This window comes from Vibrio mediterranei (assembly GCF_900088415.1).
Classification (GTDB): Bacteria; Pseudomonadota; Gammaproteobacteria; order Enterobacterales; family Vibrionaceae; genus Vibrio; species Vibrio mediterranei.
Genome location: NZ_FLLQ01000002.1, coordinates 748470 through 799329 on the forward strand (window position 1 = coordinate 748470; position 50860 = coordinate 799329).

The 50860-nt window shown below is 42.0% G+C and carries 43 protein-coding genes and 5 pseudogenes (1 of these 48 running past the window's edge); 33 read left to right on the forward strand and 15 right to left on the reverse strand.

Going from position 1 to position 50860, the window contains the following annotated elements; all coding sequences use genetic code 11:
- On the forward strand, positions 1-30 hold the 3' end of the coding sequence (locus VME0621_RS09575; RefSeq protein ID WP_038227839.1) for a DUF2897 family protein. The gene continues 180 nt to the left of window position 1, outside the view; the window shows 30 of its 210 coding nt (coding positions 181-210); its start codon lies beyond the left edge, outside the window; it ends in the stop codon at positions 28-30.
- A gap of 15 nt (positions 31-45) precedes the next feature.
- On the opposite strand, the gene bamC is transcribed toward VME0621_RS09575, so the two are convergent.
- Positions 46-1065 (reverse strand): outer membrane protein assembly factor BamC, encoded by a 1020-nt coding sequence (gene bamC, locus VME0621_RS09580; RefSeq protein WP_038227840.1) that lies wholly within the window; start codon positions 1063-1065, stop codon positions 46-48.
- Between the two features lie 50 nt (positions 1066-1115).
- Positions 1116-1994, reverse strand: a complete 879-nt coding sequence (gene dapA, locus VME0621_RS09585; protein ID WP_038227841.1) for a 4-hydroxy-tetrahydrodipicolinate synthase — start codon at positions 1992-1994, stop codon at positions 1116-1118.
- A gap of 286 nt (positions 1995-2280) precedes the next feature.
- On the opposite strand from dapA, the gene VME0621_RS09590 reads away from it, so the two are divergent.
- The 8 genes and pseudogenes from VME0621_RS09590 to VME0621_RS27025 all read left to right on the forward strand — a co-directional run bounded on the left by VME0621_RS09590 (position 2281) and on the right by VME0621_RS27025 (position 10764).
- Positions 2281-2823 carry a glycine cleavage system transcriptional repressor gene (locus VME0621_RS09590; protein ID WP_038227842.1) on the forward strand — a complete coding sequence of 181 codons (543 nt, stop codon included), beginning with the start codon at positions 2281-2283 and terminating at the stop codon, positions 2821-2823.
- 34 nt (positions 2824-2857) lie between these two features.
- A pseudogene (gene bcp / locus VME0621_RS09595) lies at positions 2858-3190 on the forward strand (thioredoxin-dependent thiol peroxidase); the annotation flags it as partial.
- A gap of 91 nt (positions 3191-3281) precedes the next feature.
- Positions 3282-4685 carry a tyrosine-type recombinase/integrase gene (locus VME0621_RS09600; RefSeq protein ID WP_062458164.1) on the forward strand — a complete coding sequence of 468 codons (1404 nt, stop codon included), beginning with the start codon at positions 3282-3284 and terminating at the stop codon, positions 4683-4685.
- Complete coding sequence (locus VME0621_RS09605) at positions 4685-7003, forward strand: hypothetical protein (RefSeq protein ID WP_062458167.1); 2319 nt, start codon at positions 4685-4687, stop codon at positions 7001-7003. Before VME0621_RS09600 ends, VME0621_RS09605 begins: the two co-directional genes overlap by 1 nt.
- 14 nt (positions 7004-7017) lie before the next feature.
- Positions 7018-9210, forward strand: coding sequence for a site-specific integrase (locus tag VME0621_RS09610; protein WP_062458170.1), 2193 nt, complete (start codon positions 7018-7020; stop codon positions 9208-9210).
- The gene (locus VME0621_RS09615; RefSeq protein WP_062458174.1) at positions 9210-9713 is read left to right on the forward strand and encodes a hypothetical protein; all 504 of its coding nucleotides are present in this window, start codon (positions 9210-9212) and stop codon (positions 9711-9713) included. The genes VME0621_RS09610 and VME0621_RS09615 overlap by 1 nt, the downstream gene beginning before the upstream one ends.
- Positions 9714-9880: 167 nt before the next feature.
- On the forward strand, positions 9881-10345 hold the full coding sequence (gene bcp, locus VME0621_RS09620; protein WP_062458177.1) for a thioredoxin-dependent thiol peroxidase: 465 nt from the start codon (positions 9881-9883) through the stop codon (positions 10343-10345).
- A gap of 38 nt (positions 10346-10383) precedes the next feature.
- Positions 10384-10764, forward strand: a pseudogene (locus VME0621_RS27025) (recombinase family protein).
- Positions 10765-11200: 436 nt separating this feature from the next.
- Here VME0621_RS27025 and VME0621_RS09625 read toward each other — a convergent pair.
- Positions 11201-11407 (reverse strand): helix-turn-helix domain-containing protein, encoded by a 207-nt coding sequence (locus VME0621_RS09625; RefSeq protein WP_062458179.1) that lies wholly within the window; start codon positions 11405-11407, stop codon positions 11201-11203.
- Positions 11408-11501: 94 nt separating this feature from the next.
- Here VME0621_RS09625 and VME0621_RS09630 point away from each other — a divergent pair, with 94 nt between their 5' ends.
- The 7 genes from VME0621_RS09630 (at position 11502) to VME0621_RS09660 (ending at position 16971) form a co-directional block, all read left to right on the forward strand.
- Positions 11502-12047: a VspR family transcription factor gene (locus tag VME0621_RS09630; RefSeq protein WP_062458183.1), complete on the forward strand. Its 546-nt coding sequence runs from the start codon at positions 11502-11504 to the stop codon at positions 12045-12047.
- Positions 12041-13435, forward strand: coding sequence for a DEAD/DEAH box helicase (locus tag VME0621_RS09635; protein WP_062458186.1), 1395 nt, complete (start codon positions 12041-12043; stop codon positions 13433-13435). Before VME0621_RS09630 ends, VME0621_RS09635 begins: the two co-directional genes overlap by 7 nt.
- A 356-nt stretch (positions 13436-13791) precedes the next feature.
- Positions 13792-14073 (forward strand): hypothetical protein, encoded by a 282-nt coding sequence (locus VME0621_RS09640; protein ID WP_062458188.1) that lies wholly within the window; start codon positions 13792-13794, stop codon positions 14071-14073.
- A gap of 28 nt (positions 14074-14101) precedes the next feature.
- Positions 14102-14500, forward strand: a complete 399-nt coding sequence (locus VME0621_RS09645) for a globin (RefSeq protein ID WP_062458191.1) — start codon at positions 14102-14104, stop codon at positions 14498-14500.
- Positions 14501-15399: 899 nt separating this feature from the next.
- Positions 15400-15591, forward strand: coding sequence for an N-acetyltransferase (locus VME0621_RS09650; RefSeq protein WP_306345520.1), 192 nt, complete (start codon positions 15400-15402; stop codon positions 15589-15591).
- 437 nt (positions 15592-16028) lie between these two features.
- Positions 16029-16304 carry a rhodanese-like domain-containing protein gene (locus VME0621_RS09655; RefSeq protein WP_062458195.1) on the forward strand — a complete coding sequence of 92 codons (276 nt, stop codon included), beginning with the start codon at positions 16029-16031 and terminating at the stop codon, positions 16302-16304.
- Between the two features lie 10 nt (positions 16305-16314).
- Positions 16315-16971, forward strand: coding sequence for a DsbA family oxidoreductase (locus VME0621_RS09660; RefSeq protein ID WP_062458198.1), 657 nt, complete (start codon positions 16315-16317; stop codon positions 16969-16971).
- Between the two features lie 517 nt (positions 16972-17488).
- Here the strand turns inward: VME0621_RS09660 and VME0621_RS09665 are convergent.
- Positions 17489-19195 (reverse strand): FAD-dependent oxidoreductase, encoded by a 1707-nt coding sequence (locus VME0621_RS09665; RefSeq protein WP_062458201.1) that lies wholly within the window; start codon positions 19193-19195, stop codon positions 17489-17491.
- Between the two features lie 193 nt (positions 19196-19388).
- Between VME0621_RS09665 and VME0621_RS09670 the strand changes: the two genes are divergently transcribed.
- From VME0621_RS09670 to VME0621_RS09700, 8 genes are all read left to right on the forward strand, one after another.
- Positions 19389-19682, forward strand: coding sequence for an ArsR/SmtB family transcription factor (locus VME0621_RS09670; RefSeq protein WP_062458208.1), 294 nt, complete (start codon positions 19389-19391; stop codon positions 19680-19682).
- 301 nt (positions 19683-19983) lie between these two features.
- Complete coding sequence (locus tag VME0621_RS09675) at positions 19984-20400, forward strand: YeeE/YedE family protein (protein ID WP_062458211.1); 417 nt, start codon at positions 19984-19986, stop codon at positions 20398-20400.
- A gap of 11 nt (positions 20401-20411) precedes the next feature.
- Positions 20412-20858, forward strand: coding sequence for a YeeE/YedE family protein (locus VME0621_RS09680; RefSeq protein ID WP_062458214.1), 447 nt, complete (start codon positions 20412-20414; stop codon positions 20856-20858).
- Positions 20859-21286: 428 nt separating this feature from the next.
- A complete protein-coding gene (locus VME0621_RS09685) occupies positions 21287-22297 on the forward strand; it encodes an efflux RND transporter periplasmic adaptor subunit (protein ID WP_062458218.1) in 1011 nt (336 codons plus the stop codon).
- An 11-nt stretch (positions 22298-22308) separates the two neighbouring features.
- Positions 22309-25482 carry an efflux RND transporter permease subunit gene (locus tag VME0621_RS09690; RefSeq protein WP_062458221.1) on the forward strand — a complete coding sequence of 1058 codons (3174 nt, stop codon included), beginning with the start codon at positions 22309-22311 and terminating at the stop codon, positions 25480-25482.
- A gap of 62 nt (positions 25483-25544) precedes the next feature.
- Entirely contained in the window at positions 25545-25733 is a 189-nt protein-coding gene (locus VME0621_RS09695) for a YgaP family membrane protein (RefSeq protein WP_062458224.1), read from the forward strand.
- A 74-nt stretch (positions 25734-25807) separates the two neighbouring features.
- Positions 25808-26074 (forward strand): rhodanese-like domain-containing protein, encoded by a 267-nt coding sequence (locus VME0621_RS27055; protein WP_370736767.1) that lies wholly within the window; start codon positions 25808-25810, stop codon positions 26072-26074.
- An 8-nt stretch (positions 26075-26082) separates the two neighbouring features.
- Positions 26083-27384, forward strand: coding sequence for a TolC family outer membrane protein (locus tag VME0621_RS09700; RefSeq protein WP_062458227.1), 1302 nt, complete (start codon positions 26083-26085; stop codon positions 27382-27384).
- A 131-nt stretch (positions 27385-27515) separates the two neighbouring features.
- Here the strand turns inward: VME0621_RS09700 and tnpA are convergent.
- Positions 27516-27962: pseudogene (tnpA, locus tag VME0621_RS26140) on the reverse strand (IS200/IS605 family transposase).
- Between the two features lie 115 nt (positions 27963-28077).
- On the opposite strand from tnpA, the gene VME0621_RS26815 reads away from it, so the two are divergent.
- Entirely contained in the window at positions 28078-28236 is a 159-nt protein-coding gene (locus VME0621_RS26815) for a hypothetical protein (protein ID WP_197498253.1), read from the forward strand.
- A 943-nt stretch (positions 28237-29179) separates the two neighbouring features.
- Here VME0621_RS26815 and VME0621_RS09705 read toward each other — a convergent pair.
- The 6 genes and pseudogenes from VME0621_RS09705 to dhaR form a co-directional block, all read right to left on the reverse strand.
- Positions 29180-30085: pseudogene (locus VME0621_RS09705) on the reverse strand (IS110 family RNA-guided transposase); the annotation flags it as partial.
- Positions 30086-30335: 250 nt separating this feature from the next.
- Positions 30336-30719: a cyclophilin-like fold protein gene (locus VME0621_RS09710; RefSeq protein WP_062458230.1), complete on the reverse strand. Its 384-nt coding sequence runs from the start codon at positions 30717-30719 to the stop codon at positions 30336-30338.
- On the reverse strand, positions 30719-32023 hold the full coding sequence (locus VME0621_RS09715; RefSeq protein ID WP_062458233.1) for an FAD-dependent oxidoreductase: 1305 nt from the start codon (positions 32021-32023) through the stop codon (positions 30719-30721). Before VME0621_RS09715 ends, VME0621_RS09710 begins: the two co-directional genes overlap by 1 nt.
- A gap of 51 nt (positions 32024-32074) precedes the next feature.
- A complete protein-coding gene (locus VME0621_RS09720) occupies positions 32075-33433 on the reverse strand; it encodes an FAD-dependent oxidoreductase (protein ID WP_062458235.1) in 1359 nt (452 codons plus the stop codon).
- A gap of 50 nt (positions 33434-33483) precedes the next feature.
- Positions 33484-35121 carry a BCCT family transporter gene (locus VME0621_RS09725; protein ID WP_065311676.1) on the reverse strand — a complete coding sequence of 546 codons (1638 nt, stop codon included), beginning with the start codon at positions 35119-35121 and terminating at the stop codon, positions 33484-33486.
- Positions 35122-35503: 382 nt separating this feature from the next.
- Positions 35504-37435, reverse strand: a complete 1932-nt coding sequence (gene dhaR, locus VME0621_RS09730; protein ID WP_062458285.1) for a dihydroxyacetone kinase operon transcriptional regulator DhaR — start codon at positions 37433-37435, stop codon at positions 35504-35506.
- A 441-nt stretch (positions 37436-37876) separates the two neighbouring features.
- Between dhaR and gcl the strand changes: the two genes are divergently transcribed.
- The 3 genes from gcl (at position 37877) to VME0621_RS09745 (ending at position 41378) form a co-directional block, all read left to right on the forward strand.
- Positions 37877-39619: a glyoxylate carboligase gene (gene gcl / locus VME0621_RS09735; protein WP_062458238.1), complete on the forward strand. Its 1743-nt coding sequence runs from the start codon at positions 37877-37879 to the stop codon at positions 39617-39619.
- Positions 39620-39683: 64 nt separating this feature from the next.
- Positions 39684-40466: a hydroxypyruvate isomerase gene (hyi, locus tag VME0621_RS09740; RefSeq protein WP_062458240.1), complete on the forward strand. Its 783-nt coding sequence runs from the start codon at positions 39684-39686 to the stop codon at positions 40464-40466.
- A 27-nt stretch (positions 40467-40493) separates the two neighbouring features.
- Positions 40494-41378, forward strand: a complete 885-nt coding sequence (locus tag VME0621_RS09745) for a 2-hydroxy-3-oxopropionate reductase (RefSeq protein ID WP_062458243.1) — start codon at positions 40494-40496, stop codon at positions 41376-41378.
- 144 nt (positions 41379-41522) lie between these two features.
- Here VME0621_RS09745 and VME0621_RS09750 read toward each other — a convergent pair.
- A pseudogene (locus tag VME0621_RS09750) lies at positions 41523-42290 on the reverse strand (IS5 family transposase).
- 176 nt (positions 42291-42466) lie between these two features.
- Between VME0621_RS09750 and VME0621_RS09755 the strand changes: the two are divergent.
- Entirely contained in the window at positions 42467-42679 is a 213-nt protein-coding gene (locus VME0621_RS09755; RefSeq protein ID WP_062458246.1) for a hypothetical protein, read from the forward strand.
- Positions 42680-42839: 160 nt separating this feature from the next.
- Positions 42840-43178 (forward strand): hypothetical protein, encoded by a 339-nt coding sequence (locus VME0621_RS09760; protein WP_062458249.1) that lies wholly within the window; start codon positions 42840-42842, stop codon positions 43176-43178.
- Positions 43179-43865: 687 nt separating this feature from the next.
- Here VME0621_RS09760 and VME0621_RS09765 read toward each other — a convergent pair.
- Entirely contained in the window at positions 43866-44882 is a 1017-nt protein-coding gene (locus tag VME0621_RS09765) for an IS110 family RNA-guided transposase (RefSeq protein ID WP_062458251.1), read from the reverse strand.
- 297 nt (positions 44883-45179) lie between these two features.
- Between VME0621_RS09765 and VME0621_RS09770 the strand changes: the two genes are divergently transcribed.
- Together VME0621_RS09770 and VME0621_RS09775 are read left to right on the forward strand one after the other, a co-directional pair.
- Positions 45180-46298, forward strand: coding sequence for an AAA family ATPase (locus VME0621_RS09770; RefSeq protein ID WP_017101203.1), 1119 nt, complete (start codon positions 45180-45182; stop codon positions 46296-46298).
- On the forward strand, positions 46291-47049 hold the full coding sequence (locus tag VME0621_RS09775) for a hypothetical protein (protein ID WP_062458254.1): 759 nt from the start codon (positions 46291-46293) through the stop codon (positions 47047-47049). Before VME0621_RS09770 ends, VME0621_RS09775 begins: the two co-directional genes overlap by 8 nt.
- A 215-nt stretch (positions 47050-47264) precedes the next feature.
- Here the strand turns inward: VME0621_RS09775 and VME0621_RS09780 are convergent, their stop codons facing one another.
- Positions 47265-47858: a hypothetical protein gene (locus VME0621_RS09780; RefSeq protein WP_062458257.1), complete on the reverse strand. Its 594-nt coding sequence runs from the start codon at positions 47856-47858 to the stop codon at positions 47265-47267.
- A 1256-nt stretch (positions 47859-49114) separates the two neighbouring features.
- Positions 49115-49342 (reverse strand): hypothetical protein, encoded by a 228-nt coding sequence (locus VME0621_RS09785; RefSeq protein ID WP_065311635.1) that lies wholly within the window; start codon positions 49340-49342, stop codon positions 49115-49117.
- A 1079-nt stretch (positions 49343-50421) separates the two neighbouring features.
- On the opposite strand from VME0621_RS09785, the gene VME0621_RS09795 reads away from it, so the two are divergent.
- The coding region (locus VME0621_RS09795; RefSeq protein WP_156750266.1) for a substrate-binding domain-containing protein at positions 50422-50860 on the forward strand (439 nt) is incomplete at its 3' end.

Genomic DNA, 50860 nt, shown 5'->3' on the forward strand with positions numbered 1-50860 from the left:
GATGACAAAGACATAAAAAAAGGACCTTAACGGTCCTTTTTTGTTTTAGTCTTTCTTAATCACTGTCGATATTAACGGCTCTAGAGAGCGGAGTAAGTTCTCTGCTACTGGCTTACCATCTTTATCCGTGACATTAATCGACGTACGGTTTCCCAAGTCACCGAATAGGAAGGTGTAGTCGCCCGGCTCTAGATCGATTGGCTTCAAGCCAACATCATTCCAAAACGCATCATCCGGTGCAGCGTATTTGGCTTTTGCAGTACCTTGAGACTGGTTGCGCTCTTCAATGGTGAAGCCCATCTTCGGCAGCAGCTCTGGGATCTCTTGCCACATTACATTATACGGTGTGCGTGCAATGATGACTGGCAAACCGCTTCTGTCCGTACCCATGCTAATCGGGATAGATTTGACCAACTCTTGAGCTCGAAGAGCAGCTTCTTCACGAAGGTCTCTGTCATAGCGAGCAGTGACCAGATTTGTCATCAATGTGTTGTAACGCTCTTCGTTAACACGAGTTACTGGCTTATCTTTTCCACCCTCACGCCAATCGATAAGCTTCATTTTGAAACCATAACGATTGTTTGCTTCGAAACGGCTTATCTCGTAACGGCTACCAATCTCAACGTCTTCATCTTCAGAGACCCAAGACACCCAGTCGGTTTCGATAAAGTCATCGGTTTCTTTTCGTGCCTTGACATTGATTTCAGCCAGCATGGTCTTGACCGTTGACCATACTTTATCCATCTCATCTTTTTGTAGCAGCCACAGTGTTACGTCGGAGCCTTGTCTTTCTACTCGAGCACCAGGGATAAGCTCTAAAACTTGTTGAGGCGGACGAATATCAACCTCGCGGCCAATGCCACCCGAGTAATCCCCTTTAGGAATTTCATAATTGGGATAGAACTGAGGCGTGGCATCTTCCGGTAGTGTCCAACTTTCTAGCGGTGGCGCATCTAGGTAGTTAAAGTCATCTTTTGCTTCGCGACGAGTGTTAGGGTCACTCGAACAAGCGGCTAAAACAATAACAGCTAACGACGATACCGCTAGCTGACGAGAAAATTTCATTGATACTCCCTTAATAAGAGGAGCGATAGTTCACTCCTCTTAATGTTCTATTAGTAAATACAAGCTTCTGTTAGAGCTTGAGCAACAATAGGTTTCGCTTGCTCGGATAGTTCAACAAGAGGTAAACGTAAATCTCCGTTGTCAATCAAACCCATTTTATGCGCAGCCCACTTCACAGGGATCGGACTAGATTCTACAAACAGATTTTTATGCAAAGGCATAAGGCGTTGATTGATGATTTCAGCTTCTTCGAATTTACCTTCTAGAGCCAGCTTCATCATTTTTGCCATGTCCGCCGCTGCAATGTTGTTCGTTACGGAAATCACACCAGTGCCGCCTTGCTTGATGAAATCAAGCCCTGTCGAATCATCACCACTTAGTAAGATAAAATCTTCGCCACAAAGTTCACGATGAATTTGAACTCGTGATAAATCACCTGTCGCATCTTTAAGTGCAACGATGTTTGAAATCTCAGATAAACGTGCAACCGTCTCTGGTAGTAGATCAACACCAGTACGACCCGGTACGTTGTACAAGATTTGTGGAATGTCTGTCTCTTCGGAAATAGCTTTATAGTGCTGATACATGCCTTCTTGCGTTGGCTTGTTGTAATATGGTGTCACACTCAGACAGCCCGCAATACCAACATTATTAAATAAGCGGCTAAATGTAATAGCTTCATGCGTCGCGTTTGCACCTGTACCAGCAATAATTGGTAAACGACCTTCAGCAAACTCAACCGTCTTCGCGACGACCTTGACATGTTCTTCAACAGTTAGTGTTGCAGACTCACCTGTTGTACCGACAGCAACAATACCGTCTGTACCAGCTTCAATATGATACTCAACTAGCTTTCGTAAGCTAACGAAGTCCACTTCGCCGTCTGGAGTGAATGGGGTTAATAAGGCAACAATACTTCCTGAAAACATGGTGATCTCCCTAAATTGATACTACTTGCATGGTACTGTAATGCTATTGATAAACACAAGAGATTAAAAACGATCCCCGCAAGAAGTGAATGAATAATTATCAGATTTCAGATATGAGGCACGTATAAGGTGCGCTATTACTATTTCGAGGTGTCATCAACAGGTCAATTTTCTGACTGATAAACTTATTCCCCTTAAATTTGTCGGTATTCGGTTACATCTATCACAAGAGCTTTACCGAGAGCTGTGCTACCATATCATCAAATAGGGACTTTAGAGTGACACCATGAATCAGTATTTAGTGATTACCGCCGTTGGTACTGACCGCCCAGGGATTTGTAATGAAGTCGTACATCTGGTCGCACAAGCCGGGTGTAACATCATCGATAGTCGTATTGCCATGTTTGGTAATGAGTTTACTCTCATCATGCTAATATCCGGCACCCCAAGTTACATCACAAGAGTTGAGACCACATTGCCACTTTTAGGGCAAGAACATGATCTCATTACGATGATGAAACGTACATCCAAACACGACGCCTTACCGAATCAATATACTGTTGAAGTGTTTATTGAATCAGAAGACCGCGTTGGACTAACTGAACAATTTACCCAGTTTTTCGCCGATAAACAGATCGGTCTAGCTTCATTAAGCGCGCAAACTATTGTCAAAGAGCGTGCGGGCACAGAAGTCGATCAATTCCAGATCGCTCTAACAGCTAATGTCGAAGAAAATTGTAATTTGATGCAGTTACAAGAAGAGTTCGACTCTTTATGTCACCGCTTATCAGTAAAAGGCTCGCTGAACTTCATCAGCGGTAGTAAATAAAATAATAACACCATTCAGCTTCAAAGGAATTTCAATGAACACGTTGACTGCGGGCGCACCAGCTCCAAACTTTTCTTTGCTCGACCAAGACGGCAACACCGTCACGCTACAAGATTTCAAAGGTAAGAAAGTCCTGTTTTACTTTTACCCTAAAGCTATGACACCGGGTTGCACCGTGCAAGCTCAGGGACTACGTGACGTTAAAGCCGAGCTTGACGCTCACAACGTTGTGGTATTGGGTGTCAGTATTGACCCAGTAAAACGTCTAGGTAAATTTATTGAGCGTGATGAACTTAACTTTACGCTTCTCTCAGATGAAGACCATGCCGTTGCAGACCAATTCGGTGTTTGGGGCGAGAAGAAGTTTACCCTTGGAAATTTTTCATGACAAAAAACCTTGATATATTTTTATGACAAACCTATCTTTGATATGTGGGTAGCATATCGAGGATTGTTTTGTGATAGAAACGTATGAAGAAAAGTGTTCTGATGCTTATGATGACTTCCGACTTCTTTCTGTCGAGGTCGATACATTGGCAAAGCTCAGAATCTCTACAAATACCGATACTGAATCAGGGGAAGTGACATACTCTCCCTACCTCTCTCCTTCCAATCTAAAATCACGCATAAAGAAAACCGATATCATCGTTGCTCCTGACGGTAGAGTGGTTTATCCACAGTCTCTTTATCTAGTATCTAAATTGCGTGGTGAAGCGGCTGTAAAAGACACAGGTTCAATCGCAAAGGGTTTGCTAGCTTTCACTCGTTATTTGGATTCGACTCACCGCTCTCAAGTTGATGAAGATGGTCATGAAATACCACCTGAGTATCTAACGTATAAAACCCTATCGAAGTACGAAGAAGAAGGTGCTCCCTGGCAATTTGCTGAGTTCCTGCTTGCTAACTGCAATGATATTGAAGGCTCCAATGGCAACGAGGCTTTTAGTTTATCTACCGCTCGCACCTATATGGGTGTGGTAATTGGATTCTATAAGTGGATGCAAAAAAACGGCTACATCAAAAATAACGATGAAAATATCGTTACGCACTACACCACAGAAACAGTTCATCAGGAGTTAAACCAACACGATATTCTGGCTCACACAAAATCTGGCTCACAGCGTACTTATGAAACTTCCAATATCATGAAGATGTTTCCTAAAAAACAAAATACGCCTGCTCATAAAAAACTCAAGCCCATGCACCCCGGGCACAAAGCCTTATTTAATGAGCATATAACGTCACTCCCAAAGACGACAAAACTCATCTTTCGCCTATGTGTCGAAGCAGGACTTAGAATAGATGAAGCCATTCACTTCCCCGCTCATGACATCGGAAACGCTGACTACAGAGATTTAGATGCTGTGCCAATCAAAATTACCCACACTAAAGGTAGTAAAGAGCGTACCGTAGAAATCCCTATAGAGCTGTACGAAGAGCTAGAGATACACAAAGAAAGTCACACGCAACTTAAAAACCTAAATAAGCGCAATGAGCTTATTCAGGCAGGCAACGAAATAGATACCGTTGCGTACCTATTTCTCTCAAACAAAGGTGTGCCTTACTCGGCTAATACGTTAGAAACACACTTTTCAAACCTTAGAAAGCAGATTCGGGTAGTGGACTCTTCTTGGTACTACAGAATTCATGATTTACGTTCTACCTTTGCGACTCACTGGCTTTGGGAAGAATCAAAAGAGCGTAATGTTAGCTACAACTATCTTATGGGTGAGTTAGCGGAATTGATGGGACACGCCAGCACATCGACCACCGAAAAGTACATTCAGTACATGAATAAGCTAGACGACCAAATCAACACGGCTAAAGCCAAAAACCGCAAAATAAACGGAGGTTGGTCGTAATGGCAAAAAGCAAAATCGCAAAACAGTCCAAAGCCGTCAAGCATCTACGAAACAATCAAAATATTGTTCCCTTGAGTTTTGAGATTCCTTATAAAGATAATAAATCAAACCAAGTACGGCAGTTCGATGTTTCTCACCTATTGCATTTAGGGGGGAGCAAAGAAAACGAAAAGATAAACAGTCGAGCTGTATTTATCCGATCTTTTTGCAAAAAAGCTAAACAATATGTCAACAATGGCAATTCAGCACACACCGCCAGCTCAAACTACGAGAACTTGCGCAGCTATCTGGCTTTTTGTGATGCCATAAATGTTAACCCATTTACCGAAAACGGCTATTTGAAGTATGCTGGCAACGATGGCGAATTAAGGCATCGTATAAAGATGTTTACCCCTTCAAAACGGCTATGGGAATACAATCACGGTGATGAGTTAGGGATTAAAGAATCCACCGTTCCAACAATGCTTTCATTCCTTCGTAGTGCCCTTGAATGGTGCGGTTTGCCTATTTCCGATTGGGCGAGAAACCACCGAGGGTTTACTGGAGAAAAAACGCCATTTAAGGGGTACTCAGATGAAGAAGAGTTACTGGTCACACGATTAGAGACTTTATTTTTCACTCTTGCGCCACAGCTCATTGCGGCTAAAGAAAGCAATATTCCTTTACCCGAAACACTGCCTCTTATCATTAGCCTTGGTTTGCAAGAGGAAACCGTTCACATCCCGACATCATTGGCAGCTAGAGGTCGAGGTAAAAGTGGCACCACTGTTAATACTGGCTCTGCCTTTAACCTTACGATGGGCGCTGCCTATCATTTAATGTGTTTTTTCACATCACTGAACGACAGCAACATTCGAAACATTGCTCACCCAATTCATGTTCATGCAGAAGCGCGAGATAAGAGCCTGCAAGTAGTCAAAGTCTCAAGCCATAAGCCTCGCGCCAACAGTGAAGTCGATGCTCTGCTAGTGGGTGAGCTCTTTGACGTCAATAAGCGCGATGGCGTGAAGTTTATAAAGCTACTAGAACGATTATCCAAACTCTACGGCAGTGGTGAAGACGGCTCAGAGCTGCTTTTTACTCTCAATAATCACTCTGAAGTCAATGGTTCGTTTGATTTGAGAGAGCTAAATAAACAACTCGTTAACCAATTGCACCTGTTATCGCCCTATAGGGCTGGTAGCCTGCCTTGGTTTAAAGAGTTGTTTTACGCCTATCGAAACCAACAGTACATCTCATTAAAGAAGGTCGTGAATCACTTAGGTCGCAATGTTGTTCATAAGGATGTGCAGGCAGCTTCCAAAAATAGGGCAGAACAAGGGGCGAGCAACAGTGCGTACTGCATTTTATCTTGTTACACAGACTTACCGCTCAAAGGAATTTTACTTCCACTCACCTACTCAGAAAAAGATAGTGATGGCAACGTTACCGTTTCTTTTTACTATAGACATAGCGAAACAGGATCCTTCAAAGTCCCTGCTTCTGATTTAGCGTTAATCAAAGATATTGAACAATATGCGACAGAAAAAGCAGACAAACAGCCTAAGAAATACGAACGGCTGCTTTTAACAAAGACTTCCCGTAGTGTTCCTTCAGATTGGGAAGGCATCAGCCCTATTTCAGCAAGTCTAATGAGAAGATGGTCTGTTGAACCCAACCATTACTATTTATCTCTTCAATCAAGTCGCTGGCGAGAAATGAACAGCAACCAAGCTTATGCCGAGGGAGGTATTCAAGCCGTTCAAAGCTTGCTCCAAAACAAACAAGAAACCATAGAGAGAAGTTACATCAACGGGCTTCCATCCCTCAATAAAGTCATTATCTCTCAGAGTATAGAAGTCATCGAAAATCTCTTTGACAATAACTTAGAGCAAGCAAAAGACGCTGTAGCTAAAAGGCGTGGTATTCCTATGCTGACATACGAGGAAGGTGAGCTAAAACGTAAAACCAACCCCAATGGAATCGCCTGCAATGGTAAGCAAGTCATTGTTGATGGTAAGAATACACAACGTGAAACGAACTATGCGCTAGGCATAGACTTGCCTTGCGCCGAGTTTGATATGTGTCACAAGTGCCAATCCGCCAAAGCGGTAGATGAGGTTGACGCCATTTACAAGCTTATTTCATACATCGATGTTTTAAAGGAAGGGCTGGATATGTTCCCTGATTCGAAAGGAGAGGCTCTTGAAAAAATCGAGCAGTTTGAGTTTACGCTCGATGGAGCAAGCGACGATGTATTCGATGAAGCCATGAACAAATTTAATACCCAAGGTCGTCACCCACGAGTGTCCATCGACCATGCGATTCTATCCCTATAGTTACGGAGGCTCACATGATAAAACCCTTTGACCTAGAGCACCAAAACAAGCTTCTTAAAGCGCAACAAAATGTTGGCGTTCATGCCAATTACTTAATCGATGTATTAAAGCCAGCGATTGAGCGCGGCGATTGGGAAGAGCTCGAAGCCCTTGAGATAGGCTTTACGGTAACAGGTAAATCATTAGGTAAAATTGGCGATGATGAGGCATGGAGAAACTTGCAGCCTTATATTGACCCGCAAGCAAAGAAAACCCTAACACTAGATTTTACGAACGATGGTAGAGTGATTGAGCGCAATCTAAAAAATGAGCTTAAAGCTCTCCTTCTTAAAATGATGTGGCTTTCACCTCATGACCACTCCTTTGGCACTCTTTATAATGCGTTAACTAACCTAAAAAAAGTCATCAATCCGCTATTAAATGAGGGGCTTAACACGCTATCTGCGCTTGACTTTGACCGTCTCGAAACTTGGGCACTAACAGGCTTTACCGATATTGACTTTGAAAGAGATAAAATTTACGCTGGGTTAAATCGCCTTTATGTGGAAGCCAAAGGCTTGCCATTTGAGGTTGGCCTAAATAAAAAACTTAACGCCTCGGATTTTGGTTTAGTTCTTAAAGAAGCAAAACAATATACCGTTATTCCACAAAGACTCTACTATCTAGGGCTTCAAAAGTCAGAAGAGGTGATAAATACAGCTTACGCTTTTCGTCATGAACTAGGGCAATTGGCAGATTACATTGCCACCTATTGTGAAAAAGCCTATGCAGGTTATGCCAAGTATCTGGTCAGTGGTGAAGCTAGACAAAAAAACGGTGGTATTATATGGTACTTAGCCAAGAACACTCACTCCAAAAAGCGCACACTTGCTTTTCAACAAGCCTTCACCGCGCTGCACTCTCCAAATGAAGATGAAGTATTGACGCTTCTTCACCACCATAAACCAGAGATTCATAACAGCTACATTGATAACTTCCACACCGAACGAGAGCTAACGATTGGGCACTGGACAATCACCAACCTAATCGAAGCTCAAGTGCTTTTTACAACGCTCAATGGTGGCTGCTTATGGGGATTAATGGCTCGAACAGGAATGAGAGGCGATGAAATGTATAACCTGAACACCGCTCAGGGCTGTACTAAAGACAGAATCGAACGCCAGAATATATATGTTATCCATGCTGACTTATCAAAAACCAACAAAGGCTCTCAATCAATACAAGATGAGTTTGTTACCACTGAGATTGGCATGAAAGCTTATGAAGTTCTTCAAGCGTTGCACACGCCACTTAGAAATCGCCACTCTGGCTCAAAATCCTTCTTCCATAAGATAAAAGAGGATTTCAGTGAAACAAGCAAAAAAGGAATAAGTAAACACTCTATAGCTTGGTTTAAAGACGCTATGGGTGAAGAGCTTGCGCTAACCAATGAAGACATTGTTGACCTGAAAGTATCCGACCCCAATTTGTCGTTTGAATTGGGTAGCAATTACGAGTTTACGCCACACCAACTTCGCCGCTCTTTTGCTTACTACTTAATTGGTTATGAGCTTTGTAACTACCCGCAACTCAAACAGCAATTTAGTCATGTGTCTATGGCAATGACGCGGCACTACGCTAAAAATGCCAGTAAGTTTCAAAAAATCAGACAAAAGAAAAAGACACTTGCGAATGAAATTGATGAAGAACGGATCGACCAGAAAGCCCGTGTCTACTTAAGCATATATGAGAAATTGGCAAACAAGGAGAGAGTTGCAGGCGGTAAAGGCAAAGAGTTTGCAAAAAGCATGACCAAAACCAACCGTAACTTATTCAAAGACAAGGTGGATAATGACATGCTTTCTCTTAATTATTGGAAAAAGCAAATTCGAAATCAAAACCTACACCTTCATGCGGTTGCGCCAGGGATATATTGCACCTCGACCACTTGCGGGCTAAGAACGCTTGTTAACCTAATAGAATGTGTAGATTGCAAGAATGACTACATCGTGGATGCCGTATTTGCTGAAGCAAAGCGTAAAGAAGCTGAAATTCACATGCTTTACGATATTGAAAATAATGAACTCACCCCTCAAACGGCCTCTGAATCTTACATTAAAATTCAAGCGGCTGAACGTATTATGGGTGATTTAGGTATCGACTATGAGCCTGTTGCTTTTCCAAATGAAGTTAGAGAGTTACTCATCCCATTCGGAGTTGTTTCATAATGTCACAGACCACCAAAAAGAATCTAATCGAAGCATTAGAAAGACTGTTGAGCGGCGATGTAGCAAAGTTAACATCAAAAGAACTGCGTAATAAGGCACGAAAAGGCAAGCTCAAAATCAACAACAGCAATGTTGAAAAAGAAGCAGGGCTTTCCGCTGGCGCACTCAGAAGGCATAGTGATGTCGTTCTGATGATAAAAAACAAATCATTGGAAGTGCAAGTTGCTCAAGATGAGGCTACAGACTCCCCTATTGAAGTGCTTCAAAAGGAAATAAAAACGCTCAAAGGCGAACGAACTCAAGCCGATAAGAAGAAAAAAGAATATTACGCTGAGGCTCAAAGCCATAAGGAGGCTTTGGCCGCTCAAGCAGCCATTCACGTAAAAGTAGTTCAAGAGCTTATGGATATGCTGCATGAGAGCCAGCGAGAAAAAGCTATGGATAAAATCGTCTCGGCTCGTTTAGACAATGTGGTTGCACACCCATTTAGAAAACCAAAGTAGTATTTAGCACTGCCACCCAACCTTATCCTGTCTGGAGTAATCACTAGACAGGACGGTTAGCTATCGGTAAAAATGCACACTCTAACATTATAAAAGTGCTCTAGACCGGATGTAGCTCACCACACCTATCCGCAAATAGTTCAAATAAAGAAAGTAAGGACAAGACAATGGCAATTGAAGCCGGACAAACTGCACCAAATTTTACGCTTAATGACCAAGACAGCAACCCAGTGACACTATCAGAGCTTCAAGGAAAAAAGGTGCTGCTCTACTTCTATCCACGAGCCTCAACGCCAGGCTGCACGGTTCAGGCTCAGGGGCTACGTGATACAAAAGCTGAACTAGATGCCCACAATGTTGTGGTTCTTGGTGTCAGCCCAGACACTCCCAAAAAACTGACGAACTTTATCAACAAGCAAGAACTGAACTTCACTCTACTAGCTGATGAAGAACACGAAGTTTGTGAGAAATACGGTGTTTGGCAACTCAAGAAGTTCATGGGCCGTGAAAATATGGGCGTTATAAGAACAAGCTTCCTGATTGATGAGTCTGGCAAACTTGAGCATGTGTTTAACAAGTTTAAGACCAAAGATCACCATGAAGTTGTATTGGACTACCTAAACAACAAATAACCGTCCATGAACAATTAACTCTTCACCTTGGGGCAGGCATGATTGGCTACATTCGAGTATCAGATTCACAAAGAGCCGATGGCGAATCTCAAAGAGAAACTATCACGGCGTACGCCGTTAAACATGGCATACAAATATCAGATTGGATCTAAGAACATGTGCCTGCCACCAAGACAGAACTTAGTGAGCGGAAGTTATCTTCCCTCATCAACTCTCAACAAAGCGTCATTGTATCGGATATAACTCGTCTGTGTCGCCAGAAGGGCCAGAAGGTGAAATCCAAACTCGATGAGCACACAGCTTATATATTGACCCTCATTGATTAAAACACCTCCAAGGCAGAAATCCTTATACAACTGAAAGAGCGCAGTATCTCGATCTCTGGAAGTAGATTCTACTCTTGGTCGGAAGCCAGGTGAGTGCATAACAAGAAGGTTCAGTTTCAGGCTGATATGTTCTTTGAATAACCTAACTTACCTCCCTCCTTTTTTAAGACTCGCTTTTGCTCCATTACGAACTCCAAGTCTTCCACAAAATTATCGTCATTCCATTGAAAAAGAGAATCTCATTCAATGCGTTGCAAAGCCGGTTTACGCGACTTGGTCGAATGTTTTGAGTTATTTACTCGCGGCAGGAGATCCTCACGATCATGAGAATAACCGCTAGATGAAGCATGTTAGAAACGAAAGGATGTGTCGCGTTTCTGTCCAAATCATCGCTAACATGTACAACAAACATGTTTGGTATTCGGAGTAGGATTTATATTAACAGGTTAAGCTACTACTTCATTTTTGTTAGTTTGCGCGTTAGCCTGTGGGGGCTTGGCCTTATCTATGCGACGGTAATTAGCTGACTTTATGGCAATAGTTCTCTAACATCGCACTCCAGCACTGACGCCAACGTATAAGCTTTCTCGAGAGTAATGTTGACTTCACCACGTTCGACTCGACCAATGTAACTTCGATCTATCTGCGCCATCAATGCCAGTTTTTCCTGTGCAATGGATTTACTCAAACGCTTTTTACGTAGATTGTCACCAAACTGCTTCGCTAAGTCTTTCATTTTATGTAGCTCTCAAAATCAAAGACTATCCACTCTTGATGCAAATATATCCACGGACTATAATCCGCATCGTTTCTGTTTTGACGGTGCTCTTATGACCAAAACCTATCAAATTAATCGTGATGTATATGAAGCCATTACTCACCCTACGATAAGTAACTTTTGCGTGTCGGAGATACGTAAACACATACAAAGTGTTTCTGATGCCTATGGCAGTGTCTCTAACGCTCGTCAATTTGTCGCAAGGCAATTAGATAAGCTCGAAAAGGCGGGACTTGCAGTAAGTCGAGGTTCAAAGCACAACAAGGTTTACTCAAAAACCAGTGCTTTTCATGAGACAAAGTTTGAACTTAAGGACAAGCGGGCACGAAGCTCGAGGGTAGCCAACGCTAGCTTAAAATCGACACCAATGTACACAACCCTACAACGAGAAAAGTCTGATATAGAGGCAGAGCTCACAATCACACTAGAGGAGATCAAAGAGTATAAAACGCTTATGAAACGCTCAAGGGAGCTTCGTAGACTGCTAGATGAACCGCACTCAAATGCAACAAATAAGGCGGCATTGCTTGTAGCAAAACTGAACGTGTGGTCAGAAGCTCTTAACCGATTAAGTCAAATTGAGCTAGTGTCATGTTAAGAGTATGGCAACATGAGTGTGTTCAACTCGCTTATGAAAAGTACAATAATGGTGCTTTTCATTTTCTGGCACAAGCTACACCTGGTGCTGGCAAGACGATTATGGCTGCAAGCCTCACTAAGAAACTGTTTGATGAGAAAATGATTGACTTCGTAGTATGTTTTTCGCCTTCAAAAGTCGTTGCAACGAGTATTGAGGGAACATTCTCTAGGCACCTAGCATGTAAGTTTAAAGGCCAAATTGGTGATAAGGGCATATCAATAACTTATCAATCACTTAGGTCAGTGAGTCAAGCATTTTGGGATACACTAGCAAACTATAGAGTGCTTTGTGTCTTCGACGAAATTCATCATTGTGGTGGCGACAACGACGACAATTACAACTCTTGGGGCTACCACACGCTGGCGATAGTCCAAAAGGCGGCCACCTATACACTTGCACTCACTGGCACTCCTTGGCGTTCTAATCGGACTCCCGTCACTCTCGCTACATATTCTGATCCAGAAGGAAAAATATTATGTGATTACCAGTACCCTCTTTCACAGGCTGTGCAAGACAGAGTATGTCGACGCCCAAACGTTGCATTGATTGATTGTAATAAAACTGTATTCTCTGACTCGAACGGTAGCGAGGTCTTTGGTTCGATCAACGAACTTGTATCTAGCGGTCACGTTCGTTATTCAGCTGTAATCAAAAACATTGATGCCCTCAGTTATATTCTTGAAGAAGGGACAAATCAGCTAAATCGCATCAGAAGAACAAACGAGTGTGCCGGTGGCTTAATTGTTGCTTCTTCAATAAAACATGCAAAGCAAATAGCTCAAATACTATCAACACGCTTCAATCAATCTGCAACCATTGTGACCTATAAAACACAAGACGCACAGTCGACTATTCAGCGCTTCAGAGACAGTGCGTGCAGTTGGATCATTAGTGTAGGCATGATCAGTGAAGGAACCGATATACCCCGGCTACAGGTTTGTTGTTACCTTTCAAACATCAAGACAGAGCTATACTTCCGTCAGGTACTTGGGCGGATATTGCGAACCACCAAAGACATGAATCAAGAAGCGTGGCTGTATACCTTTGCTGAGGCAAAACTGCTTCAATTCGCCGAGCAAGTTGAAATTGATATCCCTGAAAGCTGCACTTTCATCAGCAAATCAGTTTCTAGCCATCACGAACTAAACAAACTGAGAGAAAGATCCTTGCAATCTGCGACTAAAGACGAAGATACAACAGTTGGTGGATTATTGTCATGGGAATCATCGGATAAAGCAGAGATGGACTTAGCAAGTGAGGACATCGGCTCATCTCAACATGTTCATCTTGATGAGTTCAATCAAAGAGTTATTGAGGCCTTCCGAAATATTAAATCACTGTACTAAACATCATCACATCTAGCTCGAGGCAACCAAAGAACCTCTAATTCGTCGAGTTACAGTTATTACGCTTCTATTGTTCGGCACTAGAGATCTGGGTTTCTCGTCATGACGCATTCTCGATAGAAAAAGGCGCCTGAAGTCCCATGAGCATTGTTTGCACCTCATACTCTCACTTTGACGCGTAAATCACCAGTCAATCATTTTGTCCCAATTTCAAAAGCGTTGGGCGTTCAATTCATACGAGTTTAGTCCAATGAAAACTAAATTATTTGGGCTAAACTGAACGCTATATGATGTAATTTTGGTTGAGTGAATACTACTATTATGAAACGAGAGATCGCTTAATTACAGGAGTCGGAATGAAATTATTGTCTGTTCTTATTTTTGTCTTTGCCTCCACCTTCGCACAGGCAGCACTTATACCCTTGAAGGATGAGAGGGTAATTGAGCAAGCAAAACTTTCAATGGCTGACCATCTTGAGAAAGAGGGATTGAGCATTGATGATGCAGAGTTTGTCTTTGCCTTCAAAGATGGGCTAAACAAATCCACCATCTACTTTGAAGTCAAAGAGCACCAAGGTGATCATGTATACTACATGGTTACTTGTCGCAAAGAAAAATGCCTTTTGAATTATCGCTAATCTATCTTCATCGGTTGACAGGGAGTACATGAACAACAATGAGGCCTTTCTTGACAGTTATCAACGGTGTCGTATCGGTACCGAATTTATGACCGACTTTTTGACTATCTTTTGTGATGCAAACCCACGTTTCTTAGAACGTTTTGATGGGGTCGACGTAGAGAAACAAGCACGTATGCTCAAAGCGTCTTTGGTTCTGATACAGAATACGTCCACAACCACTTCCATACGTGAAGCCATCAGAAAATTGGCCACAAAGCACAAAGAGATGAGGTTGGATATTTCTGAAAATGAGCTCGACATGTGGGTCGATAGCCTTTTAGCAACCGTGGAAATACATGACCCATTGTATGATGAAAGCATCGAACTCGCCTGGCGTAATGTGCTGAATTTAGGCATTGAGATAATGAAGGAAAAAGCGTGCTAAGACTCGCTTCATTTTGTGCTTGTACAAAGCATCACTTTAATAATGCGCTTTGTTCGAGGGCGCGACTTTACAGATGAGCCTTTAGCATTCTCTAACTAATACTAAAAAGATAAACTCGCCATCACGGTAACAAGCTGAACACTATCAATGTTGCTTAGAGAGCTTATTAGTAAGCCAAAACCACTATTGAGCCCTTGCTATTACTGGTACTCAACATTGACGGACAGGTTTACTTAACAAATCATATTTCACATCAACAGCGGCTTTGGAATTGGAACATTCATTTTCTTGATACGATTGTCTGTGAGCGATGTATGGCGTGAGCGGAACTTGGCGAGGCTCAACTTGTCCGTACCAGTCCACGCGTATCCCTTCCAACCTTTGAAACTCAAACGTCGTTTTTAGAGCATCAAACTCACACACCTTTCCTACCGACTATTGTTTGAAGGTATTCCGATAGGTGAAGTTCCAGCGATAGTAGTCTCCTGTCAATTGAGCGTTGAGCTCCCACAAGTTCTTAGTATCGAATTCGGGAGTGATGTCTGGATTAAGCCGACAAAAGGGGTTAAGGAAAGCTGAAGCTTATCTGTTACATAATATCACCAGCCAACACTGGCGCCGTTGCAGGCCTTGAGTCCAAGCAGCGCACTATACTCTTCCGCAGAAGGGCGAGTCGGAGCAACTAAACGAAAGATACTTTGCCAAATTAGTTTTAGCCAAAGATACAGAAGCAGTTTGTTAGCCGAGAGTCAGTAACAAAGATAACTTTGTTGGTGTTATATGGGTGGAGAAATAATGAATTTAAGTCTTACTTTTGTTACATCGTTAAAACCCTTCACTGGCAACATGTGTAACATGAATAGAGATTGGCTAGATGTAATTGCGCTGTTTCAAAGCTCATGCTTGGTCAGTTAGTCGAGTTGGCAAAAGAAAAATACAACGCCAGCTTACTATCATTGGCCGTATTTGAACAAAACTTAGTTGCGAGAAACTGCTATGAGTCTATGGGTTTTACCGTGACATCGCGTGAAAATGGCTCTCACTCTTTCGACGGTGAGGTTTGGGGTCTTTTACTCATGGAAAAACGGTAATACAAACATTTAAGCCTTCAAGGTACTTTTTCCTAATATCTGGCGAGAAGAAGGTGGTACCTTTGAAAGAGCTCTATGATGTCTGACAAGAAAGCCCTCAATAATGTGTTACAGCTACAAAGCTGCATGTACTTGCGCCAATTGATTATATCGAGCTTTCAAATCCAAGTAGTGTTTACGCTTTAGAAAAACAGTTCGGGAACTACTATATGGTAGCCAGCCCTTATAAATAAAGATTTGGTGTTGACATCTAAGTTTGAGGTTTAGTGTTATTCAAGATAGCAACTATCTAACACAGTCATAACTCATGGCAATGATAACCCTTATCTAGCAAGCATTCATTATATGTAATAGATCTATACAGTCACGGAGGATTGACTTATATTAAAGCATAAGCTACATTAGCAAATGCTAAATAAAGATATTCAGAGGTACTTATGAAAAAAGCAAACTACAATTTGATCGATGTACGCTCTATTGAAGAGTTTACTAGGGATAGCATTGAGGGTTCTTATAATGTGCCTCTACAGGAAATTCACCGCCTTGCAAATAGTAACTTGGACACGAGCACGCCAGTTCTCGTGTACTGCGCTTCAGGGATGAGAGCAAGTCAAGCGGAGCAGTACTTAAAATCCTTTGGCTATGCTGAAGTTGTAAATGTAGGTACACTTCAAAATGCTCGAAACATTACAGTAACTCACCCTCAATACTAGGATTATCACAATGGTAAAAATAGATTATGTAACTGACGTTTTATGTGTATGGGCTTGGGTTGCTGAGCATCGGAATAAAGAGTTGAAGAACCATTGGGGGGATGAAATTCAAATTAAGCCTCGATTTATTAATTTGTTCGGAGATACTGGTTCGAGAATAGCAGACGGCTGGAAAGATAGAGGGGGGTTTGAAGGCTTTGCTGCTCACACGGTCGATGTTGTCACTAACTTCCCAGAGCTACAACTGCATAAAAATGTCTGGACTACAACAAGACCAACCTCCTCTATGCCTGCACATTTGTACCTTAAAGCCTTCGCTATGTCAGGGGCTAGCGATAGCAATGTACAGTCTTTGGCAAGTACAATTAGAGATGCTTTCTTTTCGAGTGGTCGAGATGTTAGCGATACGAAGGTTCTTCATGACATACTTGAGAGTCAGAGTATTTCAGTTTCATCGCTGGATAAGTTCATTGAGAATGGAGAGGCTTATGCCGCACTTTGGTCTGACCAATTATTTAGAGAGAACCACCAGATTAAAGGTAGTCCAACGTACATATTGGATGGCGGGCGTCAGGTACTGTTCGGCAATGTTAGTTTCCATGTTATCAATGCAAACATCCGTGAGCTAGCTCAGCCAGCGAGCAAACACGGAGTCAGCTGGTGTTGAATTGAAGAGTAAACCATTAAAATACCAAGTATCTCACCAGTTACCACAATCTATTGAACGCGGTAACTGGGTTTTTTAGGCATTTCATAACTTAGTCAACCAACTCATCCAAAAAACTATCTTCCCTCCATGGTCGAGATCAAACTAGTCGAAGTTGAGGAAGCATAACTTTTATTCTTCCTAAGTATCACCTAATGTTCAAACGAAAAAACAAGCTACTCAATTTACCTGAAGCATGAGCTAAAAGAATATGATTCAGATAGGAGCTTACGGTTGATTTGGAGTGAGGAGCTCAAGTACTGAAGAGCTTTGCAAAAGACAACTCTTTAATATATTGAAATTGAGAGAGTACAATCGAATAGATGTTATTGAGATGTAACAAATAAAACTACGTTGTAGAAGTTGATTTAGTGGAATATCATCCCACACTATTATCTGTGGGTTGCCTAGTTAAAAAAGCAGTGCGGATGGGCGCCCCTATGCCTTCCACACTGCAACTCCCGAATTATTGTATAGATTAAGCGTCAGCAAACTTATAGGTGCGGTATCCACCGATCAAGTTTTTAGCTTTAAAGCCATTGTTGATTAGTTGACGGTAAGCTACATTGCCTCTCAATCCTACCTGGCAGTAAACAATGATTTCTTTGTCTTTTGGTAACTCACTCAATCGACCTCTTAGCTGATCAACTGGTATATTGATTGCGCCCTCTAAATAACCAACGTTTTCAAGCTCACCAGGGTTACGGACATCCAGTAAAACCTGATCTTCAGTCAAATTATTAACGTCCGCGTAATGTGCAGGAACCACATCACCCACTACGATGTTATTAGCAACAAATGCTGCCTGGTTGATTACATCCTTGGCACTCCCATATGGTGGAGCATAGGTGAGCTCTAGGTGTTGTAATTGCTCTACAGTCATCCCAGCCCTTTGAGCCACGGCAAGTACGTCGATTCGCTTATCAACACCATCCTTGCCGACAGCTTGAGCGCCCAAAATTTTGCCAGTCTTTTTATTAAACAATAGTTTAAGAGAAACAACTTCTGAGCCAGGGTAGTAACTTGCATGACTGGCAGCGTGTACGTATACCTTTTCAAAATCCATGTTCTCTCTAATGAGAGTTTTCTCATTTTTGCCAACGGACGCAACGGCGAGGTCAAATACTTTACATATTGCGGTTCCTTGAGTGCCTTGATAGCTTTCACTGCGTCCAAAGATATTGTCAGCAGCCATTCGGCCTTGACGGTTTGCTGGACCAGCGAGTGGAACAAGACCAGGTTTTCCAGTTACAAAGTCCTTGTCTTCAATTGCATCCCCCACAGCGTATATATCAGGGTCACTTGTCTGCATTTTTTCATTTGTGTATATGCCGCCAAGCTCACCTAGCTGTAGTCCAGCCTCAACAGCCAACCTAGTTTCTGGTCTAACACCAATTGCCATTACCAAGAGGTCTGTGTCAAGCTTGTCACCGTTACTGAGTGATAAGGTAAGCTTGCCTTGCAGATGCTGATTCTCTGTGGATTGACCAGCATCTTTGCTGGCTACAGTGCAGTTTTGTTCAAACGAGATAGACTCCAATGCGGTATTCAAGCGTAGGTCGATACCTTTGGCTTTGATTTCCGAATGAACGAAACCAGCCATTTCTCGATCAACAGGTGTCATTACTTGATCAGCCATTTCAATAAGTGAAGTTTTGATACCAAGCTGCTCAAAGGCTTCCATCACTTCAAGGCCAATAAACCCGCCACCAACTACAGTAGCGTGATTTGGTTTGTTCAATTGAATGGACTGAATAATTTTGTCCATATCAGGAATGTTTCGAAGTGTATGTGTGAGTGGATTGTCGATTCCTTCGATATTAGGAACGAAAGGCGCTGCGCCTGGACTCAATACTAGCGAGTCATAACTCTCTGAGTATTCCGTGTTATCTAGAAGGTTTTTTACTAAAACCTTCTTGCTTTGTCTATCAATTGAAACAACCTCGTTCATCACTCGAACATCAACGTTGAAACGAGCTAAAAAGCTTTCTGGTGTTTGAAGAAGCAATTTAGAGCGGTCTTGGATATCGCCACCTATGTGATAAGGCAGACCACAGTTAGCGAAAGAAACAAACGGCCCTCTCTCAAACATCACTATTTCCGCATCTTCGCTCAAACGACGCGCTCTTGCTGCGGCTGATGCACCACCGGCAACACCACCGATGATCACTATCTTCTTCTTCATAATAAGTCCTCATTTGTTTTATTTGCTTAAGATCGCTTTCACGCTCTTAACCAAGGTACTCATTACACTATACCACCAAAATAAGCGATGTCTAATGTAAGATGATCTAAATTAACTATTACTTAAATAAGTATTGACTAATGTAGCGTTTTGGGTAGATACTTCCTACATAGTACAAATAGGTGTAAGTAGTATGGATTTTAAACAGATGAAAGAACGTGCCTCTGACGTGTCTGAGGTTTTAAAGGTGATGTCCCATCCGGAGAGATTGTTCGTACTGTGTCAGTTATCTGAGGGCGAAGTTGGTGTGGGTCAATTGCAGAGTAGCTCTAATTTAAGTCAATCTGCTTTTTCTCAACACTTATCAGTTTTACGAAGAGCTCGCCTTGTTACTATTAGAAAAGAGTCGCAACACGTCTATTACTCTCTGAAAGACAAAAGAATTATTGATTTAGTAAAGCATATTCACAGTATCTACTCTGAGTAGATACTGTGAATATGCTGATTTTCAGAAGGACTTGCATCTTTTAAGCCCCCAAAAAGCTTATCCATCCCATCCCATCACATCGCTTCCGCCACTGTCGCATAGTTAACGTTCGATTGACTTAACGCAATATTAGTGTCAATTAGATATACACGAGTGATAAAAATGGTGTATATTAGCAAAGCCTTAAGTAAAGTGCCTGATTTGTTCGATACCTCTTTTAAGACAAATACCTTTAATCAATTGAATTTACGAAGTTTTATTGCTTAAAGAGATTTTGGTTTAATTTTTAGTAGAGGTTACTATGGAACTTGTTATTCCTTGGGCGTCATTGTTTGGTGGTATGTTGCTTGGACTGTCCGCAATTTTACTCTTGCACTTCAATGGCAAGATTGCTGGCATAAGTGGGATAGTTGGCAGACTATTTGAACCAAAAACCATCGACAAGAACTGGAGGTTGCTGTTTGTCATAGGAATGATTGCGGGTGGCGTTTTGAGCGCAAAAGTCTTAAATGCACCTATCGCTGAAATGGTTGTTCCGGATTATTTGATCGTTATTGCAGGCCTATTAGTGGGTATCGGCACTAAAATCGGAAATGGTTGTACGAGTGGACACGGTATATGCGGTATGGGTAGGCTATCAAAGCGCTCGATTGTTGCCACTATGACGTTCATGGGTAGTGCTATGATCACTGCATATGTAATGCTACACGTTTTATAAGAGAGTCTGTTATGTATCGTTTTATTTCAATTGTAAGTGGCTTTCTGTTTGGTGTCGGCATGATCCTTTCAGGTATGAGTGAACCAGCAAACGTAATTGCATTTTTGGATATTCATGGGGCTTGGTCTCCAAACCTAGCATTCGTAATGGGGGGAGCTTTATTAGTATTTACTCCAACCTATTTCCTTGTATCAAGAAAAAGTAAGCAGCCAGTTTGTACAGATAAATTTTGCCTGTCCGATAACAGAAAAATCGATGGCCAGCTGATCACAGGTGCTATCTTGTTCGGTATTGGTTGGGGCATCGCTGGTATTTGTCCTGGGCCGGCAGTGGCATCTATCGCTAACGGTAGTGCCGGCATTGTATATTTCGTAGTAGCAATGTTGGCAGGTATGCAACTAGGATCTTTTACTTTGAGCAGAAAATCCACACGTCAAAACGCCGTAAAAGGACTTTAATCATCTTCCCCCCGATACTGTGTAGTGTCGGGGGGAACATTCACTATATCCACCGCTGGTATAAGGTGAAACTGTGTCCGCTCATTTTGTTAGTTTGATTGCTTCTAATCACGCTATACATCGATTTAACTTCAACAGCTCAACGTCTACTTTGACCCTAGATTAACGCTCCCGCTATACCCTGAACTTATTCATTCCTCTAGTGATAAACACGCGTTTCCCTTTGTCAGACCTACATAAAATTTATCAAGCTAACACTCTAAGCCTGCAGTCATATAAAAACACTGGTTCAAAAAATTATAACTATCAATCTATTACTGTGAGTCACCTTCGTTCTATAGCTGAACTAACTTTAAATTAGACATTGCTAATGTTGTGTATTATAGTTACGTACATTAGGCAATGCTAAAGTAAGAAAGAGGTCATCAATGAAGGTCAGAATGTTAAGCGTAGTCGCTTTTAGTTTATACGCAAGTAGTGGTATAGCCTCTCCGTCTCTGAACACGGTATCAGTCGCAACCAAGCCAACCAACTCAACAGTAGTGCTGGACGGTACCGTTGAAGCGGTGAATCAAGGTACGTTGGCGGCGCAAACATCAGGCAGAGTTATCGCTGTTAATGTTGATGTTAACGATGTTGTCACTCAAGGGGACGTGTTGCTTGAAATAAGTGCTGAGCAACAGTCCGCTTCATTAGACGCTGCAATTGCACAGTTAAGCAGCGCTAAATCGGAGCTTTTCCGTAGCACAGCTCAAGTGAACAGATATAGAGAGCTCTATCCAAAGGGAGCGATCTCCAAAGAACGCCTCGATAACGCCGAAGCTGAGACTCGATCTGCAACGTCAGCAGTTCGAGCTGCAGAAGCCGCTGTAAAACAGGCCAAAGAGTCTCTTGGGTATACAAGCATCAAAGCACCGTACACTGGAGTCGTAACAAAACGCTATGTTGAGTTGGGGGAAACGGTAGCACCTGGTAGTCAACTTATTACTGGCTTTTCTTTGTCTCCTTTGCGCGTGGTTACTGAACTACCTCAACGCTATAGAGACAAAGTAGAGGGGCCAGAACAATTTAGTATTAGAACCATTAATGGTATTGAGTTAGAGCCGTACGAAGCAAAACTTTTCAATTATGCCCACCCACAGTCTAGAGCTTTCCAACTTCGTTTAGAGTTATTAGAGGAACCAAAGAGCATCTACCCAGGAGAGTGGGTAAAAGTTGCTTTTGCGTATGGTGAAAAAGATGCCATGTTGATCCCAAGTACCGCCGTTATTAAACGAGGGGAATTAAGTGTTGTCTATCGAGTTAATGGCTCTGAAGTATCAATGAATCCTATTCGTGCAGGGTATGACAACGGCAAAGAGGTCGAAGTACTCAGTGGGTTAGAAAATGGCGATGAGATAGTATCAGACGTCGTCAAATATCTTCGTGATAAGAACTAGAGGGCGCCTAAATGAATAACAAACTTGGCATCTCGGGGAAAATAGCTGCAGCGTTTCAAGCCTCAGCGATGACTCCTCTTCTTGCTTTAGTCGCATTGCTTTTGGGGTTAATGGCAATTGTGGTTACCCCAAAAGAAGAAGAGCCTCAGATTGATGTTACCTTTGCAGATGTGTTTATTCCTTTTCCTGGAGCAACTCCCCGAGAAGTAGAAAGCTTGGTGACTAACCCAGCGGAGCAAATCATATCGGAAATAAATGGGATAGATAAACTTTACTCATTTTCTCAACCAGGTGGGGCACTTGTTGTAGCGATATTTGATGTGGGCATACCACGCAATGAAGCTGTTGTTAAGATCTACAACAAATTATATTCCAATCGTGATTGGATGCCACCAAACATGGGTGTAGGCGAGCCATTGATCAAGCCAAAAGGCATTGAAGATGTGCCAATTGTCAACATTACGCTTTCTTCCCAATCGCAGAGCGTCACTACAGCAGAGTTAACTCAAGTCGCCAGCGGCCTAGAGACCGAGTTGAAGCGTATAAAAGGCACGAGAGATATATACACAGTAGGTCGACATCCAACTATCGTCGATGTGAGATTAGACCCAGCTAAAATGGCGGGTTTTGGGGTTACTATCGATGCCCTTAATCAAATGTTGCCAGATGCCAACTCTACGTCTCCATTGCTTACGTTGACGCATGACAATCAAACGTTGCCTCTCCAAATTGGTGAGTTTCTGACTAGCATTGACGAAGTTAAGCAACTCGTAGTGGGTGTGTATGACGGTAAGCCCGTTTACTTGGCAGATATTGCAGAAATAGAGCTTGGCACAGACACGCCTACGCAAATGGTTTGGACAGGAGATAAAACACAAATAAACCCTGCGGTCACTATCGCTATCGCTAAAAAAAGTGGAGAAAACGCGGTAGATGTCGCGAAGAATGTTGAGAATAGAGTTGAAGAGTTAAAAAGCACACTCATCCCGAGTAACGTGGATGTGGAGATCACAAGAGACTACGGTAAAACAGCGGCAAACAAAGCCAACACGCTGATCGGGAAGCTCGCCTTTGCCACGGGTGCTGTCGTCCTTCTTGTTCTACTGACAATGGGGGGGCGTGAAGCTGTAGTCGTTGGTATTGCAGTCATCATAACGCTATTGCTGACACTGTTTGCATCGTGGGCATGGGGGTTCACACTCAATCGAGTTTCTCTTTTCGCGCTAATTTTCTCAATTGGTATACTGGTCGACGATGCCATCGTTGTGGTTGAAAACATACATCGCCACATGATGAAGGGTAAACAGAAACTTGTAGACTTAATACCTGGCGCCGTGGATGAGGTCGGTGGCCCAACTATTCTGGCAACTTTGACAGTGATTGCGGCACTGCTGCCAATGGCGTTTGTATCAGGTTTGATGGGACCGTATATGAGTCCTATTCCAATTAACGCATCGTTGGGTATGATCATCTCGCTCATAATTGCGTTTGTCCTAACACCTTGGCTCTCACGGCTTCTTTTGAAGAATGATGGTCATGGAGAAGAGCAGACGAACAGTAAACAAGCTGCTTTCTTCCATCGTGTGATGTCTCCATTTGTCACGGCTCGAGCACAGAAAAGAAACCGACTTCTATTGGGTGTCGCTATCATTGTTGCTATTGCTGCTTCAATGTGGATGCCGATGCACCAAGCTGTTGTAATGAAAATGCTGCCCTTCGACAACAAGTCTGAGTTTCAGGTGATCCTTGATATGCCTGAGGGCAACTCGCTTGAAAGAACGCAACGAGTACTATTCGAGCTTGCTGATGAAGTGAGAGCGATAGAAGAGGTGGATAACTTCCAGATCTATGCTGGAACGGCGGCACCAATTAACTTTAATGGCTTGGTTAGGCATTACTTTTTACGTCAAGGGGCCCATCAGGGCGATATACAAGTCAATCTTGTTGATAAAGGTGATCGCACACGTTCGAGCCATGAAATTGCTTCTGATGTTCGATCTAAATTAAACGACATTGCTAGTCAGTATGGTGGAAAAGTTAAAGTTGTAGAAGTCCCACCAGGCCCGCCTGTATGGTCTCCAATACTAGCTGAAGTCTACGGTCCGACACAGGAAGTTAGAGAGCACGCTGCTCTTCAACTTAGAGAGATATTTAGAGGCACCGACGATATTGTAGATATCGACTTTTACCTCCCTGAGAGTTATCAAAAGTGGCAGGTTGTCATTGACCGAAGCAAGGCTGCGAGGCTAGGTGTAGCATACTCCAACATTGTAGATACTATGGCAACGGCGGTCGGTGGAAAACCAATCAGTTATTTACATAGTGAACAGAGTAAATACCCAATACCTATTCAGGTTCAAGCGCAAGAGTCATCAAAAGTGAGACTAGAGCAGGTATTGAATATGAAGGTTCAATCGCTAAGCGGTCAAAGTTATTTATTGGCCGACCTAGTTAAAGTAAATATTGAGCCGATGGAGAACTACATTGTCCATAAAAACCTAGTTCCAATGATTATGGTCGTTGGCGATATGACTGGGGAGTTAGATAGTCCACTTTATGGTATGTATGACATTTCATCCAATATGGCTGAACAGGGGATGGATGTTGAACAGTACTATGTAAACCAGCCTTCGGGTCTAGAGAATGTAGAAATATTCTGGGATGGAGAGTGGACAATCACGTATGAGACTTTCCGAGATATGGGAATTGCGTACGCGGTAGGAATGGTTCTGATTTATCTGCTTGTTGTAGCTCAGTTTAAGTCCTATTTGGTTCCACTTATTATTATGGCACCAATACCTTTGACAATTATTGGCGTTATGCCTGGACACGCTCTACTCGGGGCGCAGTTTACTGCGACGTCAATGATAGGAATGATTGCGTTAGCAGGGATTATTGTTAGGAACTCAATACTGCTGGTCGATTTTATAAACCATCAGATCTCAGAAGGTATGGAGCTATCACAAGCTGTAATCGACGCCGCTATAGTTCGAGCTAAGCCTATAATGCTAACGGCATTAGCAGCAATGATTGGTGCAGTCTTTATTCTTGATGACCCAATATTTAGCGGGCTAGCTATCAGCCTTATTTTTGGTATTTTCGTATCAACTGTACTGACGTTACTTGTTATTCCGATCTTGTACTACGTGGCACTAAAGAAAGGTATCGTTTCACATAACGCATAATCATTAACGCCCACTCTTAGCGAGTGGGCAAAAAATATACTCGAATGTAACAGGAGCCTATCATGAAAGTCGAAAATGGAATCCGAATCCTCGCAGGGGTAATGGTATTAATATCACTAATATTGACTATTTATGTCAGTAAGCACTTTGTTTGGTTTACTGTTTTTATTGGTGCAAACCTAATACAAAGTGGCTTCACAGGGTTTTGCCCGCCACGAAAGATATTATTAAAACTCGGCTTTAAAGAGTAATAAGAGCAGGAGTTGAGGTAGATATATTTCAATTATTAAAAAATATATTCGGGTTCAAAGATGAATCTCTAGAAATAAAGAATGCCCTACAAGAAGGCGCATATATTGTTGATGTGAGAACACAGCCGGAATTTAACCGCAGTCATTTAAATAATGCGATAAATATACCATTAGATACTATTGAGGCGTGCCATAAGCAATACCTAGATAGAAATAAACCTATTATTGTTTACTGTGCATCGGGAATGCGTTCGAAAGTAGCTTCCAATTTTCTCTTGAACCACGGATATACAAGAGTATACAACGCTAAAACAATCGGTAGGCTTGAAAAGCTACTGTGAGGTGTAAAATGAAAAACAGCATTCTTTTAGTATTACTGACGCTAAGCATGCCGTTCAAGGCTGCCTCTGAGAGTATCTTGGACGTTTATAACTTGGCGAAAGACAGTGATCCAGAGTTATTGCAAGCTAAGGCTTTTGCAGATGAAGCACAGGAAAGTATAAACAGTGCGAGAAGTGTGCTACTTCCTCAAATTGACCTTAGTGCCGGCTATGATTACTACAACAGCGACCGACCTCTTCTAAGTAGTGAGCAATGGAGAGCGGGGATTGGCCTATCGCAGGAGATATACAATCCGGCAAGTTGGATTGTGCTAGAACAATCTGAAAAAGCTGCGGTAAAAGGCAACGTTTTGTATGCTCAAACTCAGCAGTTTGTCATTTTGCGAACCGCTGAAGCCTACTTCAATGCCCTAAGAGCAGAAGATACGCTCTCTTTAGCAAAGTCGGAACAGGCACTAATAGAAAAGTACACTGCAACAATACAAGAGGCTTATCGTGTAGGTACTTCCGATTTAACCGACCTACAGGACGCCAAAGCACAATTAGATAGAGTTAATGCGAGCCTTGTTAGTGCACGTAATCTAGTGAGGAACTCTTATGAGGAGCTAAGAAAGATTACCAATGTTAAGTTTGATCGCTTGGACAAGCTGAATATTGATGCATTCAGCCCCTCTCTTCCTGCAGATGATGTAGAGGCATTGGTTGAGCTTGCACTTCAGGAAAACCTTGTAGTACTAGAGAACAAAATTCAACAAGAAATCGCAAAGCAGGATATCGACTTAGCTAAATCGGGACACCTGCCTCACTTATCATTGAATGCTGGGTATCAGTATTCAAATGAGAAAAGAGACGATTCATTCTACTCGAAGGGTGGAAGTAACGATACATACGGAGGGCTTAACCTCGTCGTGCCATTATACAGTGGTGGTGGCACTTCTTCCGAAGTTAAGCAAGCTCAGCATAGGTACGTAGCTGCGTCTCAGGAGTTAGAGCGCAACTTCCGGGACATCTCTAGCAATGTTCGGGGCAAGTACAATGATATTATTGCTTCTTTAGAAAACATAAAGGCTCAAGAACAATCAATGAAATCGGCTGAGCTTGCGCTATCAACACAACAGTTAGGTTTAGAAGTTGGAACTAGAACAATTGTTGATGTACTTGAAGCGACTCGGTTTTTGTTTGACGCGAAGCTACAACTCTCAGACGCACGGTACAACTACATTCTTGAACGTTTATATTTGAGCCAACTTCTAGGGAACCTGAATGAGGGTGACATTATTGCGATTAATCAGGGTCTGAATGAAAAATAACATATGACGAGGTCTCGCGGTAGCCGAAAGCATTCTCACTCATTGAGCTTATGTTCGATTAGACTCGGGAATTGTAAAAATCCACCTGCTGAGCAGGTGGATTTAAATGGCCCCCCATAAGGGGCTAACTTTTAGTTACTCAACCCTAGATGCATCTGACACTCTTCTTCTTCCTTTCCCACACGATCTTGATGCCTGACATATCTTCGGATTATTTCCTCGTTCACTCCTACCGAATCAACAAAGTAGCCACACTGCCAAAAATTATTGCCCCATAACTATTGCTTTCTTAAATACGGAAATTTGTTGAACAGCCTTATCGCTGTCCGTCCTTTTACAAATCCCATATACTTTGAAATACTCAAACTTGGTGGCATTCTCACAACCAAGTGGACGTGATCTACTTGAACGTTCAACTCTACAACCTAGCAGTTTTTCATGTTGCTTTATATATAAATACTTCAGTATAACTCTTTGCCCAAGTGACCCTTGAGTATTTTGAGTCGGTACTTCGTCGTCCAAACTATGTGGTAATGGCACCTGTAATATACGTGCGAAGCGGATTCATATCTGCTCATGTTTTTTCTCCTTGATTTGCTGTTTACAAACTTGGATATCTTGAACATGAGCGTCCTTCGGGCAAAGCCCTAATGGACGATCACCACCTTCCTAAAGGGTGGTTTAGGGTTAGAAATGAATAGAGCCACAGACTGTAGCTCTGTTTTTATCATCAATAATGATGAGTTAACGTTACTTTGGCCTATGAATAGTCGATTTGTTGGGCTTTTAAATACAGCTATTTTCTCTTTGTTATCTGGAATTGAGCTAGGTGAAGTTGTCGGAGGACATTAAAGTTTGAAACTTTTCTATTTCCGAAGTGCGTTACTATCGTGGCTACAAGAACCCAATACTGACAATAAAGATCGACACTTAGACTCAATCAACGTGGCTATCCAACGAAAGTGTGACAACAAAGTTTGAAACTCGCTTTTGGACATAAATGCTCTACATCCCTTCATTTCTAACATGCCCCTATAGCCGTCATCCTCACGAAAGTGAGAACCTCCTACCGCGTGTAGGTGACTGAAAATTGGCGACTAAGTCACGTAATTCGGCTGCGGGACGCGCTGAATGAGATCCCCTTTTTCAAGGGGATGACTGTAATTTTTGGGGATGCTGTGAACACGAAAAGGGGCAGATATGAGTTGTTGCAGAATCTGCAATCACTGAGCTTTCTCGTTGCTCGGGCAACTATTGCAAAAATTGCAACAGTTCAACTACCGAGGAATCCTCGATAGTTGCTTGATAAGTAATGTGCATATTTTGCACATTAGTTAGTTCTATTGCCGAAGCGACGAGATCAGAACCGGGTTGGAGCAGAGGTGATTTACGAAACAACCTGTTTCGCAATTGTGCAAGACCCTCTTGCATAATTGGTTACTAGAGTTTGTCCAACAACCTGTTGGACATTCGATGAAGCAGCCAATTTCCTAATTGTGCAGCAGCTTGTTGCACAAATAAATCTCATGTTGGTTTCATGCGCACTAAACACGTCTTGGGGCAAAATGTATGGTACGCCCCGTTTTGCAAGTGAAAAGTCAAAAATAACGGAGTTGGTTTGCGCTAATGTATTCAGAGTCTATTTGAGACTTCATTAGTCCCAGCTCTACGATGAGATCCGCGCCAGATTGTCCTCATAAACGTGAAAGCACTGTCAATGCTGTTTTGCCCCTCAGGTCTTCAATCTGGTGGTCTAACCGTTTTGTCATCTTGATTTATCATATGCAAATTTTGGTTATACTTTTAATTCGAAAGCTTTGTGAGAGTTCATCACTGACCATGCTATGCGAGCCAACTTATTGGCCAATGCAACCACAGCAACGTTGAATGGCTTTCGACACTTCAAATCAATAAGCCACGATCCGAAGTAATGCTCCGCTGAGCTATCTCTCCACATGACAGCTCTAGCCGCATGAACAAATAATTCTCTCAGTTCTTTGTTTCCCCGCTTCGATATACCCAATAATCGAGGTTTTCCTCCCGTTGTATATTGAAACGGTACTAACCCTATCCATGCTGCAAAGTTTCGCCCGTTAGAAAAGTCTTTTGGGTCTCCGACAGAAGACAAACAACACGAAGCTGTCATAGGCCCTATGCCTGGTATCGTTTGAAGCAAAGTATATAGCTCGTTTTCTTTATTGAGTTCGACTAGTTTTTGGTCTTGAACAGCAATCTTTTCATTTAGTTGGTTGTAATAGTCCAATTGGTCACGAAGCTCAAGAATGAGCTGTGGTGGGACTATAGCCTCTTTATCTGCTAGCCACTGGAACAGCATTTTCATATTGGCATGCCCGCGAGGAAAGCTAATGCCAAACTCAAGCAAGATTGACCCGATTCTATTCATACAGGACGTTCTTTCGCGAATATATCCTGTTCTGGCTTTCCTAATCACCGTACTAATTTGAGCTTGTTCGCTTTTCGGAGAGACAAACCTCATATTAGGTCTCGTGGCAGCTTCAGCAATGGCGTCAGCATCAATGAAATCGTTCTTGTGGCTTTTAACGTATGGCTTTACATAATGTGCAGGTATTAGCCTGACCTTATGACCATATTCTTGGCATTTTCGAGCCAACCAATGCGCACCACAGCATGCTTCCATTGCTATGGTTGTAGATTCTTGCTGTGAGATAAAATGAATGAGCTAGCGTCGACCACGTAGACGCACCCTTATATAGAAACCGCACAGCTGCAATACCCTTCTCGGCCGAAAGTCCCTGTCACCTTCATAAAAGTGAAGATCTCCCGAAGCGCGTAGATAACTGAAAAAATAATGACTAATTCAAATGAATTGTGTTCACAGCGCGTTATATGAGGTTTCACTTTTCACAGGATTGATGAGGCTATTTGTTGACCACTACAAGGGCCTTCTGTGAAGGCCCTTATTAAGATTTTCACTCTGTTAAAACAAGTTCTACTTGAGTCGACTCAGATATGGAAAAAAGCTCTTTTGGAATACTATCAAGCGAACCAATTATACATACCTCGGATGAAGGAACAGGAGCAAAGCCGGTACTCATGGGTGTTGGACCAAAGAAAATACAAAATGCGTTCCCGGGCGCCCAAAAGGCGAGTGTCCCTACTTCCAAACTTGATGTTGATTCACCCTGATCATCAATCGCCTCGGGAAGTGCAAAATATAACTCTCCACCCCATCTTCTCATTCGAGCTCTAAATGGTAGGCATTGCATGATTTTCTGTGCTGTTTCACTGTTATTTAATGTACCGAAAACCTTCAAGTTACCCATTATGAGCTCCAATTTGTGCTTGGTAAACATCAAGCATACTCCTTCTTTCTCGCTCTATTGGGCTCGACGGCACCATGTTCTTTAGTTAACGCTATAATATCTTCTACATTGATGTCTCTAGAATAGGTTCCTCTTCGAACAGCCAATGCAGCTGCAGCCCCCACAGCTTGCCCCATAGCCATACACGTGCATTGTGCTCGGATACCGGCAAGTGAAGTTCTGTCAGCAGATAAAATCCTACCAGCTACCGTTATTCGGTTGCTACCCTTTGGAATCAGAGATCTAAATGGCACAGTAGGCAAAAGCTCCATTGAGTCATGAAAAATCTCATCGCAACCGTTATCTTCATTGTGCATATCAATATAGTTGAAGGCATTGCAAACAGCGTCTTCATAGGGTTGAGCGCTCATAAACTCACTCTCGGTTACAATGTGCTCACCCACTACACGATAGCCTTCTCTTGATAATGCCCTGTTATACATTGTCTTAAGAACAGCTCTTTCCGCACCGGGGATTTTCGTCCGAACAAACTGATACATCCGTAGCATTCGAGCTCGACCTTCAATGTTTGCTTTGGTTTGACCATCAGCATCTGAGGTATCACAAGAGTAAATATGTGTTGAGTTATGTCCGCCCATTTGTAAATACCATTGGAATGGGTATATACCAAAGTATGCCCAGTCTCCTTTTTCTAACTCTCCTTCTTCCATCGCTTTTTCATAGATCTTCTGGACCTCACCTTCCCAAACTTGCTGCATATCGACTCCCTCAATTCGATATTCCAGAGTACCGGGCTGTCGCTTTGGTGATTTATCAACTGCCAGTCCAAGCGCTCTTGTTACATCCGCGTCCCCCGAGCAGTCAACGACTTCACGACATTTTGTTATTCTTTTAATTCCACGTGCGTAAGAGGTAATAATCCAGAAATTGCCCTCTTGTACGATTTCTCCAATGAACTCGTGATAATGAATTTCAACACCAGCCTCTACAGCAGCTTGCTCTGCAACTGAAGCGTAGATGGGGACATTAATATTGCTATAATATCCTGGCGTATCTACACCATAGCGCTCTTTCATCGACTTAACTCTAAGACCTTCGATTTGCTTGGAGCGGTTAAAGAGCTCCCATCCTATGCCTTGTACCACAGGCTGCGTAGGTGAATGCCAATGGTTTGGCATAAAGACACCACCATCAGTCATCGTACCCCCCAACATTGAGCTAGCTTCAATTAAAGATACGCTTACTCCTGCCCTTGCCACTTGTATAGCTGCTATATGGCCTGCAGTTCCTCCGCCAGCTACAACTACATCGGCAGTTTGCTTAATCGTTTTCATTTTTATCTCCCCATCAATAATCAAATTAAGTAATTTAGTTACGTCTGGTGATTAATCGATTCTTACGCCTTGCTTTTGGAGAGTTCTTTGTAATTTATCTATGTCTACGTTTCTAACATTGACATTTTGGGTCAAAGACTCTGAAGCGGCTGTACCAGCGGCTTCACCTGTGACAGCACAACACATCATGTTTCGCATTGAAGTATGTGCAACCACACCCGCTGAAATACAACGCCCTGCAACAATTAGGTTTTCGACCTTCTTAGGTAACAAACACCCTAAAGGAATTTGAAAATAACGACCTGTTGTTGGCAAAATCAAGTAACCACTCCCGTCGATAAATTCAGGGAAAATACCAACAGAGTCGTTACAACGGCCTTGTTCAAGAACATATTGGTCATCAACATGGATTTCACCATCAATCAAGCGAGATTCACGAGTACCAAGCGTCATGCCGAAATTCCGAAGTTTCGCATTCTCAAAACCCGGAATATAGTGACGCAATGCATCAATAGCCCATAATGCCTGTTGACGTCCTTCAATCTCAGCTTTTGTTAGATCCCAAGCATTGGTGCAATCATAGCCGAACGAGTAAACCATATTGAGTTGATGTGCTTCGCCCGCGTCCGAGAACGTTGACCAGGTTCCTGCAATGGCAGAAGCATCACCCGGAATGACACCTTCCTCCTGAGCTTTAGTAAAGATTTCCTCCATATATGGACTGAACATGTCATCCTCTTTACCAGTCGTCTTTATTGTCCAGTTTTTGCCCCAGTCCGCATACGTTGGCTTAAGCTCCTCGTCGACGAATTTGTTGAATCGCTCAACATCTACGCCTGCACAGTGGAACATTACAGTCACACCCATAAGTTCATCTTTATCTCGCTGGTTGAATGGCGCACCACTCAAAGAAGCAATGTCAGCGTCTCCTGTGCAGTCGACTACTCGTTTGGAAAGAATGGCGCCACGCCCAGATTTACTTTCGACAATCACACCATAAAGACAATCGCCTTCTTTCAACACCTCAACGACCCAAGAGTGATAAAGAGGAGTAACACTAGCTTCTTTAATCATCTTGTCAGCGACGACTTTGAAACCCTCAGTATCAATAGCTTGGCTGGTTGATTGAGGCTCCGGACGCGTAAAGCCTAATTCACTTGCTCGGGTTTCAAACTCACGCCCGATACCTTCACAATCTATAGTCCCTTCGTGTCTATACCATGCAAAGCTTTCCACTCCAGCTTGAGTTAACATTCCGCCCAAGCACCCATACCTTTCCACAATCATTGTCTTTGTACCAAGTCTTCCGGATGCGATTGCTGCACAGAGGCCTGCCGGACCACCACCAACAACTAAAACATCAGTTTCTGCAATAACAGGGATTTCTCTTTGTGGTTCAGTGATATTCATTTATATCTCCTTCTCCCCTTCAACTAAAAAGGGGAGGAATAGTGTTTGGATTATGAGACTGTTGACGGCTCAGTAGATACTTCTTCTTGTGGCCCAACCGGGTTAGCTGGTGGATCAAGATAGATTCGGCCTTTAGAATCAGAGGCAGGAAAACCCTCTGGGAAATCTTGATTGATTTGCTTAATAAACCCACGTGCGACGATAGCTATAACAAAGCAAAGCGGGAAACCCATTAATATTGAGACGGTTTGTAGAGGCTTCAAACTTTCTGGATTGATAAAGTACAGGGCTAAGGACACGACGCCTGCAAGAACTAGCCAAAATGCAACATTCCATTGAGCAGGGTCATCATTCTCTCCAATCTCTTTTTGTGTTGCAGCTGCCAACGAATAACCAACTGCACAATGGCCTGTGATATATGAGATCAAAGTTATCAAACCAAACGCTGCAACAAACAAAGTGCTCATAGGTAGTTGCTCAAGCATCGCATAAACAACACCACCACGACCTTGCTCATTCATGATCGTCATTAAATCCACGGTACCGTTCATTTGAAGATTTATGCCGATACCAGGGAGAACCATGTAAAAAACCATACAGCCAAGTGAGCCTGCAATTAAGCCACCCATGACAATCTCTCGAATGGTTCGACCCTTTGATATTTTTGCGATGAATAGACCAAACGGGAGTGCATATACAACCCACCAAGAAAAGTAGAAAATTGTCCATGCCTGAGGAAACCCACCTTCTCGAATCATATCTGTTGCGAAGCTCATATAAACAAAGTTCTGCAACATCAATCCTAAGCCATCAACAGACTGGTTAAGAATGAATGATGTCGGTCCACAAATCAGGATGCCTAACAACATGAGTACATCTGCACGCACATTCCAATCACTAAGAGCCGCTACACCTTTCTTTAGACCAAGCACAAGTGCAACTAGTGGGATAAACGTCCATAAAAAGATTACGAATGTATCGAGAAACGCATTACTAGACTCCCAACCCATAACATAAACAATCGCACCAGAAATTAGCGGTGTGCCAAGCGCTAAAGAAGTCATTACGCCACCGACCATACCAAACATGTATAGGAAATTGATAAAGTGACCAGCAAAACCATCAGCATTTTTGCCAATTACAGGCCGAGCAAACTCACTCATTTTTAAAGTAGGTTGCTTTCGCACAAAAAAGAAATAGGCAATTGGAATTGCACATGCAATGTACCAAGCCCAGGCCGACGGCCCCCAGTGGAACATACCGTAAGCGGAAGCCCAACGTGCTGAATCTATACTTCCAGGCTCAACGCCAAACGGCGGAGCTTGCATAATCCAAATCCATTCTACCGCCCCAAGATACAAGACACTGCCACCAGTGCCAGACGTAAAGATCATTCCAAGCCAGGTAGCAGTAGAAAATTCTGGTTTCGTATTCTTGTCTCCCATGACAATGCCACCATAACGCGATACAGCAAGGTAGATACAGAAGATTACGACCGCTGCCGTTGCGATTAGGAAAAACCACCCCAACTCACCAGTGGTAAAAGCATGGAGTTTGCCCATCATTTCATTTGATGCTTTTGGATTAAGCAAAAAGAAAATGGCCATAATAAGTGTTAATATTGTTGCGGGCCAAAAGACAGCTTTATCAATTGTCCCTGACTTAGTTTTATATTCAGGAGTACTCATATTTTCGTCTCTTTCACGTTCTTGTTTAGGAATTGATAACTACTGTACATAACGCGACTGCAGATAGTTCAGAAACTAACATCACTAGTAGTTCTATATTTGACCTCATACACAACTAACTCATATCAACGTTATCAAGGGGGATAAAACTGTGATTAAGAATTGTTTTTTTTCATTCAACGCTAGTTTGGTTGCAAATTGCTACCTTTTTTCTGCAAACACAGAACAAATTGCAACCTGCTATAACTAAAGCGCAAGAAAGACCAATCTTACTTACTTGAACCCCATTTTTATTTAAAGCAGACCTTAAATAGCATTACTTAATACTAAATTTAATGCTCTGTAACCTTTACTACAAACATACTTCATTGATAGTTCCCTTTTATGAAAGGGAACTATCCAGACCGTACTTCTTCATTTTTCTCCAAAGCGTAGCTCTACTAACCTTCAGTACTTTGGCAATTTTGATAACCTTACCATTATGTATTTTCCAAGCATGCAATATCGCATCCTTTTCTATTTCTTCTAGAGATAAAACCTCTACTTCTTGCTTTACATCATCAATTGTATTGTTTTGCTTGATGTCTTCTGGAATATCAGACATCGATATTAAGTCGCCCTTTCGATTGAGCAGAATTCGTTCCATTTTGTTTTTTAACTCAGAGTTGTTCCCATTCCAGCGAAAGTTAATCAAAGCATCAAGAGCTGCCCTATTAATAGATACGCCTACATTATGTCGTTTCTTATAAGCATTAATGAGCGATAATACAGCATACTCAATATCTTCTTTGCGTTTTCGAAGAGGAGAGATTTCGATTTCATTTGCAGAGATTTCGTAATACAACTGTTTACCAAATGCCCCCTGAGTAACGTATTCAAAAACGTCTGAATATGTGCTGCAAATCAACTGGAATTTTACAGGTATTAGCCGCTGGCTATTATACCTACTCACCAGACCGGTCTTTAACAGTTTGAGCAAATTACCTTGCAATTCAGGGTCCAGTTGTTCTATCTTCTCCAAGAATAAGGTGCCACCATGAGCCAGCTCAAACTTTGATGGCTGCCCTCCGCTCCCTTCATCATCATGCCCTAGTATTTCTTGTATAGCGTGTTCAGAGTTTAAGGTCCTACAGTTCATAGTAATAAAGGGACCATTGCGATTAGGGCTCTCGTTATGCATAGCCATAGCGAGATCACTTTTACCAACACCTTCTTCACCAGAAATAAGGATTGGAGATCTCGAATTAACAGCACGTTTTGCTAACCTAATTGTATTCTTCATCTTTTTGGACTCAGATATCAGGTTCGAGAAAGTGTATCTAGCACTGCTTCCAACTTGCTGTTGAGCAAGCTCTCTGATTTTATCAATGGGATGAATAAAGAGAAGGCTCCCTCCATCACTTAAAGGTCGGATTGTAACTATTACCTCAATGAATGAGTCATTAACCTCAACAGTAGTTTGCTTTCTTCTTATAAATTCATGATTTAAAATGCTTTCACGCAAACTTGGTGGGAAGTTAATTATATTGAACACGTCACAGTCAAGAACGCTTATTGCTCGGATATTGAGAATTTCTTCAGCCTGTCTATTTGTTTTTAGAATGTGATGGTCTTTGTTCCACGCAACTAATCCATCGTCCATACACTCTAGTGTTGCATTATAAGTACAACTCATTTTGTTAGACTGTTCCTGCTCCATATTAATATGAAGTTGGCTAGCAATTTCCCTTGAACACGAACTAACAATAACATTAATTAACTCTGAGTGCGCTTCTACTTTGGTGAGCACACTGAAGGTTCCGCGAATACGGCCGAAAGTATCAAATATCGGTGCAGCGGACATACTGTAATTGTGTAAATGCTGATTAAAATGATCAGCTCCAATTACCTCAGACGCTATGTGTGTTTCAAGTACTACACTGACAGCATTGGTCCCAATAACACCTTCGTTGAGGAAACTACCATCTTTAATTCTTAACTGGCCTAACTCTTCGCTGAGTTCCTTATTCCCTAAAGACAATAGGATACAACCATTGTCGTCTGTTACTAACAGAACGACCTGCATATTTTGCATCGAGTCGTATGTGTCCTCAACAACAGTAATTGCAGAAGTAATCAACGTATCGCTCCGACTCAAAAGCGAACGGAGTGTGTAACCAGAAGCTATATGAGGCTTGGACCAATCATAAGGGTTACACCTTTTACTGCAACGCTCCCATGAATCTAATATTGGCGTCAACGAGAAGTCTGGAGAGACCCAATGATGCTTCTGGTAAAATACCCATCTCTTTTTCTTGTCTTCAATTGCCGGCATAAGTGCCCTCATGGATGTTCAATCTAAACGTCTAGACACACTTAGCAAATTGTTACAGTAAGCAATATTTGTCTTACTATGTAGTCAACGTTATCTATATCACACTGATACTATTCAACAAACGTCATATACTACAATGCTTCTCTTGCTAACAATTTAAAGTAACATCTACTGTCTTATTCTAATTATCTTAAAATATTCCATCATTCAGTTTTTTGATCTCAATATTTAATTAACCTCGAAGAGAGTAGTAATGTCCCAAAGTTGAATGTTCGTCATAAAGAGGTAGTTCAGTCAGCAAAATGGTTTCATTTTGCAACCATTTTAACCATTAGTTTGGTCTCATTTTTAAACATCTCCAGATTTTTGTTACTTAGCGCTTCTTCGAATAATTTATCTACACAAATTTCAAAGAACTATTTTGCATTATCGGAGCATATTATGGCGCAAATGAAAGCAATTGAGGCTGCGGTCCTGATTATGAAAAAGGAAGGGGTAAATGTAGTATTCGGTGTACCCGGAGCTGCTATTAATCCTCTTTACGCAGCATTCAAGACAATTGGAGGAATCGAACATATTCTGGCACGCCATGTTGAAGGCGCCTCCCATATGGCTGAGGGTTATACTCGTACCAAAGATGGTAATATTGGTGTTTGTATAGGGACATCTGGACCCGCTGGAACAGATATGATCACAGGTCTCTATTCAGCCTCAGCCGATTCCATTCCAATTTTAACTATTACTGGGCAGGTTCCAACGGCAAAGCTACATAAAGAAGACTTTCAAGGTGTCGACATTGAAGCTATAGCTAAGCCAGTCACAAAAATGGCAATAACGATTCGCGAAGCAGCACAACTTCCGGGAACTTTCCAAAAGGCCTTCTACAAAATGCGATCCGGTCGCCCTGGGCCTGTCCATATTGACCTTCCTATGGATGTTCAAATGACGGAAATCGAGTTTGATATCGATTTGTACGAACCAATGACACCCAACAAGCCTAAAGCCAGCCGCAACCAAATCGAACGTGCCTTGCAAATGCTTAATGATGCGGAAAGACCTATTCTGGTAGCTGGAGGTGGTGTCATTAATGCTGGTGCTAGCCCCCTATTCCAAAGATTCGCAGAAATCACAGGAGTGCCAGTCATTCAAACTCTACGTGGATGGGGAGCGATTTCAGATGATCATGAATTAATGATTGGGAGAATGGGATGTCAGGCTGGCCACCGTTATGGCAACGCTTCCTATCTTGAATCAGACTTTGTACTTGGCATAGGCAACCGCTGGGCAAATCGTCACACAGGCAACATTGAAACCTATACAAAGGGTAGAAAATTTGTCCATGTCGATATTGAACCAACACAGATCGGTCGGATTTTTGGTCCGGATCTAGGTATTGTTTCCGATGCTGAAGAAGCGTTAAAACTGTTTGTTATCGTGGCAACAGAGATGAAGGAAAAGGGAGAACTAAAAGTACGAACAGAATGGCAAAGTGAGTGTATTCAGCGTAAAAGTACAATGCTTCGTCGTACTAACTTCGACAACAAACCAATCAAGCCACAACGTATTTATCAAGAGATGAATGCGGTATTTGGCCCCAATACCCGCTACGTTGCAACTATCGGCAATGCTCAAATCGCAGCTAATCAATTTTTAAATGTACACCGTCCTCGTCACTGGATTAATTCATGCCAAGCTGGACCACTTGGATGGACCATGCCAGCAGCATTAGGGGTTGTAAAAGCAGACCCATCAACCCCAGTAGTCGGAGTTTCCGGTGACTACGATTTCCAGTTTCTTATAGAAGAGCTAGCAGTTGGAGCACAGTTCAAACTGCCATATATCCATGTTCTTGTTAACAATGCTTATCTAGGTTTGATTCGACAATCTCAACGTGCTTTCGAAATTGATCACTGCGTTCAACTAGATTTTGAAAACATCAACGCTCCTGAAGTCAATGGATACGGGGTAGATCATGTTTCAGTTGTAGAGGGTTTGGGTTGCAAAGCAATTCGAGTGTTTGACCCAGAAGAGATAAAGCCTGCACTGCTTAAGGCCCAACAATGGACTAGGGAACATAAGGTCCCAGTTGTTGTAGAAGTTATAACCGAGCGAGTGACCAATATATCTATGGGACCTGATATCGATAAAGTCGTTGAGTTCGAAGAAATTAACGATCTGGTTTAGAAATATGTATTTGTTCTCCGCTTTCAATTAAGCGGAGAATGAAATAGAACAAATTGGAGTAATTATGCCTAAACTTGCAGCGAACCTATCTATGCTCTTCACAGAGTACAAGTTTATTGACCGATTCGAGGCCGCCTCGAGGTCAGGGTTTCAAGGGGTAGAATATCTATTCCCCTACGATTTTGAACCCAAAGAAATCGCCGACAAACTCAATGAATATTCACTAACTCAAGTTCTTTTTAACCTACCAGCCGGCGACTGGGATAAAGGTGAGCGAGGTATTGCCTGCCATCCTGAACGAATTGAGGAGTTTCGTGAGGGCGTTAGCCAAGCTATTCGATATGCAAAAGTACTGAACTGCAACCAACTAAATTGCTTAGTTGGAATTAAGCCAGAGAACGTAACCGAAGAAGACGCTTTTAAAACGACTGTAAACAATTTGAAATACGCCTCTGAAAAGTTAGGTGCCGAAGGCATACAGCTAATTGTTGAAGCGATTAATACACAGGATATGCCTAATTTCTTTATAAACAGTACCCAAAAAGCAATACGTATCATTTCCGAAGTCGGCAAAGATAACCTTCAATATCAATACGACATTTATCACATGCAGATTATGGAAGGTAACCTTGCTCGTACACTTACCGACCACAAAGCTGTTATCAAACACATTCAATTGGCAGACAACCCTGGTCGAAATGAACCAGGAACAGGAGAAATTAACTACCCGTTCCTACTCAAACATATCGATGAAATTGGCTACGAAGGCTGGATCGGCTGTGAGTATGTGCCAAAAACAACGACTGAGGAAAGCCTTAGTTGGATTAAAGAATACAACCTAGTTTAGGTCTAGAAATTACTAAAGGAGTTAAAAATGGCAAATATCGGTTTTATTGGGACAGGTATTATGGGCAAACCTATGGCAAAGAACCTGCAAGATGCAGGTCACACGCTGTACTTCTCTGAACATTTTGAGCCTGCTCCCCAAGAATTATTGGGTGAATATGGTTTTGCTGCTCCAACGCCTGCTGCCGTGGCTGAAGCGTGCGAGTTTATTATTATTATGGTTCCTGACACTCCCCAAGTGGAAGATGTTTTATTTAGTGATATTGGGGTTTCAAAAGGGCTATCAAAAGACAAAATAGTCATAGACATGAGCTCGATATCACCAATCGCCACCAAAGAATTTGCCTCGAAAGTTGAAGCACTTGACGCGCACTACCTAGATGCTCCAGTTTCAGGAGGCGAAGTTGGTGCAGTCAATGGAACACTTTCAATCATGGTTGGCGGTAAAGATGAGATCTTCAAACGAGCAGAACCACTGTTTGACTTAATGGGACAGAATATCACTCTGGTTGGTACCAATGGCGATGGTCAGACTTGTAAGGTTGCCAACCAAATCATCGTCGCACTTAACATCGAAGCCGTAGCAGAAGCTCTTGTATTTGCATCTAAAGCAGGCGCGAATCCTACCAAGATTCGTGAAGCTTTAATGGGTGGTTTCGCGTCTTCAAAGATCTTGGAAGTTCATGGAGAACGCATGATTAAAGGTACATTCGAGCCGGGATTTAGAATCGGATTACATCAAAAAGACCTGAACTTAGCCCTTGAAGGTGCACGTGTGCTTAATGTTAATTTACCAAATACAGCAACGGCTCAAGAGCTTTTTAATACCTGTGCTTCACTAGAAGGAAGTAACTGGGATCATTCAGCCATGATCAAAGCAATAGAACACATGTCAAACCACTGCATTAGATAGGAGATAAACAACTTGAGCGATTTCGAACTAAGCCGTCTTTAGGTTTGGTACGGAATCGCCTTATTCACTTATTAATTTACGAGCCTAACCAGCTTTGTTGCTTATTTCGGTGAAAATACTTGTTATCCCTACGTTGATCAGTTCTTAAACAACATAGTAGGTTTTAGGCATGCCTATCCCAGTTAGCTTGTTGAGTGCTTTAATCATGGCGTAATTCTCACCAACTTGTGCGTTATAATTCCGAAGTGTAAGTGAAGCACCTAGTAGTTGTTTTACGCGATACATAGCGGCCTCCGACAATGACCGCCTAATGGTAACCATACTTCTGTTTCCACTTTTTGTTCGCTCCATAGAGCTTTTGGCAGCCAACTGCTAGGTTAACGTGGATGCCCTTTTCCCCAGAAAGCTGCCCCCTCACGCGGAGGGATTAGAGGTATCGCTTTCTTAACCCTAATCGCCCTATGACGCTCTCTTGTATCATATGCACCATCTCCCGAGATTGCCTTGATGGTTCGACCTGTTTGCTTGAGTAGGTAGGGGAGTACTTCCGCATCGGTCACACCTCAGCTCTGCGACGATTATTTCATGCTCATGTGTATCTGTATCAACCGCAAGATGGAATTTACGCCAGACTCGAACGCTTACCATCAGTTCCATGCTTTTCCACTTTCCATTCTCCCTCACCGTATACTTTGAGCCCCGTTGCATCAATGGCCAGAAAATGCGCTTTACCATGAGAGCCGTCGTGACAGCGAGATCATTAAAAAGCCTTGATTTACCACGTCTGTCCTGTTTAGGTTCTTTCCACTCAATTATGGCCTCCTCGTCAATCCAAAACGTGAGTGAACTTCTGTCGTTCAAGAAGTTATTATACCTACGCCAGTTGGTAGTTTTATAACGAGGCTTCGGCATGAAATCAAAGCCAGTGAATGAACGTCCCTGATCTTGAGATTCTGATTTAGTTTACTCGATTTGTGCAACAAAGCCATTCGCAAATCCAACCTCTCTAAAGTGAATTATTCTTAACAGTGCACTGTATTTTTACAATAATACCGTTCCATGTTCTGTATTTATTTGAGGATTCAAATATGCCATTTCTAGCTAACAATAAGACGCAAAACCTGAACCACTTTTCTATCTATGGTAAGAACAAGAACGGTGACAGACCTGTTTTCGATCTTTCTGAGTCACAGCACAACTATCAACAACTAGCTAACGCTGATATCGGTGACACAATCTACGTCATCAATGTGAACGGTACGATCACAATGGTTTCGAAATCACAGAGATTCGCTCAATAGACTTTGATGGTGAGAAAGGGATCGTTATTTTCGGTAATCCTACAGGTAAGAGAATTGATCTAGAGTACAGCAAATTTGTGAAGGCTCATGGCATCACCGACTCACGCGTAACGCCAGAAGGTAAAATGACAATCGGCTTCAACGTGGTGGAGTTCTAATCATGAAGAAACTAATCCTAGCAATATTATCAACTTCAATCCTAGCTGGCTGTGGTGATGGAAGTTTCAATAACTCGGTTACGCCTGAACCAACCACACAGTGGGCGGATTACACCCAAGAGAGTAATGGAATTACATACCACAAGTATGATAAAGAGTTGAGTGGTGAGCGAGCAATAACTACTGACTGTTTTTTTAAATTAAAGAGTCATCTAGAGGGGGGTAATGAAGAAATTGATATTACTTGGGGTGCTATTTGCGCCCCTTACTTTATCTGCGGATTACACATGCAACATCGCAGATACTGGCAAAAACTATACCGAAACAATTCGTTACCATGACAAAAATGGTAAACCGAGATTGAAGAAGGTGAGAGTATACAGATAATGAAACTCACACAAGGCGACTTATGTCCCTCCTGCTCATTGATAATAACTCTCCCTCCTGATATCCAACCAACTTGTCTTGGTTGCGGGTACCGCTTCTGACAGAAATAAAAACCCTCTAACCGAATTGGCTAAGGGGCTTTTATTTAAAACCAAACAACTTCTTGATACTCACATAGTGCAGAGGAATCCCAAAATTATTTTGATAAAAATCATAAAGTTAAGGTAGAATCACACCTTTTCATGTGATCAAATGGTTTCGCCAAAAATCAATAACCAAATATCCAGATGTGCGAACTCGATATTCTATAGGACTCTCTTACTAATTCTGACCGGATATTAGGACAAGTTGGGCAAATTCTAGCGAGATTTGTCGGCCAAAATTCTCTGACACGGAATTGGACAAAATGTATGGTACGCCCCGTTTTGCAAGTGAAAATCCAAAAAAACGGAGTTGGTTTGCGCTAATGTATTCAGAGTCTAATTGAGACCAATTTACTTTAGCCCCAGCTCTACGATGAGATCCGCGCCAGATTGTCCTCAAAAATGAGAAAGCACTCTAAGTTGCTGTTCTGTCCACAAGGTCTTCAATCTGGTGGTCTAACCGTTTTGTCATCTTTCATTTTCATATGCAAACTTGATTTATCTTCTTATTTCAAAAGGCTTTTTCGTTGCCATAACAGACCAAGCAATCCTTGCTAGCTTATTCGCTAATGCTACCAAAGCAACATTGAAAGGCTTTCGATGCTTTAGCTCTATTAGCCACTTACCAAAATATTTTTCAGCCGTTCCATCTCTCCAGAGTACTGCTCTGGCTGCGTGTATAAAGAGTTCTCGTAATTCTTTATTCCCACGCTTAGAGATCCCAAGCATTCTCGGCTTCCCACCTGTTGAATACTGAAATGGAACGAGACCCAGCCATGCAGCGAAGTTGCGGCCATTAGAAAAATCTTCAGGATCGGACACCGAAGATATGCAGCAAACAGCGGTCATAGGCCCGACTCCAGGTACTGTTTGTAAAATCGTGAATAACTCATTACCACTATTTAGAGTCTCTAGCTTTTTGTCTTGTTCTTTGATTTTGTTATTAAGCTCATTGTAATGATCAAGCTGATTTCGCAACTCAAAAATAAGCAAAGGTGGAACCTGTTGGCCTGTATCAGCCAACCACTGAAAAAGCCGTTTCATATTTGCATGTCCGCGTGGAAAGCTGAACCCAAATTCAGTGAGGATTGAGCCTATACGGTTCATGACTGCGGTGCGCTCTCGAATATAGCCTGTTCTGATTCTTCGGATTACTACTCCTAGCTGCGCTTGCTCAGTTTTAGGTGAGACAAACCTCATCCTAGGTCGAGTTGCAGCTTCAGCAATCGCATCAGCATCAATGAAGTCGTTTTTATGACTCTTAACATAGGGCTTAACATATTGTGGAGGGATCAGTTTAACTTGATGCCCATACTCTTGGCATTTTCTAGCAAGCCAGTGCGCTCCACAACAAGCTTCCATTGCTATTAATACTGGCTCATGAACCGAGATAAACTGAAGTAACTTTGATCTAGAGAATTTGTGTCTATAACGTTGTTGGCCAGCATAGTCATGACCAACGACATGGAAAGTAGATTTACCTAGATCAATACCGATAGTTTTAATAGCCGACATGATGGCACCTCCCGAAGTTCAGCGACATAGCTGAGTTTAGTGTAGGTGTGGGGCGTACCATCTAATTAATGAGTTTCGAAAAATCTAGCATTAGCAACTCATTAATAACTTTAGGTATGGATTGACAGCCTAGTTCTGAGCCCGCAGTCACAGGTACAGTTCACTTTTAGTATTACTTTTATCTCGGAATCTCTCAATAGTGTTGTGAGCCAATCGACTCTGCCGTATTTTTTCTACGGCAGTTGGTCTATAATGTGGTATTTCTATGTCAACAAACCAAATATTGAGCAAATAAAGATGCTACGTAATCTAAAGGTTAAAGGTTTTCGTAACTTCGGTGAAGAGTTTGAGATAAACCTACGTACCGATAAATCATATGAGTTTAACTCACACGCTGTAGAAAATGGCATTGTAGGCAGTGCTGTAATGTACGGTGGTAACGGTGTGGGTAAATCGAACCTTGGATTGGCAATTCTTGACCTTACATGTCATCTATTAGATAGCCCCAACATCATACCGTCTCTGCATCTCAACTACTTAAACGCTAGCATGGATGAAGGTGCACTAGCAGAGTTCACATACACGTTTGAGTTTGATGGTGTAGAAGTTGTCTATCACTATGGTAAAGAGAACTGCGCTGAAACAGTCTTCGAGAACCTCTATATCGACGAAGAAAAAGTCATTAGTATTGACCGTAGAAAATCTGCGCTTGCTTCATATAACTTTGTTGGCGCTGAACACCTAAAGAATGATTTCACGGGTCGTAAGATATCTCCTATTAAATACCTTGAATCGAATGCACTGCTGGAACCAACCAAAGAATCAGCAGCTTTTTTCCAATTCATCAAATTTGTAGAAGGAATGGTATTTTTCCGCACTCTAACTAAAACGACAGAGTTTCACGGTAAACCCCTAGAAACTAAACGAATTTCACAGCGCATCATTGAACAAGATAAACTAGAAGATTTTGAAGCCTTCCTAAATGAGTCAGGAGTGGAATGTAAGCTAATTCAGACTGGTGATGCAGGTAAGGAGCAAATCGAGTTCGATTTTGGTAATAAAAGTATCGAATTTTCACAGATAGCTTCTACTGGTACAGTATCCCTTGGTAATTTCTACTACTGGTACCTTAAAATGCTAAATGAAGAAATTACCTTCGCTTACATTGACGAGTTCGATGCCTACTATCATTTTGCTCTATCCAAACGCATAGTAAAACTAGTGTCTAAAACATCGTGCCAATCGATCATCACTACTCACAACAGCACTCTACTATCTAACCATGTGCTCCGACCTGACTGCTATTACATCCTAGATCAGAATGCTTTGAAGCCTCTGTATAATTTAACCGATAGGGAGTTACGCAAAGCACACAATCTAGAAAAGATGTATCGTGCAGGGGCATTTGATGAGTAGCAACGTCCTATTTGTTTTTGAAGGTGCAGGAGCTGAGCCTAACATTGCGCGAAATCTAAGGAATACGATACTCGATAGAGACAACAAGATCGTAGTTCAAACCACTTACGGAATGAATATCTATAAGTTGTTCCGCGAGATAACAAAGGATGAGTATTTTGATACTTACGAGTTCATTTCCGAACAGCTAGAAAATAGGGAAAACCCAACAGATGATGACTTAGCGGTCATGGAGATAGAAGATCCTGAAAACATAAGTGAAATATATCTATTCTTCGACTACGACTGTCATTGCTCTAACGCTGACGACAATAAAATACGTCATATGGTTGAACTATTTAATGATGCTCAAGATAAAGGCTTGCTTTGTGTAAGCTACCCTATGGTAGAGGCTATTCGCCACCAAAAAGGTAACCAAGTCGAATATCTTACTCACGAAACAACAGATCTGGCCAATTACAAGAGATGGGTAAATGCGGCACCCGAAATGGACAAGCAGTTTCTCAACTGGGGGCTATATACCCAAGATACTTGGAGTAGTATTGCCAAACAGCACTTATCAAGAGCAAACTGCTTGATTACTGACGTTTTGGATCTGCCAACATCGCCAATTTGTATGGTAACGCTATTTGAGAGACAAATGGAGAAGCACCGCCCACATAACCAAGTAGCAGTAATCAGTGGCTTTCCTCTAATGCTTTTAGAGCACTACGGTAGTGACACCTATCAGATATTAGGGTTAGCCGATTAGCTAAACAACGAGTTGTGTCCGGAGATTGCAGGGAATCATAGAAATCATGAACGTTCTGTACACCTTATCGGCGATGATTACTCTCACCTGAAGAAAAAACTCCGTCACGTACCCTTCTAAAGTCGAACACACCATTTACTTGTATAGACGGGCTTGTTCAACACTTGGGATTTAACGTTGGCTGTGCAATGCTTAATACTTATCTATTAAATGGCTTATAGCATCTGATTTAGGTGAAGCATTGGTAGAAACCCACGAACTTTACCAACTAAATCTTTATGTAGGCTATGTTGCAAGCGCTCTACTTCAGTTGCGTTCCAACAAATAACATAAATTCCAGGTAAATTTTTAAGGTTAAAGTTTCCCTTTTTCCGCCACTCTCGCTCAAATGTCCAGTCGATTGAACCGTATTCATAACGAACATGACGCCACTTCTGTGAATTTGGTATCCATTTAGCCTCGCTATCTGGTAGATAGATAACAGGTCTAGCGTCCTCACCAAAAGCGGCATGCTTACTAACTGCAACACCGTAATACCTGTAGCGAAACTCTTTGTTTTCTTGATCATTAGAAGCAAAGTGTTTAAGTGCAGATAATGGAGTTTCTGAAAAGCAAACTGCTGGATTATCGCCTTTAATAAAACCAGATTTTGTACTTCCCAATATCTCACCATCATTCAAAATTTCACACAGAACATCTAAAGCAGAATACTGTTTATCCTGCCCTTTTCCATCTTGCTGCCTTCGACCTATTCTTTCCTTTGTAAGATGAACTAGTGAATTAGTGATATCACCTCTATTTTCGATCATATTCCATGCCAATTAACGCTTATTAGACGGATTTATCCCGCATTTATAGATGACCAATCATAACGCTAATCATATACACGCTCAATCTAATGCCCGTATTGCCTAGCGACTAGGATGTGAATTTAAGAAATTGCCGAAAGTTTAGGTATAATTCCGGCGCATTCTGACCAATAAGATTTTCAACTTGCTCACTCCCCAGAATGAGCATGCTCTTACCCTTTTTCATCGGATAAGATTTGGTAGGGGAAAAGCACGCCCATTAAAATGTGTAGAGCATTTCACCTAACAAGATTTGGGGCAAAATCTTCTCAGAGAAGAAGGCAAACTACGACAAATGGCACCGAAAAGTTTCGCACTTTATTGTCATAGTTCTAATCTTTATTGTTCGAGTTTCAAACTTTGTTGTCCACCGACAGAAGTTGTAGTTGCTAAGCGAAGTAGATCACTAGATAAAGGGATTGCAATACCTAAAACTATCCGTCATATGCTAATTTAAGAGACTCACTAACAAAGTTCTTGTCCACCTTAGAGCTAGTTGATGTGGCTCGCTCAGGTTTGCCCCAAGATGTGTTTAGAGCGCAAGAAACCATCATGAGATTTATTTGTGAAACAAGCTGTTTCCCAATTGTCCAACAGGTTATTGGACAAACTCTAGTAACCAATTATGCAAGAGGGTCTTGCACAATTGCGAAACAGGTTGTTTCGTAAATCACCTCTGCTCCAACCCTGCTCTGATCTCGTCGCTTCGGCAATAGAACTAACTAATGTGCAAAATACCCACATTGCTTATCAAGCAACTATCGAAGATCCCTCGGTAGTTGAACTGTTGCAATTTTTGCAATAGTTGCCCGAGTAACGAGAAAGCTCAGTGATTGCAGATTCTGCAACAACTCACATCTGTCCCATTATCAGTCTTACCGTTGTAGGGAGCGTCATTCCATAAATGAAATTTCCCCGAAAAAAAACTTATGGTAAAGGTAAATGGTATCACCAGACCAATGCGGACATAAATGGAGCAACGTTGTGTGTTGTAAGCCGACATGTAGTGTACGATAGGCAAAAAAAAGCACCATAAGTATAGATTTGGTGCTTGATACACGACAACAAGGAACTTAAAGTTACGTCCAACAGACTAGTATGAGAACTTTGATTTTCAAGTTATTTACACTGACTATTTCTGAATGTCATAGTAGGGTGAAATCAATTCAACTAAATACATAACCAGACTTGCCATGGCTAACAGATAAATGGCAACTTTATTCTGCAGGAGTATCAAAGTAAAAGACTCTACCCAGCAAAATTGCTTCAATGATATCTTTGTGCTGTTCAACTATTGAGGCTGATATCTCAGCATTTACCGCAAATTCTAACATCGATTGATTGCCACAAAGATAGTTAGCTTTTTCGGCGGCATTTAATGACTGAACGTAGCTGCAAGCCTTGGCGAAAGTTTGTTGCTTCGACACGATTAATGAATGCGACATTATAGTAGAATCAATCCGTATTACTCTGATTATATGAGCAGTGTTCTTAAATTTCATATCAAACAAATATGTCGATGTTTGAGTCGGGTCTCCCGTAGGGGTTGTCAGCTATGTCATAAGGTGTTTTATTGCAGTGTGACAACACGTCCCCCTTATAACATTCGAACTCCACCTCTGTTGAAACATAAAAACACCCATCAATTTCAATTGTCTCTTGTATATAAGGCACCTTCATTTTTTCCATAGTCGCTCCAATGATTTCCTCTAGCGGCATAAAAAACCACGCGCTTGTTTTTGGTTATGGCTTTCTCGACTATGCCATCTGCCCAAAAAGCGTAAACGAGTGCGCATGACGACAAATGAACCGTTTGTATTGCGATAATGTGTCGCATGCTGCCCCTCACACATTGACTGCCATTCTTAGTTTAAGTAAAGGTCATTCTGAATATCAATCAAGACTAATTTTTAGGAAAAATCATATTGTAAAAAGCGATTGATTATCTAACCTATAAAACACTCAATATTATTCATAAGGTTATTATACGGGGATGACTATTTTTTCTAATGAAGAATGGTTTAGCATCGTAGAGGACGGTGAGCTTTGGGATATACATGGAGACGAATGTTGAGTGTCAGATGGAAATAGATGATGGTTCTGAATACCAATCGGCCATTAAAGTGTATGTTCTGTAGGAGTCGTTGATGTATGGACAAACCAGAGTGTGTGGAGTTACATCTATGTATTAAAACAAGTAGAGGTGGATTTATCTTAACCTCCAGCAACACCTCAAGAGCAGAGAGCATCACCTATTGGCTCATGACTCCCAGATAGAAGCGTGAAGTTGAGTACTATGTGTTTCTAGTTCGGGATGAACAAGCAGTAGACTTTAAGTTCATTTCGAAAGAGTGGGCTGACTTTTTGCTAGAAAAGTGGAGATAGTACTTCTTTGTAAATGTTCTGCGTGATAAGGAGGCAGTAAAGACATTACATTGATTTATACTAATATAATAATGTTAGTTCTATGTTGCTAAGTCCAGCGTTACATGTGTTGCTAACTAGAGTTTAGTAGGAGACCATTATGAAAAAGATGATCGTGTTATGCTTGCTCTTTCTCTCTATGGATGGAGAAACGTCTGAAAAGCAACTGGTTTATCTTGTTTCAGATTTGAGAATACCCTTTTGGGAAATTATGAGTAGAGGAGTTACTTCGAAAGCAAACGTCTATGATTACGACGTGCTTGTCCTCTCTGCCAACAATGATGCTAAACAAGAATTAGAAAACCTTGTAGTGGCCATCGATATGAAGGCTGATGCCATTATCATGTCTCCTACGAATTCTTCTGCTGCGGTGACCTTGCTTAATTTGGCAAAACAAGCCCAGATCCCTGTTGTCATTGCCGATATTGGAGCAGAGAGTGGCGACTACTTGTCCTACATAAAATCAAACAATCTCCAAGGAGCCTATGATTTAGGAAAAATGCTTGCAGCTAAGATGGAGCGTAGCTCAAGTGTTGACG

What these genes read in the sequence shown, in the direction of transcription:
- bamC (WP_038227840.1), bottom strand. Translation starts at nt 1,065, where the DNA reads ATGAAATTTTCTCGTCAGCTAGCGGTATCGTCGTTAGCTGTTATTGTT.
- dapA (WP_038227841.1), bottom strand. Translation starts at nt 1,994, where the DNA reads ATGTTTTCAGGAAGTATTGTTGCCTTATTAACCCCATTCACTCCAGAC.
- VME0621_RS09590 (WP_038227842.1), top strand. Translation starts at nt 2,281, where the DNA reads ATGAATCAGTATTTAGTGATTACCGCCGTTGGTACTGACCGCCCAGGG.
- VME0621_RS09605 (WP_062458167.1), top strand. Translation starts at nt 4,685, where the DNA reads ATGGCAAAAAGCAAAATCGCAAAACAGTCCAAAGCCGTCAAGCATCTA.
- VME0621_RS09610 (WP_062458170.1), top strand. Translation starts at nt 7,018, where the DNA reads ATGATAAAACCCTTTGACCTAGAGCACCAAAACAAGCTTCTTAAAGCG.
- VME0621_RS09615 (WP_062458174.1), top strand. Translation starts at nt 9,210, where the DNA reads ATGTCACAGACCACCAAAAAGAATCTAATCGAAGCATTAGAAAGACTG.
- bcp (WP_062458177.1), top strand. Translation starts at nt 9,881, where the DNA reads ATGGCAATTGAAGCCGGACAAACTGCACCAAATTTTACGCTTAATGAC.
- VME0621_RS09625 (WP_062458179.1), bottom strand. Translation starts at nt 11,407, where the DNA reads ATGAAAGACTTAGCGAAGCAGTTTGGTGACAATCTACGTAAAAAGCGT.
- VME0621_RS09630 (WP_062458183.1), top strand. Translation starts at nt 11,502, where the DNA reads ATGACCAAAACCTATCAAATTAATCGTGATGTATATGAAGCCATTACT.
- VME0621_RS09635 (WP_062458186.1), top strand. Translation starts at nt 12,041, where the DNA reads ATGTTAAGAGTATGGCAACATGAGTGTGTTCAACTCGCTTATGAAAAG.
- VME0621_RS09640 (WP_062458188.1), top strand. Translation starts at nt 13,792, where the DNA reads ATGAAATTATTGTCTGTTCTTATTTTTGTCTTTGCCTCCACCTTCGCA.
- VME0621_RS09645 (WP_062458191.1), top strand. Translation starts at nt 14,102, where the DNA reads ATGAACAACAATGAGGCCTTTCTTGACAGTTATCAACGGTGTCGTATC.
- VME0621_RS09650 (WP_306345520.1), top strand. Translation starts at nt 15,400, where the DNA reads ATGCTTGGTCAGTTAGTCGAGTTGGCAAAAGAAAAATACAACGCCAGC.
- VME0621_RS09655 (WP_062458195.1), top strand. Translation starts at nt 16,029, where the DNA reads ATGAAAAAAGCAAACTACAATTTGATCGATGTACGCTCTATTGAAGAG.
- VME0621_RS09660 (WP_062458198.1), top strand. Translation starts at nt 16,315, where the DNA reads ATGGTAAAAATAGATTATGTAACTGACGTTTTATGTGTATGGGCTTGG.
- VME0621_RS09665 (WP_062458201.1), bottom strand. Translation starts at nt 19,195, where the DNA reads ATGAAGAAGAAGATAGTGATCATCGGTGGTGTTGCCGGTGGTGCATCA.
- VME0621_RS09670 (WP_062458208.1), top strand. Translation starts at nt 19,389, where the DNA reads ATGGATTTTAAACAGATGAAAGAACGTGCCTCTGACGTGTCTGAGGTT.
- VME0621_RS09675 (WP_062458211.1), top strand. Translation starts at nt 19,984, where the DNA reads ATGGAACTTGTTATTCCTTGGGCGTCATTGTTTGGTGGTATGTTGCTT.
- VME0621_RS09680 (WP_062458214.1), top strand. Translation starts at nt 20,412, where the DNA reads ATGTATCGTTTTATTTCAATTGTAAGTGGCTTTCTGTTTGGTGTCGGC.
- VME0621_RS09685 (WP_062458218.1), top strand. Translation starts at nt 21,287, where the DNA reads ATGAAGGTCAGAATGTTAAGCGTAGTCGCTTTTAGTTTATACGCAAGT.
- VME0621_RS09690 (WP_062458221.1), top strand. Translation starts at nt 22,309, where the DNA reads ATGAATAACAAACTTGGCATCTCGGGGAAAATAGCTGCAGCGTTTCAA.
- VME0621_RS09695 (WP_062458224.1), top strand. Translation starts at nt 25,545, where the DNA reads ATGAAAGTCGAAAATGGAATCCGAATCCTCGCAGGGGTAATGGTATTA.
- VME0621_RS09700 (WP_062458227.1), top strand. Translation starts at nt 26,083, where the DNA reads ATGAAAAACAGCATTCTTTTAGTATTACTGACGCTAAGCATGCCGTTC.
- VME0621_RS26815 (WP_197498253.1), top strand. Translation starts at nt 28,078, where the DNA reads ATGAATAGAGCCACAGACTGTAGCTCTGTTTTTATCATCAATAATGAT.
- VME0621_RS09710 (WP_062458230.1), bottom strand. Translation starts at nt 30,719, where the DNA reads ATGTTTACCAAGCACAAATTGGAGCTCATAATGGGTAACTTGAAGGTT.
- VME0621_RS09715 (WP_062458233.1), bottom strand. Translation starts at nt 32,023, where the DNA reads ATGAAAACGATTAAGCAAACTGCCGATGTAGTTGTAGCTGGCGGAGGA.
- VME0621_RS09720 (WP_062458235.1), bottom strand. Translation starts at nt 33,433, where the DNA reads ATGAATATCACTGAACCACAAAGAGAAATCCCTGTTATTGCAGAAACT.
- VME0621_RS09725 (WP_065311676.1), bottom strand. Translation starts at nt 35,121, where the DNA reads ATGAGTACTCCTGAATATAAAACTAAGTCAGGGACAATTGATAAAGCT.
- dhaR (WP_062458285.1), bottom strand. Translation starts at nt 37,435, where the DNA reads ATGCCGGCAATTGAAGACAAGAAAAAGAGATGGGTATTTTACCAGAAG.
- gcl (WP_062458238.1), top strand. Translation starts at nt 37,877, where the DNA reads ATGGCGCAAATGAAAGCAATTGAGGCTGCGGTCCTGATTATGAAAAAG.
- hyi (WP_062458240.1), top strand. Translation starts at nt 39,684, where the DNA reads ATGCCTAAACTTGCAGCGAACCTATCTATGCTCTTCACAGAGTACAAG.
- VME0621_RS09745 (WP_062458243.1), top strand. Translation starts at nt 40,494, where the DNA reads ATGGCAAATATCGGTTTTATTGGGACAGGTATTATGGGCAAACCTATG.
- VME0621_RS09755 (WP_062458246.1), top strand. Translation starts at nt 42,467, where the DNA reads ATGCCATTTCTAGCTAACAATAAGACGCAAAACCTGAACCACTTTTCT.
- VME0621_RS09760 (WP_062458249.1), top strand. Translation starts at nt 42,840, where the DNA reads ATGAAGAAACTAATCCTAGCAATATTATCAACTTCAATCCTAGCTGGC.
- VME0621_RS09765 (WP_062458251.1), bottom strand. Translation starts at nt 44,882, where the DNA reads ATGTCGGCTATTAAAACTATCGGTATTGATCTAGGTAAATCTACTTTC.
- VME0621_RS09770 (WP_017101203.1), top strand. Translation starts at nt 45,180, where the DNA reads ATGCTACGTAATCTAAAGGTTAAAGGTTTTCGTAACTTCGGTGAAGAG.
- VME0621_RS09775 (WP_062458254.1), top strand. Translation starts at nt 46,291, where the DNA reads ATGAGTAGCAACGTCCTATTTGTTTTTGAAGGTGCAGGAGCTGAGCCT.
- VME0621_RS09780 (WP_062458257.1), bottom strand. Translation starts at nt 47,858, where the DNA reads ATGATCGAAAATAGAGGTGATATCACTAATTCACTAGTTCATCTTACA.
- VME0621_RS09785 (WP_065311635.1), bottom strand. Translation starts at nt 49,342, where the DNA reads ATGTCGCATTCATTAATCGTGTCGAAGCAACAAACTTTCGCCAAGGCT.